This is a genomic window from Streptomyces sp. NPDC031225 (assembly GCF_055570355.1).
The window spans coordinates 87,650-143,526 of record NZ_JBVIHJ010000013.1 but is presented as its reverse complement, the minus strand read 5'-3'; the positions used below and the strand labels follow the sequence as shown (position 1 = coordinate 143,526).

Sequence of the window (55,877 nt, the reverse complement as noted above, 5' to 3'; positions counted from 1 at the left end):
CCGCTCGGCTGGGCGGGCTGGAACGCCCAAGACCGAGTGGGAGCGGTCCTCGATCTCCTTGAAGCCGAGTCCCACGCCCACGCGCATCGTCCTGAATCCGCTCTGCCGCTGCTCCGGGCGTTGGCAGACCTCCTCCCATGGGCCACAGCCCGCGGCGACGGACTGCCCCCCGGCTCCCCGTCGAGCGAGGGCCCCCTGAGGCACGTCTACGAGGAACATCTCCTCCGCCGGAACCTCTCGGCCGAGGATGTGAACTCCTGGCGTCCTCCTGCCCCGAGACGAGGCAGGCCGCGAAAGGGTGGTTAGCAGGGCCGCCCTAGACCCCCTCCACCGCCGTCAGCCACAGCTTCACGTAACGCTCCACGTCCACGCCCAACGCCACGTCCACGAGGGTGACTTCGCGCTCGCCGCCGTGGATCTCGGACTCGCCGGGCCGCGGGCGGCGGTCGACGACGGTCTGGCCGCGGGTCGGGCCGGGTGCCAACGAGACCTCCACCGGGAGGAGTTCGGTGCTCAGGCCACCCGGGTCGACAACCGCGCAGACCGCGCCCGCGTCGCCGAGGCCGCCGGTGGGGGTGGGGTCGCCGGAGGTGGCCGGGTCGCGGTGGGCGAGGAGTTCGCCGGCCATGCGCAGGGAGGGTTCCGAACTGGCGCGCAGCCGCTGGACGTCCGCCGCCGGGACGATGACCCGCTCGAAGACGTCCAGGCCGTACATGGTGATCGGCACGCCCGCGGTGAGCAGGACGGCGGCCGCCTCGGGGTCGTGCCAGACGTTGAACTCCGCGACGGGCGTGGCGTTCCCGGTGGCCACCGCGCCGCCCATGAACACGATCCGCTCGATGTTGCGCACCACTTCGGGGTGGGTGCGAAGCAGCAGCGCGATGTTCGTCAGCGGCGCGGTCGGGATCAGGGTGACCGGCCTCGGCGAGGCGAGGATCTCCCGCCTGAGCAGCGTCACCGCGTCCACGTCCACCGCCACCCGGGTCGGCGCGGGCAGCCCCAGGTCACCCATGCCGTCCTGCCCGTGCACGTGCTGCGCGGTGCGCACGGGCTCGATCAGCGGCCGGGCGGCGCCCCGGGCGACGGGGATGTCACCGGCACCGGCCTGCTCCAGGACGGTCAGCGTGTTGCGGACCACGCCGTCGACGTCGGTGTTCCCGGCGACACAGGTGACCGCGCGCAGGTCGATGCCGGGATGCCGTACGGCGAACAGCAGGGCCAGGGCGTCGTCGACACCGGTGTCGCAGTCGATGATCACCGGGATGGGCTGACCGGTCACGGCGTGGGTCCTTTCGTCACTGGCGTACGGGTCCGACCTTACGCAGCCGCCCAGAGTTCGGCCCCGCGGTCTGCGTCCCGGGCGGCGATCCGGTCCAGCAGCTCGTCGACCGGCACGGCTCCCGGCCTGCGTCCGTCCCGCAGCCGTACGGCCGCACAGCCGGCGTCGGCCTCCCGCTCGCCGATCACCGCCTGGTACGGCACCAGGCGCGCGGCGCGGATGCGGGCGGCGAGGGTGCCGTCGCCCGGAACGGCGAGTTCGGCCCGGATGCCGCGCGCGCGAGCCTGCCGTACGACGTCGTGGGCCCGTTCCTCCTGGGCGTCGGACACCGGCAGGACCACGAGCTGGACGGGGGCGAGCCACACCGGGAACGCGCCGCCGTTCGCCTCGACGAGATGCGCGACCAGCCGCTCCACGCTGCCGATGACACTGCGGTGGACCATGACCGGGCGGTGTTTTCCGCCGTCGGGGCCGATGTAGTGCAGGTCGAAGCGCTCGGGCTGGTGGAAGTCGATCTGGACGGTGGAGAGGGTGGACTCGCGGCCCGCGGGGTCGGTGACCTGTACGTCGATCTTGGGGCCGTAGAAGGCGGCCTCGCCCTCGGCCGACTCGTACTCGACGCCGTCCAGGACGTCCTTCAGGAGGGCGGTGGCGCGGTGCCAGAGCTGCGGGTCGGCGACGTACTTGCCGCCGTCGCCCGGGAGGGAGAGGCGGTAGCGGCTCGCCCGGATGCCGAGGTCGTCGTAGGCACGGCGGATGAGGTCGAGGGCGGCGCGGGCCTCCTCGACCGCCTGCTCCAGAGTGCAGAAGATGTGGGCGTCGTTGAGCTGGATGGAGCGGACGCGGGTGAGACCGCCGAGGACACCCGACGGCTCGGACCGGTACATCCCTCCCAACTCGGCGATCCGTAGCGGGAGTTCACGGTAACTGTGCGACCTCGACCGGTAGATGAGGGCGTGGTGCGGGCAGAGGCTGGGCCGCAGGACGACCTCCTCGCCGCCCAGCCGCATCGGCGGGAACATGTCCTCGCTGTAGTGGTCCCAGTGCCCGGAGATCTCGTACAGCTCCCGCTTGCCGAGCACCGGCGAGTACACATGCCGGTATCCGGCGGCCCGCTCGGCGTCCCTGACGTACTCCTCCAGGACATGCCGTACGACGGCCCCGTCGGGCAGCCAGTACGGCAGCCCCGCGCCCATCAGCGGGTCGGTGTCGAACAGATCGAGTTCGCGGCCGAGTCGGCGGTGGTCGTACATGCGGGTCTCCCTCGGGGTGGGGGCGAGGGACCGGCGGGAACGACGAAGCCCCGGGGCACTCGCCCCGGGGCTTCGGACTGCGTCAGCGGTCAGCGCGCCGGGACCTGCTCCGGCGTCGTCGTGATCGACGGGACTGCTTGGGCGCGCTGCATGAGGGTGACGGTAGCGGGAGGAGTGCGGGCCACGCGAAGGATTTTCAGCCGGACCGCACACATGGACCCGGGGCCAAGGGATCTCGACCGGACCTCACGCGCGGGTCCCGGGCGCAGGGATTTCGCCGGACCGCACACACGGGTCCCGGACCAAGGGATCTCAACCGAACCCCCACGCTCGGGTCCCGGGCGCAGGGATTTCGCCGGACCGCACACAGGTCACCGGGGAACGGCGTCCCGGACGTCCCACCCACCGCGTAACGCCGTACGGCCCGCCGCACCGCGTAACCCGTACGGCCCGGACCACTGGTGACCCCGCCGGACCCGGTGATCACTTGGAGACATGACCCCGTCCCGCGCCCCCCGCGTCGCCGCCTGCGTCCTCGGCCTCGCCGGTCTCCTCACCGCCACCGGCTGTTCCGCGCTCTCCACCCCGCCGACCGCCGCCAAGCCGCCGATCACCCCGCCCACCAGCGCGGCCCCGTCCAAGAGCCCGAAAGCCTCCCCGGCCGCCCCCACCACCCTCACCGAGGCCATGGCCCAGGCCGCCCTCATCACGGAGTCGGATCTCGGGGAGCCCTGGACCCCCACCCAGGGCACGGCCACCTGGCACGACGGGGTGCTGAAGGCGAAGACGGAGCTGCCGGACTGCCAGCGGCTGCTCGACGCGCTGTACGCCGACGACGTGTTCGGGGCCGATGCCCAGCCCCGCGCGGTCGTGGGACTGGACGACCAGTGGAACGAGGCACAGCTGCGCTATCAGGTGCTCGCACGTCCCCCGGCCGAGATCGACAAGACGCTGACCTGGCTGAAGGGCCTTCCGCAGAAGTGCGGCCGGTTCGCGGCCACGACGGTCACCGGGGCCGTGCTGGGCGTCCAGGTGCTGGAGGTGCCGTTGCCCGAGGCGGGGACCGCCCGGCAGGGGCTGGGGCTGCTGCTGACCGGCCAGTCCCCGGACGGTGAACCGGTGACGCTCACCCTGGAGGTCGCCGCCGTCCGGGTGGGGGAGGACGCGATCAGCGTGACCAACGGCGGCTTCGGCGACGTACAGACGGATGCCACGCAGGCCGCCGTGGAGCTGGGGGCCCGGCGGCTGACGGAGGTCAGGAAGCAGGGCCGGGTCCAGGTGTGACCGGTCAGGACCGGCGCAGCTGCTCCTCCAGCACGTCCCGGGGGTCGAGGCTGCGCTCGGCCAGGGCGCGGGCGACGGCCGTCAGGGACCGGCGCTCCTTCTCCGCGTGCCGGCGCAGCAGCTCCAGCGCCTCGGGGAACGAGACACCCGCGTACTCCGAGAGCAGCCCCTTGGCGAGTTCGACGCTCGCCTTCGCGGAGACCGCGGCCTGCAGGGAGGTGAGCAGGTCGTGCGGGCGCCGGGCCTCGGCGGGCCAGTGGGTCAGGGTCAGCGCGGCGATGTCGCTCATGCCCTGGGCGAGGGCGAGGTCCTCGGACGGCAGGGCCGCGCTGTCGCGCTTGAGGAGGGACACCGCGCCGATCGGCCGGCCGTCCAGCCGCAGGGGCAGCACATGCACGGAGGCATAGCCCGCTTCCAGCGCGTACGCCGTGTACCGGGGCCAGCGGGACCCCTCGCGCAGATCGTCCGCGGCGACGACCTCGCCGGTGTGGAAGCAGTCGACGGACGGCCCCTCCTCCTGCTGCACCTGGAACAGGTGCAGCAGAGCCAGGTCGTCGTCGGAGGCGGTCATGTTGCGCAGGACGCCCCGCGCGTCGGCCATCACCACGCCCACGGCGTCGACCGGAAGCAGGTCCGTGCAGTGCCCGCCGAGCCGGGTGAACAGGTCGAGCGGGTCGAAGCCCCGCCCATGGGCACCGCCCGGCTACCCCTCGCCCTCGTGGCCAAACGCCTCGTAGCCCTGGCCGGACAGCGGGAAGTTGCGCGGGGCGAGCGGCCGTACGGAGGGCGGCTGCCCGGAGACCCCCTGGACGAGGTCGGTGGCGAGGTCGCGCAGTTTGACGTTGGCGTTCTGGGAGGCCTTGGTCAGGATCTCGAAGGCCCGCTCCGAGGTGCAGCCCTCCCGGGCCATGACGACGCCGAGCGCCTGGTCGATGACGGTCCGCGAGGCGATCGCGCTCTGGAGGTCCAGGCTGAACTGGAGCTGGCCCGCGAACTTCAGGGCCACGCCCAGCGCGCCCGAGGCGTGCCCCGCGAAGACGGCGGCCTGCTCCCGCACCGACAGGTCGAAGCCGTACGGCTCACTGGAGTACATGTTCAGCACACCGGCGACCTGTTGCCGGGGCGCGGCCAGGGGCAGCGCGAGCATGCTGCGCAGGCCGTACTCCCGGGCGATCTCGGGGAAGGACCCGAAGCGGTCCTCCTGGTCGACGTCGTCGACGTGGTGCGAGGTGCCGGTCCGCAGGGTCCGCAGACAGGGCCCGTCGCCCTCGTCGTACTGCCTCTGGTCGAACTGGTCCACCAGCTGGTGGCTGGCGGCCGCGGTGTACGGGTGGGTGCTGTCCTCGGACCTGAGAGTGATCGAGCAGAACACCGGCGTGGCCAGCGACGTCGAGGCGAGCCGCACGAGTTCCCGCAGGAAGTCGTCCAGCCGGTCGGCCTCCAGCAGCAGTTGCTGCAGTCGTGCCAGGGTCTGCTCTCCGCGGGCCGGCCCGTCGGGCGGGGCGGCGGAGGATGTGTCCGTCACAGGGGCGTCCTTCCTCGGTGGTCCGGACCACCGGGTACCCCCATGCGCTCTTCACAGACTGCGTACGAGTTCTTTACGGTTGACGGTGACGGTCAGGAAACGGCCGCACAGCGTCCCACTGTGCCGCAGCCGCCCTTGTCCCCGTCGACCCCCTTCGATCCCGCCCGATGGCCTGTGTGCCCTCGGTGGCGCAGCTGCTTTGTCCCTGTTCCGCGACGCCGACCGGGACGTCTGCCGATGTCCCGGCGGGACGGGGACCTTCCAGGAGGACGCGCCAAAGGAGCGGCGCGTCCTCGCCGGGGCGGTCGCCGGCCACCGACACGGCGGCCGCCCCGGCATCCGCATCAGCGCTTCTCGTAGGGATCCGCCGGCTGCTTCACCTGCCGCACCGTCTTCGCGTCCACGACGGGCGGCCAGGCGGCCTCGGTGCCGAGCTTCCCCCTGGGGTGCCAGGTGCCGGTGACGGTGACCCAGGTGTCGGCGGGCGGGGCCCCGTCCGCGGCGCCCCGCACCTCGGCCTTGACGGTGGTGGCGTCGGCGGCGCAGCAGGTGACGACCAGCCGGGTGACGTACCAGGTGCCGTCGTCGCCGTGGGTCACGAAGCCGGTCATCCGGACCGTACGGCCCGTCAGCGAGCGCCCGCTGTCGTAGACCGCCCGCGAGCCGAACTCCCCGACGGTGAGTGTGACGGGGTTGCCTGCGGGCAGGGCCGGGAAGGTCCCGACGCCCTGGGCGGCCCGCTGCGCCGCCTCCCTCCCGGCGCTGTAGGAGCCGAGCGCGGGCGGCGGGAAGAGGAGCAGCGCGAGGGCGGGCAGGGTGAGCAGCCAGGCGATGCGGGGGCCGGCGGCGCTGTGCCCGTGGCCGTGTTCGTGGCCGTGTTCGTGGCCGTGGTCTTCCTCGTGCTCCTCGTCATGTGCGGCTCGCCGCACCGCCGCCATCGTGGTCCCCAGCAGCACGAGCAGCACCCCGGACAGCACCAGGTACGGCCGCAACGCCCCCTGTACGTACCGCAGATACAGGTCGCTGAGGAGCGAGATCCGCAGCACCGCCGCGCCGACGAGGACGAGGAGCAGACAGGGGCCGTAGCGCCTCACAGCAGCCACCACCCCACGAGCGAGCCGGCGGCCACCGCGGTCACCCAGGTCGCGGCCGAGAACCGGACGGCGAAGCCCCGCCCGAAGGTGCCCGCCTGGAGGGCGATCAGCTTGAGGTCGACCATCGGCCCCACCACCATGAACGCCAGCCTGGCGGTCGGCGAGAAGCCGCTCAGGGACGCGGCCACGAACGCGTCGGCCTCGCTGCACACGCACAGCACGACCGCGAGGACGGCCAGGAGCAGGACCGACAGCCAGGCCGAGCCGGTGAAGAGGTCCAGGACGGATCGCGGGACGACCAGGTTGAAGGTGGCCGCGGCCGCCGCGCCGAGCACGAGGAAGCCGCCCGCGTGCAGGAAGTCGTGCTGGAGTCCGGCGCCGAAGGCGCGCAGGCCGCGGGCGGACGTCCCGGCCGGCCGTTTCGGCGGCCGCAGCCACTCCTCGCGGCCGAACCGGGCCCACAGCCAGCCCATCACCACGGCCGTGGCGAGGGAGGCGAGCAGCCGTCCCAGCACCATCCCGGGCCGGCCGGGGAAGGCGATGGAGGTGGCCACCAGCACCACGGGATTGATGGCGGGCGCGGACAGCAGGAAGGCGAGCGCGGCGGGCGGGGCGACCCCGCGCCGCATCAGGCTCCCGGCCACCGGCACGGACGCGCACTCGCACCCCGGCAGGACGACTCCCGCCGCACCCGCGAGCGGCACCGCGAGGGCCTGGTTGCGCGGCAGGAGCCGGGTGAGGACCCGCTCCGGCACGAACGCGCCGATCGCCGCGGAGACGACCGTGCCGAGCAGGAGGAAGGGCACGCCCTGCACCGCGATCGCCGTGAAGACGGTCCACCAGGCGGCGACCGGCGGGGTGTAGAGGTCGAGGGCGAGCATGGGCCCGAGGACCGAGGCGACAGTGACGACGGCGAGCAGTGCGGCCCCGCCGAGGACGACGTGGACGAGGACCCGCAGACCGAAGGCGACGAGCCGCAGTCCGTCGGCCGGCGTCCTCTGGTTCTCCACACGTCCTGTCCCGCCCTCGGTGTCCCGCGCAGGCTAACCGGACATACCTGTGCGCAGGCCCGGAACCGTCACAGAGGTGGCTGTGCGGGTGCGGGTCCCAGGGTGGTGGTGCCGGGGGCCGTACGGTGCCCGAGGCCGGTCCGGTACGCGTCGAGTGCCGCCTCGACCCGTCCCGTACGGCGGAGCAGATCGCCGAGCAGCCGGCACAGGTCGGCCAGGTCACCGGCGGCGCCCGCTCGCTCCAGGAGGCTCAGGGCGCGGACGTAGTGCTCCTCGGCGGCCTCGGTGTCGCGGGCGTCCTCGGCGATGATCCCGAGGAGGCGGTGGGCGGCGGCGGAGTGCAGGGCGCCGCGTTCGGGGCTGAAGTCGCTGAGCACGTCGTGCAGGAGGGCGGCGGCCTCGTCGGACCTGTCGCGCCGGTGCAGGACGTCGGCCAGCTCGACGGCGACCTGGCTGGAGTAGAGGGCGGCCCGCTTGGCGGAGAGCATGTCGAGGGCCTGCCGCAACTCGGTCTCGGCGCGCTCCAGTTCGCCGTTCTGTGCGTAGACGTAGCCGCGCATCCAGTGGCAGTTGGCGAGTTCGGTGCGCAGTTGGAGCTGCCGGTAGAGCTCGGCGGCCTTGGCGAGGGAGGCGTCGGCCTCGGCGACCCGGCCCTCGGCGAGCAGGGTGCGGGCGACGGACCGGTGCATCCGGGCGACGAGGGCGGGGTCGCCTGAGCGCGGGGCGAGCGCGAGGGCGAGTTCGGCGGCCTGGGCGGCGCGGGCGTGGGCGCCCATGTCCATGTAGGGGCCGATGACGCTCGCGTAGAGGAGGAGCAGGGCGTCGGGGTCGTGCAGTCCACCGCGGTTGAGCTCGTCGATGGTGGATTCCAAGAGGTAGACGGAGTAACGGAGTTCACCGGTGAGGTAGTGGGCCACGGCGCGCCCGCGCAGGGCGGGGACCCGGGCGGGCAGCGGTACGTCGTCGCCGAGGGCCTGTTCGGACCGCTCGAAGTACTGGCGTGCGGCGCCGAGTTCGCCCGTCTCCACGGCGCACTCCCCGAGCCCCAGCAGGGCGGCGGCCCGTACGTCGGCGAGGTCGAGCGCGTCGGCCTCGGCGAGGAGGCGGGCGTACTGTGCGGCGGACTCCTCGGCCTCTCCGGTGGCCAGGGTGCGCTGGGCCTCGGTGAGCCGCAGCCGCAGATCGGTGACGAGCCGGGCCGGCCGGCCGGTCGCCAGCTCCTCGAACCCGACGCCGAGCCGGTCGGCGAGATGCCGGAGCGCGTCGTCGGAGGGCCGCACCCGGCCGGCCTCCAGGGTGGAGATGTAGGCGGGTGTGTAGGCGGGCTCGGCCACCTGTTTCTGGGTCAGCCCGCGTTCGACTCTGAGCTGCTGCACCCGTCGCCCGATGACGCCCGGGTCGTCCCGCTCCGACATGGCCAACTCCCCCAGCGCCTCTTGCCGTTCGGCTCGCGCAACCCCTAGGTTAAGCGACGTATTAACCGTGCTTAATACGCTGCCACCGCCATGGATTCTCACCGTCACCGCTGCGAGGTCGCCGTGCTCGAACGCACCAGCACCACCGCGCGTTACACCAGGGGTTTCGCCGCCGCGGTCGTGACCGTGGCCACGCTGATCCTCGCGGCGAACGCGGGTCCCGCAAAGGCATCGGAGCCACACCCCGCCGGACAGCTCGCACAGACACGACAGGCAGTCGTGAACACCGCGTACTGAGCTCCCGGCCAAGCCCCGGGACCGGGCCCGCACGACCGGTGCGCCGTGACAGAACCCAATCCCCGGCAGCGGAACGCAGGGCCCGCGAAAGCATCGGAACCGCGAACTGAGCCCCCGGCCAAGCCCCCGGGACGGGCCCGCTCCCGCTGTGACGGAGACCATCCCCGGTGGCTCTCCTCCAGCGCACGAACCGCCTCTACCGTGGAGGAATGTCCCCCCTGGCCAGGATCAGCAGCTCGTTCGCCCCGCGGTTCGCGGAGTTCGCGTTCGAGCCCGCCTTCGTGGCCGCCGTGGACCAGCACGTGGCCGAGCTGCGGGAGCGGCTCGCCGCCAACCACCCCGGGCTGATCCCCCGGCCGCCGCACCGCGAGGACCTCGCCGACTACGCCGTCGGCTTCCTCGACGCGCTCGGTGAGATCGACTGGCGGGAGCCCGTGGGGCACGACTACGCGGTGTGCCGCCTCACCGCCATCAGCTGGCTGGTGACGCGGCACGACCTGCTCGGCTGACGGGCGCTCCTCAGAGCTGGAACTCCGCGGGCGACAGGCCCAGGGCCGCGCAGGCCTCGCGCAGGACCGACTGCTCCGCCTGCGAGAAGTGACCGTCGGCGCCGGCGATGACGATGCCCGTCTGGATCACCGCTCGCGCCTCGGTGGGCTTCTTGGCGGCCTTGGCGATGTCCTGGAGCGCCTCGGCCTTGCCCTGCGGGAAGTTGCGGGTGAGCTGGTCCACATGCTTGTGGAAGCGCGTGCGCAGCTGCTCCGGCGGGAAGTTCTGCAGCACCTCGTTGCCGAGGATCAGCGACTCCATCTGCTGGATCTCGGCCCCGTCCACCTGGCCGTCCGCGGCGGCGACCAGGGCGCGCATCGCCATGCTGGCGTCCCGGTACGCGCCGCTCTTCAACTCGGTCTTGAGGGAACCGAGCTGCGTCTTGAGCACCCCGACGAGCTGGGCGCGCGAACCGCCGCGCGAACCGCTGCCGTGCGAACCGGCGGCGGGCGTCGCTCCGTACGGGGAACCGTGCGAGGCACCGGCGCCCTGGCCACCGGTCGTGCCGCGGCCGCCCTGGACCTGCTGCTGCAGGTTCTTGGCCTGGTCCTTGAGCCGGTCGAACAGTGCCATCGACGTCACCTCGGTACTCGTTGAGTGATCTCACTCCGGCAACGGCCGGACCCGGGTAAAGGTTCCCCCAAGTCCGGCCGGAGTGCCGTGCTCCCCGATCACATGCCGTCGGGGTCCCGCATGCCGGTGCCGTCGCCCGGCATCCCGCCGGGTCCCCGCATGTCCGTGCGCTCCTGGACCGGCTGGTTCCGCAGGGCGTCCTCGCGGCCCGCCTGGTAGGCGGCCATGCTGCCCCGGGCCCGCATCGACTCGGTCTCCACCGTGGTCAGGGCCCGCTCCCAGCGCTGCCGCATCGGCTGGATCATGCCGCCGCCGACACCGACGACGAGGATGCCCGCGACCGTGGCGAGCGCCGCGTACAGCAGCGGCCGGGTGACGTCCCGCGCGATGCCCGCCTGGCCGAGGGCGGCGATGACGCCCAGCGCGATGATGCAGGCCCACAGGACGGTGGCGACCGTACGGCCGTAGGACACGGACGACAGGGCGCCCGAGACGATGCCCCGGACCGCGTTGGCGATGGCCATCGCGACCACGATCAGCACCACCGCCACGATCGCCCGCGGCAGCCAGGCGACGATGCCGTTGATCATCGTGGAGACGGGGTTCGGGCCGAAGACGCCGAGCGCGAGCTGGAGGGTGACCAGCATCAACGCGTAGTAGACGATCCTGCAGACGATGCCCGTCATGTCGTACGCGGAGTCCCGCAGCAGCCGGGCGGTGCCCGCGCGTTCGGAGAGGCGTTCGGAGCCGACCTTGCGCAGGACCCGGTCCAGGACGCGGGCGATCAGCTTCGAGACGAACCAGCCGATGGCCAGGACGATCAGGAACGCGACGAGTTTCGGCACGAACTGGGCGACCTTCGACCATGCGTCGTTGAGACCCTGCGTGAAGTCGATGGAAAGGGTGCTGGCCATGCCGGCCTTCCTTCGGTGGGTGCCGTCCCCCTCCCTCGTGGATAGCAGCGGCACCCGCGCGGGGCCGCGTCGAACTGGGCCGAACGGGTCAACCGCACACGCGCCGGTACGGCACGTCCGGCACGTACGTCCGCCACTGCGCCGGGGTCGGCCCGGCGCCGCCCGCCCGCGCGCACACCGTCGCCGGCACCCGCCCCGGATCGACGGCGTACCGCTGGAGCGGGACGTGCGCGCTGCCCGCGTACAGGGTCGAACCGTCCGCGCCGAAGGCGAGCGTCCCGATCTCCTCGCCCGGTGTGGTCAGCGGCCCGCCCAGCGGCTGCTGGGTGGCGACGTCCCACAGCTGCAGACCACCCGCCGTGCCCGCGACGGCCGGCGTGCCGCCGTCCGGACAGCCCGGCGCCGCGCAGGGCGTCCGCGAGGCCGCGGTGCTCGGCGCAGCGGACGTAGAAGTCGGCGCGTACGACGATCAGGACGCGCAGTCCGCTGTCCGGGTCGCGGGCGGCGAGCAGCAGGTCGATGAAGCGGGCACGTTCCCGGGGGTCGCCGCAGAGGGTGAAGACCTCCTCGAACTGGTCCACGACCACCCAGCTCTCCGGCTCCGCCCCGGCCGGGGCGAGGAGGTGGCCGTGGGTCGTGGCGGGTGTCGGGCCCGGTGTGAGGATCCGCAGCGCCGCCGGCCGATCGCGCTGTGCGATCTCGCGTCGCAGCCGGGGGATCAGGCCGGCCCGGGCCCTCCGCGGTCCCCGCGTTCTGACGCACGGGCTCCCCCGACCGCGCCCGCCGACGCGCACTCCCCCCTTCGCGTCGGCGGCCGCTTCCATCCCCCGTGCCCCGTGACACCGGTCAGGCATGGTGGAGACACCCGGACGAGTGACACGCTGACGTCCATGACCTCTGCCGCCGCCCGCATCGCCCTGGAGCTCACCGCGGACCTCCCGGTCCCCGCCCTGGAGGACTTCTACCGGGACCTGCACCGCCACCCCGAGCTGTCCTTCGAGGAGCACCGCACCGCTGCCCGGCTCGCCGAGCGGTTGAAGGCGGCAAGCTTCGACACCGCCGAGGGCATCGGCGGCACCGGCGTCGCGGGCCTCCTGCGCAACGGCGACGGACCCACCGTCCTGCTGCGCGCCGACATGGACGCCCTGCCGGTCGAGGAGCGGACCGGGCTGCCGTACGCCTCCCGGACGCCCGGGGTCATGCACGCCTGCGGGCACGACCTGCACGTGACCTGGCTGGCGGGCGCGGCGAAGGCGCTCGCGGACGGCCGGGACGCCTGGTCCGGGACGCTGCTCCTGGTCGGCCAGCCCGCCGAGGAGGCCGGCGGCGGAGCCGCCGCGATGGTCACGGACGGGCTCTACGACCGTTTCCCCCGCCCGGACGTGCTGCTCGGCCAGCATGTGACACCGGGCCCGGCGGGCCTGTACCCGCACGTGCCGGGGGTGATCATGTCGGCGACGACGGACGTCGAGATCGTGGTGCACGGCCGGGGGGGCCACGGCTCACGCCCCGAGACCACCGTCGACCCGGTCGTCACCGCCGCCTACATCGTCACGCGCCTCCAGACGGTCGTCAGCCGGGAGATCAGGCCCCGCGACCCGGCCGTCCTGACCGTGGGCCGCATCGAAGCGGGCACGGCGGCGAACATCATCCCCGACACCGCCCGCATCTCCCTGAACCTGCGCACCCAGTCGGAGGCGGTCCGGGACCGGATGCTCGCCGCGATCCGCCGGATCGCCGAGGGGGAGTGCCAGGCGGCGGGCTGCCCGCGCGAGCCCGACGTGACGACGGTCAGCACGACCCCGCTCACCGTCAACGACCCGGAGACCGACCACCGGGTCGCCGCCGTGCACCGCGAGGTCTTCGGCACCGGCACCGTCTTCGACTCCGGCCCGGCAATGGCCAGCGAGGACTTCCCCCTGCTCGCGCTCGGCGAACTCCCGTACTCCTTCTGGTTCGTGACCTCCACCCCGGCCGCCGTCTGGGAGGCCGCGCCGGGCACGGATCTGATGGAGAAGTTCGACGCCGTCCCCAGCAACCACAGCCCGCAGTTCGCCCCCGACCTGTCGACGGTCGCCCCGGGGGTGCGCACGCTGGTCTCGGGGGCGCTGGCGATGCTCGGCTAGCGTCCTGACCCGCCGACGACCCACGCGCCTGGTCGGCAGCAGGGTTCCGACCGCCGAGACTTTCAGGCGCAGGACACTAGAACGGCGTCGCCTGCAACTCCCGCAGCTGCCTGCGCACGTTCTCCAGTGCGCCGGGGCGGCGGCCGGGGACGCGGGCGCGCAACTGCGCGAGCAGGGCGCCGAGTTCCTGGGCCCGGGTCTTGTCGCGCACCTGACCCCACTGGTGGTGGGCCCGGTCCACGGCCTTCTCCACAGCCGCCGAGTCCGGCGCCTGCCCGGCGTCCAACCGCGTCTCCGCCACCGTCAGCCAGACCCGGCAACTGCGCGCCGGATCCCGCGCGAACATCGCGAGATCCGCCCGCACTTCGGACCAGTGCAGGGCCTGCTCGGACGCGACCCCATGAGCCCGCGCCGCAGCCTGCTCATGCGCCAGCGCAAGCCCATCGGCATCCTGATGCCGCCCGTCCTGAACAGCGGCGGTGAGCTGGGTATGGGGATCCTGCGGCGGCACACGCGGAGGTTGTGGCGGTACGCGCGGAGGCTGCGGCGCTACGCCCACCGGTTCATGCGCCCGTACCCGCGCAGGTTGCGCCGATTCTCGCGGCGGTACGCGCCCTGGTTCTTGCGGCGGTTGCGCCGGTTCTTGTCGAAGGGGCGGGGCCGCACCCACCAGCCCGTCTGGGGGTCCCCCCTCTGGGGGAGTTTGAGGACGAGGCCGTTCAGGCTGATAAGGGGGTCTGGGGGCGAAGCCCCCAGGGGCAGCGGCCACCGAAGCAGGCGGCACCATCAGCACGACATCGCCGTACGCCTCGGGCCCCAACCGCCCGAACGCCTGCTGATGCAACTGCTCAACCGGCGGACGCCACCCGCTGCGCAGAATCGTCGCGAGCGTCCGCATGTACGCCGGCACGGCCACCGTACGTCGGGACGGCGGCGGCGCGATCCGCCCGAGCACCGCGTTGTTGCGCCCCGAGTCGAGCGTGTGCGTCCGCAGCCACCCCCAGGCGTCCGCGTCGGCGTGCAAATCGACGAACAGCGTCGTCGAACCCGGCGCCCGCAGCCGGAACTCCTCGCGGATCCACTGCCAGGGCAGGGCGGTGTAGCGGACGGTGGCCGGCGTGGTGCGGGCCAGCGCGAGGTGCGGCAGGTGCTGGCGCCGGTCCAGGACGAGCTGGCCGGCAACGAAAACGGTGAGCGGCCCCGGGGTGGCCGCGACGGCACGCAGCCGGGTGAGGACGGCCTGCGGTTCCAGTGGGTCGGCGAGCTCGACGACGTTGGCCGTGTCGGTGCCGGAGAGCACGGTGGGCGGCACGGCCGCGAGCACGGGAAGCACGGACGCCGCGTCCACCAGACAGCTCTTGCCCACCGGCGAGGCGGCGAGCAGCAGCACGGTCCCGGGCATCGGTCCCTCCCCATCCCCCGTCGATCACTTACGGCAGCACGGTAACCGCTCCCGCTGCGAAGGGGAGTTCCCAGGACGGCAAACGTCCCTTTCCTGCCCGCTCGTCGGACGTGCGCCGTCATTCGACTTGCCAGTGCCCGCACCCAGGTGTGCTCTGGTAGTCGGGGGCGGAGAGAGAGGAGTCCTCTCATGGCTCATGCGGCACCCGTCGGCGCGATGACCGGGCCGGCCCGCACACCCGACGTGTTCAGCCCGAAGGTCCATCTGGCGGCCCGCTACGGCATCCCCGTCGTGCTGGGTCTCGTCTACGGCTACTGGGCCGCGGCGAACCGCCGGGACGGCGGGCCGATCACCGGCTGGAACATCCTGTTCGGCTTCGTGACCGCGCTGGCGTTCATCGTGCTGTGCCTCGCGGTGGCCACGTTCGCTCCGCTGCTGAAGCGGGAGCTGCACTCGGGGGTCAAGTCGGCGTTCGCCGGCGCGGCCGTCGGGTTCCTGTACAGCCAGAGCGGAGAGAGCGTGCTGCGGTCGACAGCGCTGGGGCTCGCGGTCACGGCGGGCGTCTTCCTCGTGTTCTTCTACCGCTACTACACACACGAGGACGGCGAGGGCAACCGGATCCGCTAGAGCTCTCCCGGGACACACGCGGACCCCGGCCGACTTCCCGCCGGGGTCCGCGCGTTCCCTCATCCCGCATCCCTCCGCTCACCGGACGCCCGGTATCCAGTCCCAGACGTCCGACGAGGATCCGGCCGCGCTCCAGCTCCAGGAGCCCGAGACGCTCCAGGAGACCGAGCCTGAGGCCGCCCAGGAGTCGGAACCGGAGTTCCAGCTCGGGTCGTTCCAGTCGGCGTTGCTCCAGCGGTCGTTCTTCCACTGCGGGCACGGGTCGGCACAGGTGGGCACGGAACGCCCGCCGGTGTCGACGAACTCGGCGCTGACCCAGCCCTGGGTGCCGGTGAACCAGTACCAGTACGGGTTGCCGTTGACGCTCTGCCCGCGGACCATGCACTCGATGCGGTCCTGACTGCCCGGTGAGAGCCGGTCGACGACGGCGGAGTGCGTGGTGGGCTCGGCCCGCACGTTGAGCGCGGTGCGGGAGACGATGGTGCCCCAGATCGGACCGCCGCCACCGTGACCGTCGGCGTAGGTGGGCGGGGCTGCCGCAGCGAACGTGCCCAGGGCGGTGACGGCGAGCGTCGCGCCGGTGAACACGGCCACGGCCAGGGTCCGCAGGGCCGTAGTGGTGCGCATGGTCGGCCTCCTTCTTCCCCTTGATCCATGAGACACCCGTTCGGGTGAACCCTCCACCGGAGAACGGGGCAGCCGGTTCCGGCAAGGGCCCCGGCGGGCCGCCACCCGTTCGGCGGACGGCGTGCGCCCGGATGTACGCACGCCGCTCGCGCCCCGGCCCCGGGCGGCCTTGCCTGGAGGGGTGTCCACCCGACTGAGGACGGCCCTGTCGGCCGTACTGATCGCCCTGGCCTGTCTCCTCGTGCCCTTCGGCGCGCTGGCGGCCTGGGTGGTGTACGGCCTCGCCGACACGGGCCGGTACGTCACCGCGATGGCGCCCCTCGCCGCCGACCCGGCCGTACGGGACGCCGTGGAGGGCGAGGTCGGCGAGCCGCTGCGGCCCTTCATGCACGACTTCGCCCGCACCCCGGCCTTCCGCACCGCGTGGGACGCCGGCAACCGGGCCGTCCACGATGCCGTGCTGGACGCGCTGCACGACGACAGCCGCCACGAGGTGCGGCTCGACCTCGCCGAGGTGGAACAGCAACTGCCTTATGCACAGCCCCCGTTGGACCTCCCCCACACCACGGTCGCCGTACTCCCGGCCGCCGAACTCGACCGCCTCCGGAAGGGCTACGACGTGCTCGAAGTCGCCGGTTTCTGGCTGCCCGTCACGGCCGCCGTCCTCGCCGTCGCCGGTATCGCGGTCGCCGCCTGCCGACGCCGCGCCCTCACCGCGACCGCCCTCGGCACCGCGCTCGGCGGCGCGCTGCTCGGACTCGCCGTCGCCGTGGGCCGCCATCTCACCCTGACCGACCTGCCCGATCCGGTGCACCGCCCGGCGGCGGGCGCGATCTACGACGCGCTGACGGTCACGCTGCGCCAGGCGTCCTGGCTGCTGGTGGCCGTGGGCCTGACCGTCGCCCTCGCGGCGTGGCTCAGCCGGTACGTCCGGGTGCGGGGGCGGGTGCCCGAGGCCGAGCCGCTCAGGGCGGACCCGCAGGTCGTCGACCTGAACATGACCTTGACGTCATCGAACGACCTCCCGGCCGCCACCCGGCCCACGGCGGGCCCGCCCAGCCTGGGCTGACGCCGGCCACCGGGCCGCGCTGCCCGCCCGGGCCGCCGACTCTGCCGTCACCGGGAGCCGGTGGCTGTCCGACCCGGCCGCCGTCACCGGCCCCGCGCAGGCCCGCACCGACGGACGGGCCGCCACGAACAGCGCGGGCGCCCGGCAGGCATTGCGTCGGACATCGCCGCGCACATCGGCGACAACACCACCGACCTCACGGGTGGCTACGCCGACACCACGTACAAGCCGCCCGACTACGACGGCCCGCTGGAGCGACCCGCGCCCCGCGAGGCGACCTCGGCGAGGGTGCGCAGCGCCCGCTCCAGGTCCGCCGTGGGAGCCGACGCCAGCCCGAGCCGCACCGCGTCCGGGGTGCGGCCCGGGCCGACGGCGAAGGACGGTCCCGGCGAGACCGCGATGCCGAGCGCGGCGGCGGCGGCCGTGAAGGTCTCCGCCCGCCAGGGGGCCGGGAGTTCCCACCAGGCGTAGTAGGCGCGCGGATCGGACCGTACGGCGAACCCGTCCAGGCATGTCGCCAGCACCCGCTGTCTGCGTGCCGCGTCGGCCCGCTTCGCCCCGACCAGCCGCGCCACGGTCCCGTCCGCCATCCACCCCGTCGCCGCCTCCAGCGCGAACCGGCCCGCGCCCCAGCCACCGGAGCGGACCGCGTCCGCCACCGTCTGCACGCGCGACGGCGGTACGACGAGGAAGCCGACGGTGAGACCGGGCGCGACCCGCTTGGAGAGGCCGTCGACGACGTGGGTGAGCGCGGGGGCGTGGGCCGCGAGCGGGTCGTCGGCCTCGGCGAGGAAGGACCAGATGCGGTCCTCCACGACGGGCAGGCCCAAGTCGTTGACGGTGTGGGCGAGTTGACGTCTGCGTTCGGGGCTCGTCGTCACCGAGGTCGGATTGTGCAGGGTCGGCTGCACATAGAGGGCCGACAGGGGAGCCGTGCGGTGTGCGGCCACGACCGCGTCCGGGCGCAGTCCGTCCTCGTCCGTGGCCAGCGGCACCAGCGTGACGCCGAGCCGGGCCGCGATCTCCCTGACCAGGGGATACGTCAGCTCCTCGACCCCGACCCGGCCGCCGGGCCGTACCAGGGAGGCGAGGGCGGCGGCGACGGCCTGGCGGGCGTTGCCCGTGAAGAGGACCGTGTCCACGCCGGGGCGCCAGCCGGGGGTGGTGAGCAGGGCTGCCGTGGCCTCGCGGGCGGCCGGCGTGCCGGTGGCGGCGGCCGGGCGGAGGGCCTCGGACAGCACGTCGGGGCGCAGCAGGGGCGCGAGCGCGGCGGTGAGGAGCTCGGACTGGCCTTCCACGGAGGGGTAGTTGAGCTCAAGGTTGACGGCCGCCCCCGCGTCCTCGATGAGCCCCCTGCCGGGCCGTACGGGCGGGGCCGTGCGGACGAAGGTGCCGCGTCCGACCTCGCCGACGACCAGTCCCCGCCGTACGAGTTCGCCGTAGGCCCGTTCCGCCGTCGACGCGGCGATCCCGTGCCGGCGGGCGAACTTCCGCTGTGGGGGCAGGCGTTCGCCGGGGCGGAGCCGTCCGGCGGTGATGTCGGCGGCTATGCGGTCGGCGATGCGCCGGTAGTCGTGCAACGGAACCCCCTGTGATTGCACCGAGGACAAAGATCTTATTGCCCCGAGCCGGGAGGCCGACCTAGGGTCGCCCGCATGACGCCACTTCCTCTGGTCCTGGTCCACGGCCACCCCTTCGACCACACGATGTGGCACCCGCAGATCGAGGCCTTCTCCGCCTCCCGCCAGGTGATCGCCCCCGACCTGCGCGGCTACGGCACCGGACCGCTCACGACCCCCGTCACGGAGTTCGGGCGGTTCGCCCGGGACATCGAGGCGCTGCTGGACGAACTCGGCGTCGGACAGTGCGTGCTGGCGGGGCTGTCCATGGGCGGCCAGATCGCCATGGACTGCTACGGGCGCTTCCCCGACCGCATCCGGGGCCTGGTCCTCGCCGACACGTTCGCGGCGCCGGAGACCCCCGAGGGCGTGCGGTTCCGGCACGCGATGGCGGACCGGCTGCTGCGCGAGGGCATGCGCGGGTACGCCGACGAGGTGCTGGAGAAGATGGTCGCACCGTACGCCTCCCCCGAGGTCAAGGCGCACGTCCACCGCATGATGACGGCCACCCGCCCCGAGGCCGCCGCCGCGGCACTGCGCGCCCGCGCCGCCCGCCCCGACTACCGCGACCTGCTGACCCGCGTCACCGTCCCGGCGCTGGTGGCCGTCGGCGCCGACGACACCTACACGCCGGTCGCCGACGCGGAGGCGATGCACGCGGTGCTGCCGGAGTCGGAGCTGCACGTGTTCGAGGGGGCGGCGCACCTGCCGAACCTCGAACAGGCGGCTGAGTTCAACGCGGTCCTCGGGGAGTTCCTGGCGAAGGCCGACGCCCGCTCGTAGGCTCGGCACGGTGACCCGACGGCGCCTCGGCATCTGGACCGCAGCCCTGCTCTTCGCCGCCGTGAGCGCGGTCGTCGGATGCCGGCTCGCCGACACGGACGGCATCACCCCCGTCCCCCAGCTCCTCGCCTTCCTCCCGTGGCTGCTGGCGCCCGCCGGACTCGGCCTCGCCCTCGCCCTGCTCACCCGGTGGTGGCCCGGGACGCTCTGGGCGGCCCTGGTCCTCGGACTGCTGGCGTGGTGCATCGTGCCGTACGGGACGGGCGGCGAACCGGACGGCCGGGCGCTCGCCTCCTTCCGCGTCCTCACCTCGAACGTCGAGTTCGGCCGGGCCACCGACGCCCTCGTCACCGCCGTGCGCCGCGAGGAGCCGGACGTCGTGTTCGTGGAGGAGTGCGAGTACGGCTGCTCGGCCACCCTGCGCAGGTACCTCTCCGAGCGCTATCCGTACCGGCGGTCGGTGGAGGGGAGCGGCTCGACCGGGTCGGTCGTCCTCAGCCGCTTCCCCCTGAGGCCCGCCGCCGGAATCCCCGGGAGCACCATGGGCATGCCCGGAGCCGTCGCCGACGTCCACGGACACCCCGTACGGCTGCAACTCGCCCACCCGATGCCCCCACTGCCCGGCCAACTGAACCTATGGCGCCGGGAGTTGGGGCTGCTGCGGGACTTCGCGGCTGCCGTGGACAAGACGCCCACCGTCCTGGCCGGAGACTTCAACGCCTCCCAGGACCACGCGGCCTTCCGCGCGATCCTCGACACCGGCCTCCGCGACGCGGCCCGCCTCGCCGGCTCCGACCGCACCCCGACCTGGCCCGCCCGCACGGCCCCGGCGATCGGCGCGCAGATCGACCACGTACTGGTGTCGGCGGACTTCTCGGCGAGCGACGCCCGCTTCCTGGACCTGGCGGACACCGACCACCGCGCCCTCCTCGTCGACATCACACTGCACGGGACCGGATGACCCGGGCGCCGATAATGAGCCCATGTCCCGCATCGGCCTCACTCCGCCCGACTGGCTGGTCCGGAACCTCCAGCCCCAGCACACACCCGTCAACCGCCCCGCCGTGGCCCGCGCCGCCCTCGCGATGACCCTCCCGCTGGCGATCGGCCTCTTGGTCGACCAGCCCGCGTACGGCGCCCTCGCCTCCATGGGCGCCCTGTCCGGCGTCATCGGCGACACCGCCGACGCCTACCGCATGCGGATCCTCAACATCGCGATCCCCCAGCTGTTCGGCGCGCTCGGCGTGACCCTCGGTTCACTGGTGTTCGGCCACGGATGGCTCGCGGTCATCGCCGTCACCTGCGTGGCCCTCGTCTCCGGGATGATCTCGACGATCGGCGCGGTCGCCTCGGTCTCGGGCCTGCTCCTGCTGCTGAACTCCGTGGTGGGCGCGGGCCTGCCGATGCCGGGCGACTGGTGGCTGGCCCCGCTGCTGATGACCGGCGGCGGCCTGCTCGTCCTGCTGCTGGCCCTCCTCGCCTGGCCGCTCAGGTCCGGAGTGCCGGAACGGGCGGCGGTCGCGGGCACCTACCGGACCGTGGCCGACCTGATGGAGGCCTGCGGACGCTCGCGCTACGACGAGGCGCGGCACGCCGTCACCCAGTCCCTGAACCAGTCGTACGACCTCGTCCTGGCCCGGCGCGCCCGCCACCACGGCCGCAGCTCCGAACTGACCCGGCTGCTCGCCCAGTTGAACGCGATCACCCCGGTCGTGGAGGCGGCCCCCGCGGCCCACCTGTCCGGCACACCGCTGGCCCCGGAGATCCCGGAGGCGGTCCGGCATCTCGCGCACGCGGTGGAGACCGGTTACACGGGTCCGACGGGCCTGAACCTCCCGGTTCCCGTGACGGAGACCGCGCGAGCCGTCGACCACGCCCTGCGGCACGCCGCCGAGGTCGTCGCCGTACCCGACGTGGACCCCCGCGGCATCGACGACCGCCTGGGCCGCCCGGCCGCGCTCGGCGTACGAGCCGCCCGCGCCGCCCGCAACGTGGCCCTGTCGGCGGGGTCCTGGCGCTACGGCCTGCGCCTGGCCCTGTGCATCGGCCTGGCCCAGGCACTGGTCTCGATCGTCCCCGTCCCCCGCTCCTACTGGGTGGCGCTGACCATCACCTTCGTCCTCAAGCCGGACTTCGGCTCGGTGTTCTCCCGGGCACTGCTGCGGGCGCTCGGCACGGTGGCCGGGCTGGTGGTCGCGGCGGCGGTCCTCTCGGAGGTACCGCGCGGCTGGTGGGACGTCCCGGCGATGCTGCTCCTGGCCCCCCTCATCCCTTCCCTGACCCCGCGCGGGTACGGCTACCAGACGGCGGCCATCACCCCGGTGATCCTCCTGCTGTCGGACGTCCTGAACCACCAGGGCACGGCCCTGCTCATGCCCCGGCTCCTCGACTCCCTGATGGGCTGCGGCATCGCCCTGGTCGCCGGCTACCTGCTGTGGCCCGAGAGCTGGCACACCCGCGTGGGCGACCGCCTGGCGAACGCGGTGGCGGACACGGCGGCGTACGTGGAGTCCGCGTTCGGGCCCTCCGTCGAACCGGCGGCCCGCGCCCGCGCACGCCGCCGCCTCTACCGCGACCTGTCCACCGTCCGCACCGAGTTCCAGCGAGCCCTGACCGAACCGCCGCCCACAGGACGGCGGGCGGCGGCCTGGTGGCCGTTGGTCGTGGCGGTGGAACGCATCGTGGACGCGACGACGGCGGCGAGGGTGCGGGTACGGCACGGGGCACCCGGACCGTCCGCCGCGGAGGTGGAACAGGTGACGCTCCAGCTCCGGGAGCTGGCGGAGGGCCTGCGGAAGGTGGACGTGCTCTACGCGGTCCGCACGGACCTGACGGGCCCTGCGGGCAGCGTCCTGGAGCCACTGAGGCAAGAGGTGGCAGCAGCGAGAGCGATCGCGGCACCCACGTGAGTTCGGGGCGCTCGGGAGTGAAGTCCGGAAGTAGACCTTGACGCCGAGCGCTCTGTCACCTGCCCCTGACCAAGATCGCGATTCGGGGCCGCTAACCTTACGTGTCCGTCCTGGCCAGGGATTGACGGGCTTCAACTCATGCGAAGGGTTGCGCACATGGGCATTCTCACTCTCCTGCGGAACGCGTTCGGCGGCCGATCACGCAAGGGCGCTGCCACCGAGGCAGAGGGTGCGGAGACGACTCCTTCGCAGGAGACGGAACCGAAGCTCCCGTCCCCGGCGGCCGAGCCGACTCCGCCGACAGCCACGGTTACGGCCCCGGAACCGGCTCCTGCAAAGGCCACGGTCCCGGAGCCCCGCTCCGCCACGCCGTCCACTTCCACCGATGACGAACACGATCTGGTCGCGGCCGCCTTCGACAACGTGGCGGTCCCGAAGCAGACGTCTTCGACAGAAACTCCGACCACAACGAAGCCGACGGCAGAGCCCGAGGCTCCCGCCGAGAAGCCGACGCCAGAGCCCGAGGCCACCGCAGCGGAGCCGGTGGCGGAGCCCGAGGCCCTCGCAGCGGAGCCGGTGTCGGAGGACACGGCCGTGGAGGAGCCGGCGGCTGAAGAACCGGCGCCGGCCGCTGAGGCCACGGTCGAGCCGGAGCCGGAGCCGACCGTCGAGCCCGAGCCGACGCCCGCCCCCGACGCGGTGACCGAGGCTGCTCCCGAGCCCGAGCCCGAGCCGGCTGCCGAGGCCACCGTCGAGCCCGTACCGGCATCGACTTCCGACGCGGTGACCGAGGCTGCTCCCGACCCGGTCGCCACCGAAGAGGCCGAGCCGGTCGCCGAGGCCGGCCCCGAGCCGGAGGCCGAGCCGGAACCGGTCGCCGAGACCGCTCCCGAGGCGGAGGCCGAGACCGTCGTGGAACCGGAGCCCGCGCCGGAGCCCGAGCCGGAGGCACAGCCGGAACCGGAGCCGGTCGCCGATGTCGCCCCCGAGCCGGAGGTGGAGGTGGAACCGGAACCGGCCACCGCATCCACCAAACCCTCCACCCCCGCGGCAGCGGACGACGTACTCGCGGCTGCCGACGAGACCGTCACGGTTGGTGCGGGTGGGAACGACGACGACTCGGCCGAAAGCCGGTCGGTCACCGTACCCCCCACCCTCCGCAGCGCCTACGAGGCCGCCGCCACCACCCTCGCCACCCACAAGCTCACCGGGACCACCGCGACCACCTACCTGGTCCTGGACCGTTCCGCGAGCATGCGCCCGTACTACAAGGACGGCTCCGCCCAGGCCCTCGGTGAGCAGACCCTCGCCCTCGCCGCCCACCTGGACCCGGCCGCGAAGGTCCACGTCGTCTTCTTCTCCACCGAACTCGACGGCACCGGCGAACTCACGCTCACCGGCCACGAGAACAAGATCGACGACCTCCACGCCGGCCTCGGCCGCATGGGCCGTACCAGCTACCACGTGGCCGTCGAAGAGGTCCTCGCGCACCACACCAAGGAGTCCCCGGACACCCCCGCCCTGGTCGTCTTCCAGACCGACGGCGCCCCGGACGCGAAGACCCCCGCCACCCAGGCCCTCACGGAGGCGGCGAAGACCCACCCGACCGTCTTCTTCTCCTTCGTGGCCTTCGGTGACCCGGAGAACAAGGCCTTCGACTACCTCCGCAAGCTCAAGCTCGCGAACACGTCCCACTTCCTCGCGGGCGAGACCCCGAAGGAACTCACGGACGCGGAGATCTACGAGGGCATCCTGGCGAACTGGCGCCCCTGACAGACACGGCAGCACACGACGGGGCCCGGAAAAACTCCGGGCCCCGTCCCCGTCCCGCCACTACGCTTCCGCCATGGCGGCGACCGGATCCGAGCAGCAGACCGAGAAGGCGTACTACGTCTCCACCCCCATCTACTACGTCAACGACGCTCCTCACCTGGGCCACGCCTATACGACCGTCGCAGGCGACGTACTCACCCGCTGGCACCGTCAGCGCGGCGAGAGGGTGTGGTTCCTCACCGGCACCGACGAGCACGGTCAGAAGATCATGCGAACCGCCGAGGCGAACGGCGTCAGCCCGCAGGAGTGGGCGGACAGGCTCGTCGACGAAGCCTGGAAGCCCCTCTGGGAGCACCTCGAGATCGCCAACGACGATTTCATCCGCACCACGGAGAAGCGCCACACGGACCGTGTCCGGGAGTTCGTCCAGGACCTCCACGACAAGGGCGAGATCTACAAGGGCGGCTACGAGGGCCCGTACTGCGTCGGCTGCGAGGAGTACAAGCTTCCCGGCGATCTCGTCGAGGCCGAGGACGGTACGCAGCTGTGCGCCATCCACAAGAGGCCGGTCGAGCTCCTCAAGGAAGAGAACTACTTCTTCAGGCTGAGCGAGTACGGCGACCGGCTCCTCGCCCACTACGAGGAGAACCCGGGCTTCATCCAGCCCGAGTCGGCGCGCAACGAGGTCGTGAACTTCGTACGCCAGGGCCTCCAGGACCTTTCCATCTCGCGCTCCACCTTCGACTGGGGCGTCCCGGTCCCCTTCGACGACAAGCACGTCATCTACGTGTGGATCGACGCCCTGCTGAACTACGCGACGGCGGTCGGCTACAACGAGAACCCGGAGAAGTTCGGGAACACCTTCCCCGCCGACGTCCACCTCGTCGGCAAGGACATCCTCCGCTTCCACGCGATCATCTGGCCCGCGATGCTGATGGCGCAGGGCCTCCCACTGCCCGGCAGGATCGCGGCCAACGGCTGGCTGATGGTCGGCGGCGAGAAGATGTCCAAGTCGAACCTGACGGGCATCAAGCCGCAGGACCTGACCTCCCACTTCGGCGTGGACGCGTACCGCTGGTACTTCCTGCGCGCGATCGCGTTCGGCCAGGACGGCTCGTTCTCCTGGGAGGACTTCTCGGCCCGGTACACGAGCGAGCTGGCGAACGACTACGGCAACCTGGCGTCACGCGTGGCCGCGATGGTGGGAAAGTACTTCGGCGGCGCGCTGCCGGAGGCGACGGCGGCGGGCCCTGCCGAGAAGGCGATCCAGGCCGGGCTGTCGCGGGCCGTCACCGAAGCGGACCGCCGGATCGGCGACGACCTCGACTTCCAGGGCGGCATCCTCGCCGTCTTCGACTTCGTGAAGCAGGTCAACGGCTACCTCACGGAACAGGAACCGTGGAAGGTGGCCAAGGACGACTCAACCGAGGGCGGGGCCCGCCTCGCGACCATCCTCTACACGGCCGCGGAGTCGCTCCGCGCGGTGGCGGTCCTCCTCAACCCGGTCATGCCGGGCACCTCCCGCAGGCTCTGGGACTCCCTCGGCGCGGAGGCCTCCCTGGGCACCCTCGCGGACCAGAGGATCCAGGAAGCGGGCGAGTGGGGCCGGCTCCGCCCCGGCGCGACCGTCACGAAGGGCGCGGTGCTCTTCCCGCGCCTGGAGGAGAAGCCGAGCGCTTGACGCCCTCGCCTGCGTGAACGCAGACGATTCCGGTCCGCACCGCTACGCGATGCCACCTCGGGTTCCTGCTTCACAAGCCCTTGCCTGCCCCCTTACGGGAGCCGGTCTTACATGGGCCTCCACAGGCGTCACTTTCCGCCCGTCCGGCGATAGGTCGGACAACTCCGTTATCCGACAAGGCGATCCTAGCCCTGATGCCGCACCCCTCCGGGCCGCTATGGCGAGGATGCCCTACACCTCCACCCTGAAGGGTGGAGCACTGGGCAAGCGTTCGATAGCCGGAACCCCGCAGCGAGCTCAGGCCTCGGGTTCGGCCAGCCAGGCGGTCGACTGGCCCGTGTGCCCGGCGACCGTCTCGAAGTCCCGGTCGTGGTGGAGCAGGGTCAGACCCGACAGCTCGGCCGTGGCGGCGAGGAGCAGGTCGACCGGTCCGGCCGAGCGGTGCTCACCGTTGTCGGTGAGGAGCTGCTGAACCTCGCGGGCGCGCTGATAGATGCCGTCGGGCATGAGGGTCCAGCTGAACAGTTGCCGCAGCTCCTCCTGGATGCCTTCACGATCCTCTTCTCCGCGCGCGGAGAAGAGGATCTCCAGCTCGGTCAGATCGCAGAGCGCGACCAGCCCGTTGTCGAGAACCGGCCCCCACTGCTCGTCGCACGCGTCGCTGCTGAGCAGGCGCACGGCAGCCGAGGTGTCGACCAGGTACGAGACATCACTCACCGGCGGTAGTTCCTCTTGTCCAGGAGGATGTCGAAGTCGCCGCGCGCCCCCCTCTCACGGAGCTTGGCCAGCGCTATGGCCCGGCTGCGCCGCTTGGCGACCTCCAGCAGCGCGGTGTTGACGGTGTCCTTCTTGGTCTTCGTGCCGAGCAGGAGCTGGGCTTCCGCCAGAGCCTCGTCGTCGACCTCGATGAGCAGTTTCGACATGAAGGACCTCCTTATATACGCGAGCCAGGTCGGAGATATATTACAGGTCCTCGTGCTCGTCCCGGTCGACTACGATTTCAGAGTTCGTACGACGGCTCGGCCAAGCAGCCGGAATCACCATCCGTCACCGCACGCAGCGACCTGGGAGCAGCCCCCGATGGCTCGACACCTCATCACCAGCGCCCTTCCGTACATCAACGGGATCAAGCACCTGGGCAACATGGTGGGGTCCATGCTCCCGGCGGACGTCTACTCCCGGTACCTCCGCCAGCGCGGCCACGAGGTCCTCTACATCTGCGCGACGGACGAGCACGGCACCCCCGCCGAACTGGCGGCCAAGGAGCAGGGCATCCCGGTCGCCGAGTTCTGCGCGCAGGCCCACGACGCCCAGAAGGCCGTCTACGACGGCTTCGCGCTGGCCTTCGACTACTTCGGCCGCAGCTCAAGCGAGCAGAACGTCGAGATCACCCAGCACTTCGCGCGCCGCCTGAACGAGAACGGCTTCATCGAGGAGCGCGCGATCCGTCAGGTCTACTCGCCCACCGACGGCCGTTTCCTCCCGGACCGCTATGTCGAGGGCACCTGCCCCCACTGCGGCTACGACAAGGCCCGCGGCGACCAGTGCGAGAACTGCACGCGCGTGCTCGACCCCACGGACCTGATCGAGCCCCGCTCGGCGATCTCGGGCAGCACGGATCTCGAAGTGAGGGAGACCAAGCACCTCTTCCTCCTCCAGTCCAAGCTGCAGCACGAGGTCGAGGAGTGGGTCTCCCGGCACGAGGACGACTGGCCGCAGCTGGCCTCCTCCATCGCCCGCAAGTGGCTGACCGAGGGCCTCCACGACCGCGCGATCACCCGTGACCTGGACTGGGGCGTCCCGGTCCCGTCCGACACGTGGCCCGAGCTGGCGGCGGAGGGCAAGGTCTTCTACGTCTGGTTCGACGCCCCGATCGAGTACATCGGCGCGACGAAGGAGTGGTCGGACCTCGACCCGGAGAACCGGGACTGGAAGTCCTGGTGGTACGAGTCGGACGCGGGCGAGAACCCCGTCCGCTACACGGAGTTCATGGCGAAGGACAACGTCCCGTTCCACACGGTGATGTTCCCGGCGACCGAGCTCGGCGTGCGCGAGCCGTGGAAGAAGGTCGACTACGTCAAGGCCTTCAACTGGCTGACGTACTACGGCGGGAAGTTCTCCACGTCCCAGAAGCGGGGCGTCTTCACCGACCAGGCCCTGGACATCCTCCCGGCCGACTACTGGCGCTACTTCCTCATCGCCAACGCCCCCGAGTCGGACGACTCGTCCTTCACCTGGGAGCACTTCACCGCGACGGTGAACAAGGACTTGGCCGACACCCTCGGCAACTTCGTCAACCGCGTCCTGTCCTTCTCCAAGAAGCGCTTCGGCGACGAGGTCCCGGCGGGCAGCGAGCCCGGCGAGGCGGAGACCAAGCTGGGCGAGGAGATCGCCCGCCTGCTCGCCGAGTACGAGTCCCAGATGGAGGCGCTCCAGTTCCGCAAGGCGGCGGCCGCGCTGCGCGCCCTGTGGTCGGCCGGCAACTCCTACCTGGAGGAGAAGGCCCCCTGGCTGGAGATCAAGACCGACCAGCCCGCAGCCGCGCTGACCCTGCGCACCGCGATGAACCTGATCCACCTGTACGCGGTGGTCTCGGAGCCCTTCATCCCGACGACGGCGAAGATCATGCGCGAGGCGTTCGCACTGGCCGACGACACGGCGGCCTGGGTCACGGCCGACGAGGCCCGCGCCCTCACCGCCGTCCCCGCCGGCACCCCCTTCACGGTCCCCCCGGTCCTCTTCGCCAAGCTCACGGACGAGGACCTGGAGAACTACAAGGAGCGCTTCGGCGGCACGCCCGCCGCATAAGGCGGGCGAGATCCGAGGTTAGGTAGATAGAATCTACATAGATTGAGTCTACCTAACCTCGGGGAGTTGCCGACGATGCCCAGCCCCTTCGTAGGCCGTGAAACCGAGCTGGCTCTCCTCCACAAACGCCTCGCCCGCGTCACCGCTGACGGGGCCGGCGTTGCGGTCGCCATCAGAGGGCGCCGTCAGGTCGGGAAGTCCCGGCTCGTGCAGGAGTTCTGCGACCGCGCGGGCCGACCGTACGTCTTCTTCACCGCGACCAAGGGCGCTTCGCCCTTGGAGGGCATCGCCGACTTCATGACGGAGCTGAGCGAGTCCTCGCTCCCCGCCGACCGGGAAATCGTGCCCCGGACCGCCCCCACCAACTGGCCGGATGCCCTGCGCACCCTGGCCGCCCTGCTGCCGGACTCTCCCAGCGTCGTCGTGCTCGACGAACTGCCCTGGCTCGCCGAGCAGGATCCCGTGTTCGACGGCGCGCTACAGACCGCGTGGGACCGGCTACTGTCCGGCCGACCCGTGCTTCTTCTCCTGCTCGGCAGCGATCTGCACATGATGGAACGGTTCACGGCGTACGACCGCCCCTTCTACGGACGAGCCGACAGCCTCACCCTCGGCCCGTTGAATCCGGCGGAGACGGGCGACGCGCTGGGCCTGGAAGCGGCCGACTCCATCGACGCGCACCTCGTCTCCGGCGGCCTTCCGGGGATTCTGCGCGCCTGGCCGCACGGCACCCCGGCGCTCGACTTCATCAAGTCCGAATGCGCCGACCCGGCCTCGCCCCTGTTCGGTGTGCCGGAGGCCGCGCTGATGGCCGAGTTCCCGGCACCCGACCAGTCCCGGCGGGTCCTGGAGGCGGTGGGCAGCGGCGACCGTACGCACGCCAACATCGCCGCGACCGCGGGAAGCCAGAGCGGCGCGCTGCCATCGGGGGTACTGTCCCCCCTGCTCCGCCGCCTCACCGAGGAGAAGCGGGTCCTCGCCTCGGACGCGCCTCTCTCCACCAAGCCCGGCAAGCCCGCCCTCTACCGTGTGGCCGACAGCAACCTACGCCTCTATCTGGCTGCCACGCGCTCCGCGCAGGAGCTGTCCAGACGCGGTCGTTCCGAAGCCGCGTACCGCGTGGTAGAGCGACGGTGGGCGGCCTGGCGGGGCCGTGCTGTCGAGCCCATGATCCGCCAGGCACTGGAACTCGCCGCCGCGTCCGGGGACTTCCCCTGGCCGGACACCGAAGTCGTCGGCGGCTGGTGGAACCGGCAGTTCGCACCAGAGGTCGACCTCGTCGGCGCCGATCGCGCACCCGTGGCCGGGACCGTGCACTTCGCGGGATCCGTGAAGTGGCTGACCGCACCCTTCGATCAGGCAGACCTGACCGCCCTGACCCAAGGCGCCTCGGAGATCCCCGGTTTCATCTCCGACATCGCCAATGTGGCCGTCGTGTCCCTGACAGGAACGACGTCCGCGGTGAAAGCCAGAGACGTCGGACTGGTGTGGGGACCACGGGACGTGCTCGCCGCCTGGCGGCCGTAGCGCCCGCGACGAGTGACTCCCCGACGTTCCAGTCCTGGTTCAGAAGTGTCGACGAAACCAGCGCCGGGCAAAGGTGAGTTGCCTATGCTGCTGAATCGGACGGGGGGGCGATGGCGGCACCGGGAGAGACCAGGCCAGAAACGGCTTCGGTTCGCAATGAGTTCGCGCTGGAGCGATACCGGTACATCCTCCAGCAGATCCACGCGGTGAACGAGAACGCGCACCGCTTCCTCACGCTCTACCAGACGCTCGCCACCGCACTGGTCAGTGCGGCTCTGCTCCTCTTCGTCGGCTACCAGAAGTGGGACGTGGCACCGGACACCGCGCGCGGCGGAGTGATCGGGCTGCTCGTCCTCGTGACAGTCGTCGCCGCCTTCACCAGCACTGCGGCAGGGCACCGCCGTCGACATCAAGACCCTCGCCGACCGGTTCCCCGAGGGCCCCACCCGTATCGCCGCCGCCCTGCGCGAGCTCGAAGCGCACGGCTACCTGAGCCGTAGCCGCCACCGCACGTCCACCGGCCAGGTCGTCACGCGCACGGTCTCCCGCAACCGGCCCGGACACCGGACCGGCGCCGCCGGCCCGGACACCGGACCGGCGCCGCCGCCGAGAGCACCAGCGGGCGGACCCGTCGCCCTGCCCCGGAAAAGCCGCCTCCCCGCAGGAAGCTCCTCCCCGCCGTACCGCAGCCCGGATACACCTCGCCCGCCCTCCTCCAGACGGCCCTCGATGTCCTCGCCGGCCTCCGCCGCCTCGACCCCCGTCTCCTCCTCTCCGCCACCGACGCCGAACACCTCGCCCCCGGCGTCGCCGCCTGGCTGGAACGCGACCTCACTCCCACGGCCGTACGCCACGCCCTCGCCGAGAACCTGCCGGTGGAACCCCTGATCCGGCCGGCCGCCTTCCTGGCCCACCGCCTGACCGCCCAGCTACCGCCGCTGCCCCCGCTCCGACCCCCTGCCCCACGGGCCCCGGAACCCAGACAGCCCTTCCAGAACTGCGACGGCTGCGACCGCCCCTTCCGCGCCCCGGCCCCCGGCCGTTGCCGCGACTGCCGATCCGATCTTGCTGAAGGCACCTAGCATGAAAGCGACGATCCTTGCCCCTGGGCACAGACGAGGAGCGAGCGCCATGACCATCGCACCGGACGCCGCGCGGCAGGGCGCCTCCCACCTCTACCGGGCCATGCGGGACTTCGTGCATTCCACGGACGACACCCTTCCCGGCAAGTTCGAGATCACCAAGGAAGGGATCGTCCTCGACATGATGTCGCCCTCCAAGCCGCACGAGCTCACCGTGCTGCGCGTCCGCAAACGCCTGGAGAAGGTGATGCCGGAGGCGCTCGTGGCTCACACGGGTGAACCCGATGTCGAAGACGAACCGGAGGGAGTCATGCGTCGCCCCGATGTGATGGTGATCAGCGAGGCCGAGATGGAGGGGGACGGCTCCTTCGATGCCCGCTCGCTCGTCGCCGCCGTGGAAATCGTCTCGCGTTCCAATCCGGACAACGACTGGGTCTCCAAGGTCCGCGACTACCCCCTGATCGGCATCCCGGTCTACGCGATCTTCGACCCCCGCACCGGCACCGGCGCCGTCCTCACCGACATCCACCCCACCCCCGACGGACCCCGCTACGCCACCCGCAAGGACTTCGTCTACGGCGAGGACGTCACCATCGCCGACTGGACCATCTCCACGGACGATCTGCCCCATTACGACAGCGGGCCCGGCGAAAAGCGCTGAGCGCCCTCCGAGGAAGGTGCCGCCCCCGAGCAGTCCGGATACCGACCCGGGCATCGACGTGTCCCCGCCAAGCCGTATGGTTTGCGCCATGGCCGTGCCCGGTGTCATTCCTGTCGCCTACGAGCCGAGGCACCGCACCGAGACGATCGGGCGGTATGCGGAGGGTCAGTTCCTGGCGTCGATCACCTATGCCTTCCCCGAGGGGTTCCACCTCGAAGAAGGCTGGGAAGAGCAGAAACGCCTCTATGCGGTGCTGCACACCTTCGACGCGGAGGGCAATTACCGCGACTCGGACATCTGGTGTGCGGGCACCTGGGCGGACCAGCAGCGTGACCCGCAGGGTGCCGCCGCGCCGCTGACCCGCGCCCAGATCCATCGCGCGACCCTGCTGCGCAGCCTGCCCCGGCGTTCCTACACGGACATCGCGATCCGGCCCTTCAGCGTCACCCACGAGGGCGTGCGCTTCGGCCTGGTGATCCGGGAGGACGAGGGCGAGCAGTGGGCGGAGCTCTACCCGGACCGCCTCGCCTTCGCGGAACCGTGGGACGGGTCCTACGACACCTGAGCGGGGCGGCCGGGTGCCGCCCCGGTACGCGAGGGCCGGGGGCTCGTGGTCACCCGGCCCTCGCGTGTCTCGTATGTCTCGTATGTCTCGTGTGCTACTTGAGCACCCCCGCGCCGGTCGTCGTGGCGAGGGACGTCGGGAGGCTCTTCACCGCGGCCGCTGAGGTCTCCAGGCCCGCCGTCAGCGTCGGCGTCCAGTTGACCGTGGTCTTCAGGTCCTTCGAGGACGCGGCGTTGTACGCGGCGACCAGGTTCGTCACCGTGCCGTTGACCTCGTTGCCGGTGCCCGCGATCGCGCCCGTGCCGTCACCGCTGAGGATCTTGGACACCTTGACCGTGGACGGGACCTTCCAGTAGTTGTCCGCGGCGACGACCTGGGCCTTGGCGCGGGAGTTGATGCTGTACTGCAGCGCGTAGCCGTTCAGGGCCGTCACGTCGTAGTAGTTGTTATAGATGTGGATCTGGCCCACGCGGGACAGGGGCGCCCGCTGGACGATGCCCTTCCACACGTTGTGGTGGATCGAGACCCTCAGCTTGCCGCCCGGCTCGCTGTCGCTGCTGCCGATCAGCATCGTCTTGTCGTGGTTGGTGAACTGGTTGCGGGAGACGGTCACCAGGTCCGAGCTCTTGGTGATGTCCAGCGCCCCGTCGTGGATCTGGTACTCGCGGCCGAAGTACTTCGGGTTCGCCGAGTCCAGGTGCGGCGCGTCCGTGAACGAGTTGTGGTCCGCCCAGACATGGGTGGCGCCGCGCAGGGTCACGGAGTCGTAGTTGGAGTTCCAGTTGCCCGTGTCGCCGTCCGTCGGGTCCCACTGCGGGAAGCAGTCCTCGGTGCGGGAGAAGGCGAGGTTGCGGACGATGACGTTGTTGACGTTCTGGATCTGGAGCATGCCGCCGGTGATCCCGGCCTTCGTGCCCGGAACTCCCACCACGGTGGTGTTCGCGGGCACCTTGAAGACGATGTTCGCGGCCTGCTTCTTCTGCGCGGCGGCACGAGCGGTCTCCTGTGCGCCCGACGGAAGCTTCGAGCGGCCGTAGGTCGCCGGGTCGAACGCCTTCAGGTACGACGTCAGCGAATAGCCCGTCCCCGACGCGTAGTTGGCGCACGTCAGCTTCTTGCCTGCGGCGTCCGTGTTGGCGTCGATGGTGCCCTTGACCTTGATGATCCGCGGGGTGGTGTCGGACGCGGACCCCAGCGCCTTCACGAGCTGCGCCCGCGTGGAGACGGTGAAGGTGTGCGCCGCGTCGGCCTTCGTGCCGCCGGTCGTGCCGGTCCCGGAGGACGCCCAGCCGTCCTTCGCGGCGAGCGTCTGGTGGAACAGGTCCACCGGCTGGGCGTTCGCGTTCATCACGACGACCCCGGCACCGACACCGGCCGCCACCACGGCGGCGGAGACGACCAGGGCGCGGCGGGTGCGGAGGGACCGGCGGTGGGAGGGGGAAGCCACAGGGAAGTCCTTACGGAGTTGTACGAGGTGAGCGGGGTGTGAAGCCCTCGTGAAAGGCCTTACGCCCCCTCAGTTGCCGCTGGCCTCCGTAGGGTTGCCGTGACCTTCGACCGAGTTTCCACGGCCACCGGCCCGGCTCCGGCCGCAACTCCGGCTCCAACTCCGGCTCAGAAGGTGCCGTCGAATCCGCCCGGTCCGCCGAACGGGCCGCCGCCGGGCCCGTGATGGTGGAACCCGTCGGACAGCGCGTCGGCGAGCAGCATGCCGCCCGCTCCCGCCGCCCCGGCCACCAGCGCCGTCTTCCACCAGGGCCGGCTGTACCAGCCGCCCGGGACCCGCCGCCCTCCCACGACCCCGCCGGGGTAGTAGTACGGCGTCGCCCCGCCCGGACGGTCGGAGACGGCGTACGTCCGCTCGTCGACGGTGACCCGGCCGTCCCGGGCGGTGACCGTGGCCGTCCCGAGGTCCGGCAGGGCGGGGCCGGGATCGAGGCCGAGGGCGGTACGGGCGCCGCGGATGTAGTAGAGGCCCTCTATGGCGGTCTGCGTCACCATCGCGTACTGCGCGGGCGTCCCGGCGGCGACGAGTTGCCCCTGCGCGGCCCGGTACCGCTCGTTCGCGTCGGTCAGTGCCTGGTCCGCCGCCTTGTCCCCGCCCGCGTCCAGCGTGGACAGACCTCCGCCGAGCCGCTCGACCCATCGCTCGGCCTCGGCCCGGGCGTCGAAGGCGTCCACGGGCGGGAGCGGAACCACCCCGGCTCCTCCGGCCGCACGCCGCTGCGCGGCCACCGCGACAGCCGCCCCGGCAATCAGCACCAGTGCGAGCAACACCATGAACCCCATCGCTTCCTCCAGCGTGTCAGCGGACCAGCAGGTCAACGCGACCTCCTGCCCGCCATGACACGCCTCGCCGCTATGCGGACGCACCGAGGAACCTGTGCGGCCGCCATGGGATGTCCATGACGGCCGCGAAGGGGTCTGGTCCTCGGCCGCCGAGACGGCGACCGCGAGAACCCGAGGGCTACGTCGCCGAGTTGTCGTTCGTCGCGTCCGGGTCGACGCCCATCGTGAGGGAGCCCACGACCCCCCTGGCGATGTTCCTCTTGTTGTACTTCAGCTTCAGCAAGCCGCCCGTCGTACCGCTCTGGTCGTAGATCATGTCCTCGGTGAGCGTGGTGCGCTCGACGGGATTGGAGGCGTACGGTTCCACCTCCGCCGAGGCCAGGACCGACTCCTCGTCGAAGAAGAACTGGCCGGTGTGGCAGGTGTGTCCGCCCTCGTAACCCGCGTCCGTCCACTTGCCGCCCACATGCACCTTGGTGTGGATGTGGACGCAGCGGCCCCGGTACCAGCCCGGGAAGACGGTCCGGAAGACGACGTGTCCGTGCTTGTCGGTGCGCCAGGTGCCACGCAGATAGCGGGTGTCGTCGGTGGGTTCCTGGTGGCCGCCGCCCGGGGGAGGACCGGTGGGAACGCCGGTCGGCGTGCCGGTGGGCGTCCCGGTGGGCGGCGCTCCCGTGGGTGCGGGGCCGCCTCCGCCGCCGTTGCCCTGGGCCTCGTACCCGGAGTAGACGCCCACCGCGTCGCAGTGCCAGATGTCCACGGCCGCGTTCCGGACCGGCCTGCACGTCTCCGTGTCGATCACCTTGAGGTCCAGGGTGAGCGGAATGCCCTCCCGGTCCTCGGTGATGTCCCGGCGGATCTTGTCCGCGTCGATGTAGTACGGCCCCTCGGTGGTCTCCGAAGTCAGCCTGTAGCAGGCCTCTTTCGCGTCGGCCGTCTCCCCGCCCACGAAGGCGTTCGCGTCGGTGCCGGCGTTCGCGGTCGCGGTGAAGGCGCCGCCCACCCCCACCGCGGTCACCGTCACACCGCCGGCCGCCAGGACCGTCCGGCGCCTCAACTGCCCTGTGTCGTCAGCTTTCTGATGTCCTGTCATGTCCATGGACCGTAGAGGTAGGAATCCTGGCAGGAACATCGGAGGAAGCTGTGAAAAGCGAAGTGGCTCGGAACCGACGTCGGTTCCGAGCCACTGTCAGCCTGGCGCCTACTTCGGCTGCGGCTTGCGCACCGACAGGTGCAGCTCCCTCAGCCGGGCCTCCTCCAGCTCCGTCGGCGCGCCCATCATCAGGTCCTGGGCGTTGCCGTTGAGCGGGAAGGAGATGGTCTCGCGGATGTTGGGCTCGTCGGCCAGCAGCATGACGATGCGGTCGACGCCGGGGGCGATGCCGCCGTGCGGCGGGGCGCCGAAGCGGAACGCGCGCAGCATGCCCGCGAACTTCTCCTCGACGGTCTCGCGGTCGTAACCCGCGATCTCGAAGGCCTTCAGCATGATGTCGGGCTCGTGGTTCCGGATCGCGCCGGAGGACAGCTCGACGCCGTTGCACACGATGTCGTACTGCCAGCCCAGGATGTCCAGCGGGTCCTGGGTCTCCAGGGCCTCCAGACCGCCCTGCGGCATCGAGAACGGGTTGTGCGAGAAGTCGATCGCGCCCGTCTCCTCGTCCTTCTCGTACATCGGGAAGTCGACGACCCAGCAGAACCGGAAGACGCCCTCCTCGAAGTGCCCGGCACGCTTGGCGGCCTCGACCCGCACCGCGCCCATGATCTTCGAGACCTCGTCGAACTCGCCCGCGCCGAAGAACACCGCGTGACCGGCGGCCAGCGACAGGCGCTTGGTCAGCTCGGCGACGTTCTCCTCGGTGAGGAACTTGGCGATCGGGCCGGACAGGGAACCGTCCTCGGCCACCCGCACCCAGGCCAGGCCCTTCGCGCCCTGCGAGACCGCGTAGTCGCCGAGCTGGTCGAAGAACTTCCGCGGCTGCGCGGACACGTCCGGCACCGCAAGGGCCCGCACGTGCTTGCCGGCGAAGGCCTTGAACTCCGAGCCCTCGAAGACATCGGTGATGTCCACGAGCTCCAGCTGCGCGCGCAGGTCCGGCTTGTCGGAGCCGTACTTCAGCATCGACTCGCGGAACGGGATCCGCGGGAACGGGGACGTCACCTGGCGCCCGTTGCCGAACTCCTCGAACAGCTCCGTCATGAGCCGCTCGATCGGCTGGAAGACATCCTCCTGCTCGACGAAGCTCATCTCCACGTCGAGCTGGTAGAACTCGCCCGGCGAACGGTCCGCACGCGCGTCCTCGTCACGGAAGCAGGGCGCGATCTGGAAGTAGCGGTCGAAGCCGGAGATCATCAGCAGCTGCTTGAACTGCTGCGGCGCCTGCGGGAGGGCGTAGAACCTGCCCGGGTTCAGGCGGGAGGGGACCACGAAGTCACGGGCGCCCTCGGGGGAGGTCGCCGACAGGATCGGAGTGGCCATCTCGTTGAAGCCGAGGGCGACCATCTTCGAGCGGATCGAGGCGATCACCGACGACCGCAGCATGATGTTCTTGTGCATGCGCTCGCGGCGCAGGTCGAGGAAGCGGTACTCCAGGCGCCGCTCCTCGTTGACCCCGTCCTCGGTGTTGATCGTGAACGGCAGCGGGGCGGCCGCGCCGAGCAGCTCGACCTCGCCGACCTCGACCTCGATCTCACCGGTGGGCAGGTCCGCGTTGATGTTCTCGGCACCGCGGGAGACGACCTTGCCGTCGACGCGGACCGTGGACTCCTTGGTCAGCTTGTCGAGGGCCTCGTAGGCGGGCGTGCCGGGACGGGCGACCAGCTGCGTGATGCCGTAGTGGTCGCGCAGATCGATGAAGAGGATGCCGCCCAGGTCGCGCCGATTGTGCAGCCAGCCACTCAGCCGGACGTCGGTGCCGACGTCAGAGGAGCGGAGCTCGCCGCAGGTGTGGGACCTGTACCGATGCATCGTCGTTCATCCAGCCTTCGCGGATCGGGGTGTGTTTCACGTGAAACTTCCCCAAGCCTACCGGGGCCCCGAGATCCCCTCCCCACCATTACGACTCGGTCAACAGTGGCACTACGGGATCTCCTGTTCTTAAAGTGGGGCAATGCGCACTGGTGAGCCCCTGCCCGCCGTGGGGGAAGTCCTCACCGCCCTCGCGACCGGCCTGTGGCACTGGGACACCGCCACGGAGCTGGTCACGGTCGACGCGGAGGCGGCTCGGCTGCTCGGGCTGCCCGCCGAGGGGTGCACCCTCACGGAGGCCCAGGCACGCGCCCGTCTCCACCCGGTCGACTGGAACGAGATCATCAGCGTCGTCGGACTCGCTGTCGCCGAGGACACGCTCGCCGAGGTCCGGATCAGGATCATGGACAACCTGGGCCGGGTGATCCGCACCGTACGCAGTCGCTCCAAACCCTCGTACGACGCGGACAAGAAGTCGTTCCAGCTGATCGGCACCCTCCAGGAAGTCACCGAACCCGTGCCCGGCACCCCCGCCGGGCGCACCGCGGTCACCGGCGACTGGCGACGTTCCCGCGAGGCCTTCCTGCTGGACGCCGGCCGCGCCCTCGCCGAGGCCCGCTCGACCGCCGAGGTCCTGCGGGTCGCCGCGGGCCTGTCCATGCCCGGCTTCAGCCCCGACGGCCTGGCCGTCTTCGGCGTCGAGGGCGACCGCCTGACGATCATCGGCCACCACGGGCAGCAGCCCGGCGACGAGAGCCCCTTCTCCCACATGGCCCTGGAGACGGACTATCCCGCCGCCGAGGTCGTACGCACGGGCCGGGCCGTCTACCTCTCCAGCCCCGAGGCCTACCGCGCCCGCTACCCGGTCACCTGGCCGCTCGCCCAGCACTTCGACCGGCAGTCATGGGCGTTCCTGCCCCTGACGGTGTCCGGCCGCACGATGGGCGCGTGGATGGCGGGCTTCGCCTACCCGGTGGCCTTCACACCGGACGAACGCTCGGTACTGACGACGGTGGCACGCATGCTGGCCCAGGCCCTGTCCCGCGCCGGCGTGACCGAGTCGGAGCGCGAGCTGACCGACGGCCTCCAGCGGTCCATGCTCCCCACCCTGGGCCCGGAGATACCGGGCATGACCATCGCCGCCCGCTACGTCCCCACCGGCGGCGGCCTCCAGGTCGGCGGCGACTGGTACGACATGATCCCGCTGCCCGGAGGCACCTCCCGGACGGGGTCGGGCGGTGGTCGGTTCGCCCTGGTCATCGGGGATGTCCAAGGCCATGACGTGCGGGCGGCGGGCCTGATGGGCCAACTCCGCATCGCCCTGCGCGCCTACGCCTCCGAGGGCCACCGCCCCGACGCGGTCCTCTCCCGCGCCTCGCGCTTCCTGAACGGCATGACGTACGGCTCCATCGGTGACGGGGACCCCACCGACCCGAGGTTCGCGACCTGCCTCTACGTCGAGGCCGACCCGGAGACCGGCGTCCTGGAGGTGGCCCGGGCCGGCCATCCCGAGCCGGCGATCCGCATGACCGACGGCACGGTCCTGGCCCGCCGCACGGACGGCGGCCTCCCCCTCGGCATCGACCCGGACGCCGACTACCCCACGACCCGGATCGTCCTGGAGCCCGGCGAAACGCTCATGCTCTGCACCGACGGCCTGATCGAGACCGGCGGCCACGACTTCGAGACGGGCTGGAAGCGCATCCGCACCATCCTGGAGACCCACGACGGCGACCTGGAGGAACTCGCCGACGCCCTGGTCCAGGCAGTCCACGGCCCCTCCTCCCACCACACCCCCGGCCCCCTGGCCGACCGCCGCGAGGACGACATCGCGGTCCTGCTGCTGTCCCGGCAGGGCGAGAGCCGCGACCACGGCGGCACCTTCACCCCACGGCCGGCGGTCCGCCGCACGATGCTCTCGGTGGCCCAGGCGGAACCGCAACGCGTCGGCTTCGCCCGCCAGCACCTGCGCGAACTGCTGCACGACTGGTCCTCGGCCGACCAGGTCGACTCCGCGGTCCTGCTGCTGTCGGAGATGCTGACGAACGTCCTGGTCCACACCGACGCGGACGCACTGCTCCTCGCGGAGGTCCACGGCGAGGCGGGCGCCCGCCGGATGCGCATCGAGGTCACCGACACCAGCGACGACCTCCCGCACAAACGCCGCCCCGGCGAACTGGCCTCCTCCGGCCGGGGCCTGATGCTGATCGAACTCCTCGCGGACCTGTGGGGAGTCGACCCCCGGGGCGAAGGCAAAAGCATCTGGTTCGAACTCCACGAGCCCCCCGGCGAGACGCCGGAGTAGGACGACGCAGTCCGCCCGACTTCGAGCGTGCTGAGACTGTGCTCCAGAAGCACAGTCTCAGCGTTCCCGCAGGCGGAGAGTGGCGACGAGACCGCAGCGCGCTCACAGGACAGGCCCGAAGCCGCAAGACAAGATTGCGGCTTCGGGCCTGCGTCGTGCCGTACCGGACCTACAGCCCGCCCTCAGTCATTCCGTGCACCGCCGGGACCGTCCCCAGGCGCCCCTTCTGGAAGTCCTCGAACGCCTGCTGCAGCTCCTCGCGGGTGTTCATCACGAAGGGGCCGTAGTGCGCCATCGGTTCACGGATCGGACGGCCGCCCAGGAGTACGACCTCCAGGTCCGGCGCGTTGGAGTCCTGCTTCTCGTCAGCGCGGACCGTCAGGGAACCGCCGGCCCCGAAGACCGCCGTCTGGCCCAGGTGGACCGGTCGCCGCTCGGCACCGACGCTGCCACGGCCCGCCATCACGTACGCCAGGCCGTTGAAGTCCTCACGCCACGGAAGCGTGAGCTCGGCGCCGGGTGCCACTGTCGCGTGGATCATGGTGATCGGGGTGTGGGTGATACCGGGGCCCTCATGGCCGTCCAGTTCACCGGCGATGACGCGGAGCAGCGCACCACCGTCGGGGGTCGACAGCAACTGCACGTTGCCGCCCCGGATGTCCTGGTACCGCGGCGCCATCATCTTGTCCTTGGCCGGCAGGTTCACCCACAGCTGGAGCCCGTGGAAGAGACCGCCGGACATGACGAGCGCCTCCGGCGGGGCCTCGATGTGGAGCAGGCCCGAGCCGGCCGTCATCCACTGGGTGTCGCCGTTGGTGATGGTGCCCCCACCACCCTGACTGTCCTGGTGGTCAAAGATCCCGTCGATGATGTACGTGACGGTCTCGAAGCCGCGGTGCGGATGCCAGGGGGTCCCCTTCGGTTCGCCCGGCGCGTAGTCCACCTCGCCCATCTGGTCCATCATGATGAACGGGTCGAGCTGACGGTAGTTGATCCCGGCGAAGGCCCGGCGTACCGGGAAGCCCTCCCCCTCGAAGCCACTCGGCGCGGTCGTCACGCTGAGGACGGGACGGGCCACCGCGTCCGCCGTCGCGGCCACGCGCGGCAGGGTCAGCGGGTTGTCGACAGTCACTGCAGGCATGTCGGTACCTCCTTGTGGTTCGAGTTTAGTTGAGCGTTGAACTTTCTGCCACCCCTAACGGCAGAAGCCCGGAGGACATTCCCTCCGGGCCGTTCCGTACGGGCCGTACCGTGTCAGTTGCTGAAGTACAGGTACTTCCATGCCCCGTACGTCGTCGAGTTCACGGTGTCGCCGGACGAGCCGTTGACGTACACCGACCGCATCCGCGCCCGGATGCCGGACTCACCGGGCGCTCCGAGGGTGACGGCCGATTTCCCGTTCGTACCGAGCGGGAAGTACTGCGAGCCCGAAGAGTGCCACGAGCCGCCGTAGTAGACCTGGAGATCCATGCGCTGCTGACGGCCCTGGTAGTAGGTCATCGTCGTGGTGAGCAGCGGGTCGGTGTTCTTGTGGAACCAGTAGTACGGCGTCGAGCCGATCTTCGCGGTCTTGTAGTGCTTGGAGACGGCCGTGGAGATCTTGACCCGGGCGTACGCGGTGGACGTCACCGTCTTCGGCTTGTAGCGGGCGTCGCCCGAGAAGACCGCGGTGACCGTCGTGTCGCGGGCCATGTCCACCGGGACGCTGATGTTGCCGTCGGCGTTGACGTTGCCGGTCTTGATCAGCTTCTTGGCCTTGTCGCTGCCGAAGGGATCCGCGTAGACCGAGACCGAGCGGTTCTTGTACGTCGTGCCGAGGTGCGCGGTGAACTTCACGTCGGTGCCGTGGTCGTACAGCTTGCCGTTGTTGTTCAGGCTCAGCGGGGTGGCGGCGCGGGAGACCTCGACGCTGTCGGAGGCGCCGGCCTGCAGGTGGTCGGCGTCGCCCGCGTGGGCGACCTTGTAGGTGACCTTGCCGCCGGCCGGTGGGGTGTCCGTGAAGGAGTAGGTGCCGTCGGGCTTCACCGTGGTGGTGGGCAGGGCCTTGCCGTTCGGGTTCTCCAGATCGGTTCGGGTGACGGTCAGCCGTGTGTCGGCGGCGAAGGGGACCGTCGCCGTGATCTTTCCCGTGACGCTGAGCTGCTTGGCGCGGGTGGCCGTGGCCGGGGCGTTCACGGTGAGGGTCGGCACGCTTCGGGCCGGGTCGGTGAGGACCTTGAGCGTGTAGCCGCCCGGCGACGACACGAACGCGAAGATCCGGGAGGCGTCCGGGGCCCAGGCGAGGTCGGCCGCGTCGGCGGTGTAGGTCCGGATCGGCGTGGTGGCGCCGGGCGCGTAGACGGAGACGCGGTAGTCGCCGACCGGTGAGACCTGGGCGACCAGGCCGTTCGGTGCGATGTCCGCGCTCTGCCCGGCGGGGTAGGCGCCGGCCTGTGTGAACGTGCCGTCCGCGAAGGCGTTCCGGTCCGTGCCGTCCACCAGGACCTGCGGGGTGCCCGGCACGAGGTCGATGTCGTCGCCGATGTACTGCAGTGCGTAGGTGTCGTCGTGCGCGGCGACCACCCGCGGGGTGGCTCCGGAGACGTCGAGGACGGTCAGCAGGTCCTTGGTCGTGTCGTAGAAGTCGGTCGCGCCGACGGCCAGCAGACCGGGTGCGGAGGGGTCGGTGTCCAGGTGGGCCGGGCTGGAGACGCCGTGGTTCTTCAGCGGGAGCTGCCCGAGCGTCACCGGGTCGGTACCGCTCGCCGGGTCCACGGCCGGGTCGACCGAGCCGAGGTCGCTCTCCGTCTCGGCGCCGTACTCGCCGTAGGTGAACCAGACCTTGCCGCCGGCGGCCTCGAGGTACAGCGGGCCGATGCCGGCGGCGACGGGGTAGTGGGCCTTGACGTCGAGGGTGGCCGCGTCGATGGCGACGATCTCGTGGCTGCCGCGCGCCGCGGCGTACAGGGTGGTGCCGTCGTCCGACAGTGCCAGGTCGAAGATGCCGTCGATGCCGTTCACCGAGTCGACGCGGTTGCCGTTGTAGTCCGTGGCGACGATCCGGTCGTTCGCGTCGTCGCCGACGTAGACCCGCTTGAGCGTGCCGTCCACGACGATGCCGGCGGGTGAGCCCACGGTGACGGAGGCGGCCGACGCGGGTCCGGCCGACAGGGCGGTCAGCACCGCCGAGCTGAAGAGGAGCGCGAGCGACGTCGCGGCCGCGGTGCTGCGCATGCGCAAAGTGATGAACCCCCACAAGAGATCCCGGGGTCGCCGGGAGATGAGAGCGCCGCGCGGCGCCCGGACGCGGACCGCGGGTGGGCGGTGGCGTGCGGGGCGCGGCTGCCGGAGGGAACTCTATGGCATGCCTGTGACAAGCGAAGGGGGAATTTCCCGCCGTGGTGGCGGCTAGCCGTACATCCTCCGCATCGCGAACTCCACCATCTGTTCCACGGCCTTCGCGTCGAAGACGATGCGGTGTTCGCCCTCCATGTCGAGGACGAAGCCGTAGCCGGTCGGGAGGAGGTCGAGGACCTCGGCGCCGGTGATGACGAAGTACTTGGACTCCTTGCCCGCGTACCGGCGCAGTTCCTTGAGCGTGGTGAACATGGGGATCACCGGCTGCTGGGTGTTGTGCAGGGCGAGGAATCCGGGGTTGTCGCCGCGCGGGCAGTAGACCTTGGAGGTGGCGAAGACCTGCTGGAAGTCCTCGGCGGCCAGCTGGCCGGTGGTGAAGGCACGCACCGCGTCGGCGAGGGAGGGCGGGGACGGCTCGGGGTACAGCGGCGGCTGCTGGCCGTACCCGCCCGCACCGCCGGCCATGGGCTGCTGCGGTGGGACGCCGTACTGCTGCTGGGTACCAGCATTCTGGTCGTAGCCGTACATGGGCGTAAGCGTACCGAGAGCCGGGCGGCGGGTGGACGGCTGTGGGTACCTGGGAAATCGACAGGCACCTGACAGCCGCTGTCCTGGTTTTCGGGCGGCGCGGGCTCGTAGCGTCGGTTCATGCGCCGACATGACGACGACGAGGTCCACGAGCACGAGGTCCATGAGCACGACCGGGGCCTCGCCTACGACCTTCCCGTTCTCGCCCGCCGACGGATGATCCGGCTCATGGCGGGAGCGAGCCTGGTGCCGTTGGCGGGCTGTACCGCCGACGGTTCCTCCTCTCCTGCGGCCGCGAGCCCGCCTTCATCGGCGTCGGCGGGCGACGCGGGCTCCGCCGAGTGCGTCACCGTCCCCGAGGAGACCGCGGGCCCCTACCCCGGCGACGGTTCGAACGGCGTGAACGTCCTGAAGGAGAGCGGGGTGGTGCGCGGTGACATCACCCGGAGTTTCGGCGACTCCGCGGGCGGTACCGCCGAGGGCGTGCCCCTGACGTTCACGCTCACGGTGGTGGACGCCGGCTCCGGGTGCGGGGCGCCGAGGAAGGGCGCCGCCGTCTATGTCTGGCACTGCGACCGCGAGGGCGGTTACTCCCTCTACACCGACGGCGTCGCCGACGAGAACTACCTGCGCGGTGTCCAGGAGACCGACGACGCGGGGCAGGTCACGTTCACCAGTGTCTTCCCGGGCTGTTACACCGGCCGCTGGCCGCACATCCACTTCGAGGTCTACGGCAGCCTCCGGGACGCGACGGGTGCCACCGCGATCACGAACACCTCGCAGCTCGCCCTCCCGAAGGACGTCTGCGACACGGTGTACGCCACCGAGGGGTACGAGCGGAGTGTGGACAACCTGGGCCGGCTCTCCCTGGACACGGACATGGTGTTCCGTGACGGGCACGACCAGCAGCTCGCGACGGTGCGGGGGAGTGTCCGGGAGGGGTACAGGGCCACGTTGACCGTTGCGGTGTGAACCTTCGCGGTGTGAACCGTCACAGATGGCGGGATCGGGTTGCGACTTATTACCGACGGGTAGCATCATCGTAGCTACTTGTTGGTATGTGAACTGGTGCGAGGAACCAAGTGCCTCGCCGATCTCAACGGAGCCGGAGCCATGGGGCACTACAAGTCGAACCTCCGCGACATCGAGTTCAACCTCTTCGAGGTGCTCGGGCGCGACAAGCTGTACGGCACGGGCCCCTTCGCGGAGATGGACGTCGAGACCGCGAAGAGCATCCTGGAGGAGCTGGTCCGCCTCTCGGAGAACGAGCTTGCGGAGTCCTTCACCGACGCCGACCGCAACCCGCCGGTCTTCGACCCGGAGACGAACACCGCGCCGGTCCCGGCGTCCTTCAAGAAGAGCTACAAGGCCTTCATGGACTCCGAGTACTGGCGGCTCGGCCTGCCCGAGGAGATCGGCGGCACCACGGCTCCGCCGTCCCTGATCTGGTCGTACGCGGAGATGGTCCTCGGCGCGAACCCGGCCGTGTGGATGTACTGCTCCGGCCCGGCGTTCGCCGGGATCCTCTTCGACGAGGGCAACGACGTCCAGAAGCACATCGCGAAGATCGCGGTGGAGCGGACCTGGGGCTCGACGATGGTGCTCACCGAGCCCGACGCGGGCTCCGACGTCGGCGCGGGCCGTACCAAGGCGACGCAGCAGGAGGACGGCTCCTGGCACATCGAGGGCGTCAAGCGCTTCATCACGTCGGGTGAGCACGACATGGAGGAGAACATCCTCCACTACGTGCTCGCGCGGCCGGAGGGTGCCGGCCCGGGCACCAAGGGTCTGTCCCTCTTCCTCGTACCGAAGTTCCTCTTCGACTTCGAGACCGGCGAGCTGGGCGAGCGCAACGGCGTCTACGCGACCAACGTCGAGCACAAGATGGGCCTCAAGGCGTCCAACACCTGCGAGATGACCTTCGGCGACCGGCACCCGGCCAAGGGCTGGCTGATCGGTGACAAGCACGACGGCATCCGCCAGATGTTCCGCATCATCGAGATGGCGCGGATGATGGTCGGCACGAAGGCGATCTCCACGCTGTCGACGGGCTACCTCAACGCCCTCGAGTACGCCAAGGAGCGCGTCCAGGGCCCCGACCTGGCGAACTTCATGGACAAGGCCGCGCCCAAGGTCACCATCACCCACCACCCGGACGTACGCCGCGCGCTCATCACGCAGAAGGCGTACGCGGAGGGTATGCGAGCCCTCGTCCTCTACACGGCCTCGATCCAGGACGCGATCGCCGTCAAGGAGGCCGCGGGCGAGGACACGAAGACCGAGCACGCGCTGAACGACCTGCTCCTGCCGATCGTCAAGGGCTACGGCTCCGAGAAGGGCTACGAGCAGCTCGCCCAGTCGCTCCAGACCTTCGGCGGCTCCGGGTTCCTCCAGGAGTACCCGATCGAGCAGTACATCCGCGACGCGAAGATCGACACCCTGTACGAGGGCACGACCGCGATCCAGGGCCAGGACTTCTTCTTCCGGAAGATCGTCCGCAACCAGGGCTCGGCCCTCAACTCCCTCGCCGAGGACATCAAGAAGTTCCTGGCGCTTGGCACCGGCGGCGAGGACCTCGCGGGCGCCCGTGAGCACCTGGCGAAGGCGGCCGTCGAGCTGGAGGCCATCGTCGGCATCATGCTGACCGACCTCGCGGCCACCGAGCAGGACGTCAAGAACATGTACAAGGTGGGCCTCAACACCAGCCGCCTGCTGATGGCCTCCGGTGACGTCGTCGTCGGCTACCTGCTCCTCAAGGGCGCGGCGATCGCCGCCGAGAAGCTGGAGACGGCCTCCGCGAAGGACGTGGCCTTCTACACCGGCAAGATCGCGGCGGCGAAGTTCTTCGCGGCCGACGTCCTGCCCGGCGTGACCCTGGCCCGCAAGATCGCCGAGGGCGTCGACCTGGACGTGATGGAACTGGACGAGGCCGCGTTCTAGGACACATCTGTACAGCTGCACACGTCCTCACGAGAGCCCGCTCCCCATCCCGGGAGCGGGCTCTCGTACGTCGTTAAGGTGAACCCCATGAGCGCACCCCACCGCCTCGACCGCGGCCACACCGACGACCTCATGACCTTCCTGGCGGCGAGCCCCACGCCGTACCACGCGGTGGCGAACGCCGCCGAGCGGCTGGAGAAGGCCGGCTTCCGCCAGGTCTCGGAGACGGACGCCTGGGACGCGGACACGGCGACGGGTTCCGCCGCGGGAAGCGGCGGCAAGTACGTGCTGCGCGGCGGCGCGATCATCGCCTGGTACGTCCCCGAGGGTGCGGCGCCCCACACGCCGTACCGGATCGTCGGCGCGCACACCGACTCGCCCAATCTGCGGGTCAAGCCGCTGCCCGATGCCGGCGGCCACGGCTGGCGCCAGGTCGCCGTGGAGATCTACGGCGGACCGCTGATGAACTCCTGGCTCGACCGCGACCTGGGCCTCGCGGGCCGGCTCACCCTGCGGGACGGTTCGACGCGGCTGGTGAACGTGGACCGGCCGCTGCTGAGGGTGCCCCAGCTCGCCATCCACCTGGACCGCGCGGTGTCCTCCGAGGGGCTCAAGCTCGACAAGCAAAGGCATCTGCAGCCCATTTGGGGTCTCGGGGACGATGTGCGCGACGGTGACCTGATCGCGTTCCTGGAGGAGGAGTCGGGGCTCGGCGCGGGCGAGGTGACCGGCTGGGACCTGATGACGCACCCCGTGGAGGCGCCCGCCTACCTCGGCCGGGACCATGAGCTGGTGGCCGGCCCGCGGATGGACAACCTGCTGTCCGTGCACGCGGGCGTGGCCGCGCTGACCGCGGTGTCCGCCCGCCCCGATCTGCCGTACATCCCCGTGCTCGCCGCCTTCGACCACGAGGAGAACGGTTCGCAGTCGGACACCGGCGCGGACGGGCCGCTGCTCGGCGGGGTCCTGGAGCGCTCGGTGTTCGCGCGCGGCGGGTCGTACGAGGACCGGGCACGGGCCTTCGCGGGCACGGTGTGTCTGTCCTCCGACACCGGGCACGCCGTGCACCCCAACTACGCGGAGCGGCACGACCCGACCCACCACCCGCGCGTCAACGGCGGGCCGATCCTCAAGGTCAACGTCAACAACCGGTACGCCACGGACGGTTCGGGCCGGGCCGTGTGGGCCGCCGCCTGCGAGAGGGCCGGTGTGCCCTTCCAGACCTTCGTCTCCAACAACTCCATGCCCTGCGGCACGACGATCGGTCCGATCACGGCGGCACGGCACGGCATCAAGACCGTCGACATCGGTGTGGCGATCCTTTCGATGCACAGCGTCCGGGAGTTGTGCGGCGCGGACGACCCGCATCTGCTGGCGAACGCTCTGGTGGCGTTCCTGGAGGGGTAGTTCGGGAGAAGTGGGGGTACCCGGGAGTTCGGACCGGAACGACCGGACCGGACAGGGAGGCGACACTCATGGGCCTCGGCGGGTGCATCATTCTCATCGCCGCGGGAGCAATCCTCACGTTCGCCACCGACTGGCACATGCAGGGGGTCAACCTCGACCTGGTCGGTGTGATCCTCATGATCGTGGGATTGATCGGCGTGACGACGTTCAGCAGCATCGCCCGGCGGCGGCGCGTGGTGGTACCGCCGGCGACTCCGACGGTCATCCAGGAGGAGCGCGGGCGCCGGGACGGATACTCCGACGGCTACGGCATGTAAGTCGGATTGACGGCAACCGCGAGCAATCCGTGATGCGGGTTGGGCCCGGGGGGCCGAGGCAGTGCCGGGCGTGAACCACCAGCACACCCAGGGGCTCCCCGGGCTCCGCTCCACGACGACCGTCACGGAGCCTGGTCCGGTGTCACCGGTGCAGCGCGTGGCCCGTGGTCACGTCCACATGGGCCGGGACCTCGTCGTGGCGGTCGCCGACCGTGGACGTGCCGGTGGGTTCGAGGAGCAGGATGTCGGTCGGGACCGGCGCGTAGGGCTTGTGCTCGGTGCCCCGCGGGACGGTGAAGACGGAGAGCCGGGGCAGGACGACCGTGCGCTCGCCGGCCGGCTCCCGCAGCGCGATGTGCAGCTCGCCCTCCAGGACCAGGAAGAACTCGTCGGTGTGGTCGTGGACGTGCCACAGGTGCTCGCCCTCGACATGGGTGACGCGGACGTCGTAGTCGTTGACGGCCGTGACGACACGGGGGCTCCACTGCTGGGTGAAGGAGGCCAGGGCGGCGGGCAGGGAGACGGGTTCGTTGGTCATGGCGTCATCGTGCGGGGTGGCCGGGGCGGCGTACCAGTGCTAGGAAACGCACATGCCGCAAGGATCCTCTCAGCCGCAGCACCGTCCGCACCGGGTCGCCGTGATCGTCGACGAGGGCACCAACCCCTTCGAAGTGGGCGTCGCCACCGAGATGTTCGGGCTGCCGCGGCCCGAACTGGGGCTGCCGGGGCCGCTGTACGAGGTGACCCTGTGCGCGCCGGTTCCCGAAGTGCGTATGAACCACGGCTTCTTCACCCTGACCGGAGTCCCCGGCCTGGACGCCGTGGACGACGCCGACACCCTCGTCGTGCCAGGACGGCCGGACAACGTCGTACCGCGCGGGGCCGCCGTACGGGAGGCGATCCGCCGCACACACGCGCGTGGCGGCCGGGTGATCAGCCTGTGCACCGGAAGCTTCGCGCTCGCCGAGGCAGGACTGCTCGACGGCCGGCGGGCCACCACCCACTGGATGTGGGCCGACGCCTTCCGCGAGCTGCATCCCCGGGTGCGGCTGGAACCCGACGTGCTGTTCGTGGACGAGGGGGACGTCCTGACGGCGGCGGGCAGCGCGGCCGCGCTCGACCTCGGGCTGTACGTCGTCCGGCGGGACCACGGCGCCGAGATCGCCAACGCCGTGTCACGACGGCTCGTCTTCGCCGCCCACCGCGACGGCGGGCAACGGCAGTTCGTGGAGCGGCCCGTGCCCGACGTACGGGACGAGTCACTGGGCCCGCTGCTCGCGTGGGCCCAGGAGCGGCTCGGGGAGCCGCTGACGGTGGCCGATCTCGCGGCCCGCGCGGCCGTCTCCCCCGCGACCCTGCACCGCCGCTTCCAGGCCCAGCTCGGTACGACCCCGCTGGCCTGGCTGACGGGGGAGCGGGTGGCGCTGGCGTGCCGGCTCATCGAGCGCGGGGAGGAGCGGCTGGACGTGGTGGCGGCCAGGAGCGGTCTGGGCACCGCTGCCAACCTCCGCGCGCGTGTACGCCACGAAACCGGCCTCAGCCCATCGGCCTACCGCCGCCGCTTCGGCCCGGCCACCGGGGAGACGATGCCGGCATGAACGTACGAGGACACCGCGTCCTCCCCCGCGAGTCGCCCCGGCCCACCACGAACCCCCACGCACGCGCAGCACAAGACCGGGAAGAGCCCGTCCGCCTACCGCCGCGGCTCGTCCCGGGTGTCCGCTCTCGCCACCCTCGCCTCACACGCAACTCTCCTGGACGACTCCTACCCGGCCCCCGTGATGGCCGGTCCCTCCCGGGGAAGTGATCAGGGCATGAGATTCCTCGTGCGCGACCGGCTGCTCGGCTTCGGTGACGACTACTGGATCGAGGACGACCAGGGCAACAAGGTCTTCCTCGTCGACGGCAAGGCGATGCGCCTGCGGGACACCTTCGAGTTGAAGGACACCCGCGGCCGGGTCCTGATCGACATCCGGCAGAAGATGTTCGCGCTGCGCGACACCATGCTGATCGAGCGGGACGGCGAGCCGCTGGCGACGATCAGGAGGAAGCGGCTGTCGCTGCTGCGCAACCACTACCGGGTGGCCCTCGCCGACGGGAGCACCGAACTCGACGTCAGCGGCAAGATCCTCGACCGCGAGTTCGCCGTGGAGTACGACGGCGAGCTGCTCGCGGTGGTCTCACGGCGGTGGCTGCACGTCCGCGAGACCTACGGCGTCGACATCGTCCGCGAGGACGCCGATCCGGCGCTGCTCATCGCCGTGGCGGTGTGCGTGATCCACCTCGCCGAGAAGGAGCGCGAGGACGACTGACGCGGTGATCGGCGGATCTCAGAGCACCCGGTCCTTCAGGGCCGGGAACTGCTCCCTGGTCACGGCCACCTTCCCGGGGTCGAACTCCACGGTGAGGACCTCCTCGCCCGCACCCGCCTCCGCCAGCACCTCGCCCCACGGATCCACCACGATCGAGTGACCCGCCTGCGGAACTCCCGCGTGCGTCCCGGCCGTTCCACAGGCGAGCACGAACGCCTGGTTCTCGACCGCCCGCGCCTGGGCCAGCAGCGTCCAGTGTGCCCGGCGGCGCTCCGGCCAGCCCGCCGGCAGGACCAGGGTCTCGGCACCGGCGTCGACGAGCCCGCGGAAGAGTTCCGGGAACCGGAGGTCGTAGCAGGTGGCGAGCCCGACGGTCGTGCCGGGCAGGTCGACCGTCACCAGCTCCTCGCCCCGGCCCATCAGCACGGCCTCGCCCTTGTCGAAGCCGAAGCGGTGGATCTTGCGGTAACTGCCGGCCAGTTCACCGGCGGGGGAGAAGAAGAGCGACGTGTTGTAGAGGCCGCCGTCCGGCGCACGCTCGGGGATCGAGCCCGCGTGCAGCCACACGCCCGCGTCGCTCGCCGCCTTCGCCATCGCCTCGTACGTCGGTCCTCGCAGCGGCTCGGCCTCGCGCCCGAACTCCTCGAAGGCGAACGCCCCGGTGGTCCACAGCTCCGGCAGCACGACGAGGTCGGACCCCGTCTGCTCACGCACCAGAGACGCCACACGACCCCGCCGCGATACGACCGATTCGCCCTCATCCACGGCGATCTGGATCAGAGAGGCGCGCACACTACCACCGTCCTGGCATTCGAGCCGTTCACACGGGCCTACGATCGTCACACGAAAGCACTGCCGGGGTGCCTCACAGCAGCGTAACTTAGCGTTTCAAGACACCCGCCGACAGCCACCACCTCCACTGGCAACGACGCCATCACCAGCCCGTGCTACGACCGCCGAGGGGTCCCGTTCCGTGAGTCTGCATCCCACCCTCCAGCCCTACGCCGACGCCTGGACCCACTCCATCGAAGCCATATCCGAGCTGGTGAACCCCCTCGCGGAGGGAGAGTGGAACCGTCGCACGCCGTGCCCGGGCTGGTCTGTCCGGGACATCGTGTCTCACGTCATCGGCCTGGACACCGAGATGCTGGGCGACCCGCGCCCCATCCACTCGCTGCCCCGCGACCTCTACCACGTCACCAACGAGCACCAGCGGTACACGGAGATGCAGGTCGACGTCCGCCGTCACCACACGGCGCCGGAGATGACGTCCGAACTCGAGTACGTGATCATCCGCCGCAACCGTCAACTGCGCAACGAGTCGCGCGACCCGGGCACCAAGGTCCGCGGCCCCCTCAGCACCGAACTCACGCTCGAAGAGTCGATGCGCCGGCACGCCTTCGACGTCTGGGTGCACGAACAGGACCTGCGCACCGCCCTCGGCCGGCCCGGCAACCTGGACTCCCCCGGCGCCCACATCGCCTGTGACGTCCTGCTCGCGGCGCTGCCCGACATAGTGGCCACCAAGGCCGACGCGCCCCGCAGTTCGGCGATCGTCATCGACGTCCACGGCCCCATCGAGTTCCTGCGCACGATAAGGGTCGACATCCAGGGCCGCGGCACCCTGGAGACCGCTCCCGCACTCGGCCCCGCCGCCACCCTCAGCCTGGACTGGGAGACCTACGTCCGCCTGGCCTGCGGCCGCGTGTCCGTGGACTCGGTGGCGGACCGGGTGAAGGCGGAGGGCGCCCCGGAACTGACTTCGGCGATCCTCCGGAACTTCTCGGTGACGCACTAGGCGCGGCGGCACCCCGCGAGCGCGGGCGAGCGAGACCACCCGGCCCCGGCGGCGTGCGCCTACGCGGGTACGTGCACCGTCTCCACCCGGCTGGCCACCAGCCGCTCCCGCTCCCGCCGTGCCGCCCGCTTCCGCAGCCGCAGGATCTGGCTGACGCCGAGCGCCTGGAGCACGAAGACGGACGAGAAGGCGACGCGGTAGTTCCCGTCGGTCGCGTCGAGGAGCACACCGACGGCGAACAGCGTGGTCATCGAGGCGACGAAGCCGCCCATGTTCGTGATGCCGGAGGCGGTGCCCTGCCGTTCCGGCGGGTTCGCCGGCCGCGCGAAGTCGAAGCCGAGCATCGACGCCGGCCCGCACGAGCCGAGCACCGCGCACAGCACGATCAGCAGCCACATCGGCGCGTGGTCACCCGGGTACGCCAGCGTGGCCGCCCACAGCACGGCCGTCGCCCCCACCGTCCCGAGCGCGAGCGGCAGCCGGGCCTCGTGATGCCGGGCGACGACCTGGCCGTAGACGAGCCCGACGACCATGTTGGACAGCACGACCAGCGTGAGCAGTTCGCCCGCCACCGCGCGCGACAGCCCCTGCGCCTCGACGAGGAACGGCAGGCCCCACAGCAGCAGGAACACCATCGCCGGGAACTGCGTCGTGAAGTGCACCCACAGTCCGAGCCGGGTGCCCGGCTCCCGCCAGGACGTGGTGATCTGCCGCCGTACGTAGGCCGCGCCCCGGTGCGGGAACGGCTCCGGCTCGTGGCCCTCGGGATGGTCCTTGAGAAAGAGGAGCAGGAGCACCAGCACCACGACCCCGGCGAGCGAGCTGCCCGCGAACGCGGCCGTCCAGCCGATGCCGTGCAGCAGCCGGGCCAGGACCAACGTGGAGACCAGGTTGCCCGCCATGCCGGCGAGCCCGGCGAGCTGAGCGACCAGCGGACCGCGCCTGGCCGGGAACCAGCGGGTGCCGAGCCGCAGCACGCTGATGAAGGTCATCGCGTCGCCGCAGCCGAGCAGGGCACGCGAGGCGAGGGCGGTGCCGTACGACGGTGAGAACGCGAAGCCGAGCTGTCCCGCCGTGAAGAGCACCACGCCCAGGGTCAGCACCTTCTTGGTGCCGAGCCGGTCGACGAGCAGTCCGACGGGTATCTGCATGCCCGCGTAGACGAGGAGCTGGAGGATCGAGAAGGTCGACAGGGCCGAGGCGTTCACATGGAAGCGGTCGGCCGCGTCGAGGCCGGCGACCCCGAGGGACGTACGGAAGATGACGGCGACGAAGTACACGGAGACGCCGATGCCCCATACGGCCATCGCGCGCCGCCCGCCCGGAGGGTCGCCGGGGAGCCGGTACTGGCTCATCGGACCTCGCCCCGGGCCAGGTGGGAGAACCACTCGACGTGCCCGTGGATGAGGCCCACGACCGCGTCCGCGTCCCCGGAGCGCAGGGCCGTCAGGATCTGCTCGTGCTCGACGAGGGTCTTGGTGATGCGGTCCGGGTGGGCGTGCATCACGGCGACGCCCATCCTGAGCTGGCGGTCTCGGAGCTGGTCGTAGAGGCGGTTCAGGATCTCGTTGCCGCCGCTGCGGACGATCTCCGCGTGGAAGCAGCGGTCGGTGACGGCGGCGCCCGCCAGGTCCCCGGCGGCGGCCTGTTCCTTCTGCTGTGCGAGCAGTTCCTCAAGGCGTGCGATGAGCTGCGGGGACGCCGGCAGGGCCTTGCGCGCGGCGTGCCCCTCGACGAGCTGCCGGGTCTCCACCACGTCCGCGATCTCCTGGGCGGAGACGGGCAGGACCAGAGCTCCCTTTTTCGGGTAAAGCTTGATCAGCCCCTCGACCTCCAGCCGCAGCAGCGCCTCGCGCACCGGGGTCCGGGACACTCCGACGGCCTCGGCGAGCTCGCCCTCGGTGAGCAGGGTCCCGCCCTCGTAGAGGCGGTCCAGAACGCCGTGCTTGACGTGGGCGTATACGCGGTCGGCGGCGGGGGGCTGTTTCACGGCCAGACTCATGCCGACAGCTTAGATACAACACGTACGCAAGATGGGAACCGTCCAGCATGCGGACCCCCGACGGTCGCCCCGGCCGCTGAAACCCACACCCGCCCCAACTGGCGCACAACCTTCCGTGCTATCTACGAGTCAGACATGTGCGGCCTCAGCTTTTTCCCCACCAACTCGGCCGCACCACAGGGTCATTCGACGTATTCGGGGTATTTAAGTTGATTACCGCCACCAAGGGCTTCCGGGCCCGCAGAGCCGCAGCCGTCGCCCTGACGACCGGCGCAGTGCTCGCCACCGGAGCTCTCACCGCGGCACCCGCGCAGGCGCTGACGACGCCCACCATCACCGCCAAGGGCGGATTCCTGATGAACAGCGCGACCGGCGCGACGCTCTTCAGCAAGGCGCCCAACACGAAGCGGCTCACCGCTTCCACCACGAAGATCATGACCGCGAAGGTCGTCCTGTCGCAGTCGAACCTGAATCTCGACACGAAGATCACCATCAAGAAGGCGTACAGCGACTACATCGTCGCCAAGGGCGCCTCCTCCGCCCACCTGATCGTCGGCGACAAGGTCACCGTCCGTCAGCTGCTCTACGGGATGATGCTGCCGTCCGGCTGTGACGCCGCGATGGCCCTCGCCGACAAGTTCGGTACCGGAACGACGGTCTCCGCACGCACGAAGTCGTTCATCGCGAAGATGAACACGACGGCGAAGAACCTCGGCATGACGAACACGAAGTTCGACTCGTTCGACGGGAACAGCAACGGCGCGAACGCCTCGACGCCGAAGGACCTCACGCTGCTCGCCCGCAACGTGATGAAGAACTCGACCTTCAAGACCGTCGTCAAGACCAAGTCGTACACGGCCAAGACGATCACGAAGACCGGCAGCACCCGCACCATGGCTGCCTGGACGAACACCAACACCCTGCTCGGCTGGAACGGCACGCTCGGCATCAAGACCGGCTCGGGCACCCAGTCCAAGTACTGCCTCGTCTTCGCCGCGACGAAGAACGGCGAGTCCGTCATGGGCGCCGTCATGACCGCCCCCGACGCGACCAACCGCACGGCCGACGTGAAGAAGCTCATCACGTACGGCTACGCGAAGATCAGCTGACGCCGGTCGAAACAGGGACTCGAAACCGGGCGAGGGGGGGGGGGGGGGGGGGGGGGGGGGGGGGGGGGGGGCGGGGGGGGGGGGGGGGGGGGGGGGGGGGGGGTGGGGGGGGGTGGA

Annotated in this window: 52 protein-coding genes and 1 pseudogene (1 of these 53 cut by a window edge); 26 read left to right on the top strand and 27 right to left on the bottom strand. The window is 71.1% G+C overall.

What is annotated here, in order from left to right; translation table 11 throughout:
* Nucleotides 1–306 carry the 3' portion of a BREX-2 system adenine-specific DNA-methyltransferase PglX gene (pglX, locus tag ACZ48Z_RS23030; protein ID WP_468737731.1) on the top strand. 3,222 nt of this gene lie to the left of the window's left edge, so 306 of the gene's 3,528 nt are visible here — the last part of the coding sequence; the start codon falls outside the window, past its left edge; its stop codon occupies nt 304–306.
* Between the two features lie 10 nt (nt 307–316).
* Here pglX and ACZ48Z_RS23025 read toward each other — a convergent pair whose 3' ends face one another.
* Together ACZ48Z_RS23025 and thrS are read right to left on the bottom strand one after the other, a co-directional pair.
* Nucleotides 317–1,279 (bottom strand): nucleoside hydrolase, encoded by a 963-nt coding sequence (locus ACZ48Z_RS23025; protein WP_468737730.1) that lies wholly within the window; start codon nt 1,277–1,279, stop codon nt 317–319.
* 38 nt (nt 1,280–1,317) lie between these two features.
* Nucleotides 1,318–2,532, bottom strand: coding sequence for a threonine--tRNA ligase (thrS, locus tag ACZ48Z_RS23020; RefSeq protein WP_468737729.1), 1,215 nt, complete (start codon nt 2,530–2,532; stop codon nt 1,318–1,320).
* A gap of 495 nt (nt 2,533–3,027) precedes the next feature.
* Between thrS and ACZ48Z_RS23015 the strand changes: the two genes are divergently transcribed.
* Nucleotides 3,028–3,816 carry a hypothetical protein gene (locus ACZ48Z_RS23015; protein ID WP_468737728.1) on the top strand — a complete coding sequence of 263 codons (789 nt, stop codon included), beginning with the start codon at nt 3,028–3,030 and terminating at the stop codon, nt 3,814–3,816.
* Nucleotides 3,817–3,820: 4 nt separating this feature from the next.
* On the opposite strand, the gene ACZ48Z_RS23010 is transcribed toward ACZ48Z_RS23015, so the two are convergent.
* The 5 genes from ACZ48Z_RS23010 to ACZ48Z_RS22990 form a co-directional block, all read right to left on the bottom strand.
* Entirely contained in the window at nt 3,821–4,447 is a 627-nt protein-coding gene (locus ACZ48Z_RS23010) for a GAF and ANTAR domain-containing protein (protein WP_468737841.1), read from the bottom strand.
* A 72-nt stretch (nt 4,448–4,519) separates the two neighbouring features.
* Complete coding sequence (locus tag ACZ48Z_RS23005) at nt 4,520–5,341, bottom strand: GAF and ANTAR domain-containing protein (RefSeq protein WP_468737727.1); 822 nt, start codon at nt 5,339–5,341, stop codon at nt 4,520–4,522.
* Nucleotides 5,342–5,685: 344 nt separating this feature from the next.
* Complete coding sequence (locus tag ACZ48Z_RS23000; protein WP_468737840.1) at nt 5,686–6,435, bottom strand: TIGR03943 family putative permease subunit; 750 nt, start codon at nt 6,433–6,435, stop codon at nt 5,686–5,688.
* Nucleotides 6,432–7,445: a permease gene (locus ACZ48Z_RS22995; RefSeq protein WP_468737726.1), complete on the bottom strand. Its 1,014-nt coding sequence runs from the start codon at nt 7,443–7,445 to the stop codon at nt 6,432–6,434. Before ACZ48Z_RS22995 ends, ACZ48Z_RS23000 begins: the two co-directional genes overlap by 4 nt.
* Before the next feature lie 68 nt (nt 7,446–7,513).
* Nucleotides 7,514–8,860, bottom strand: a complete 1,347-nt coding sequence (locus ACZ48Z_RS22990) for a helix-turn-helix domain-containing protein (protein ID WP_468737725.1) — start codon at nt 8,858–8,860, stop codon at nt 7,514–7,516.
* Nucleotides 8,861–8,950: 90 nt separating this feature from the next.
* On the opposite strand from ACZ48Z_RS22990, the gene ACZ48Z_RS22985 reads away from it, so the two are divergent.
* Nucleotides 8,951–9,157 carry a hypothetical protein gene (locus ACZ48Z_RS22985; RefSeq protein ID WP_468737849.1) on the top strand — a complete coding sequence of 69 codons (207 nt, stop codon included), beginning with the start codon at nt 8,951–8,953 and terminating at the stop codon, nt 9,155–9,157.
* A gap of 209 nt (nt 9,158–9,366) precedes the next feature.
* Nucleotides 9,367–9,666 carry a DUF6401 family natural product biosynthesis protein gene (locus tag ACZ48Z_RS22980; RefSeq protein WP_468737724.1) on the top strand — a complete coding sequence of 100 codons (300 nt, stop codon included), beginning with the start codon at nt 9,367–9,369 and terminating at the stop codon, nt 9,664–9,666.
* Between the two features lie 10 nt (nt 9,667–9,676).
* On the opposite strand, the gene ACZ48Z_RS22975 is transcribed toward ACZ48Z_RS22980, so the two are convergent.
* The 3 genes and pseudogenes from ACZ48Z_RS22975 to ACZ48Z_RS22965 all read right to left on the bottom strand — a co-directional run.
* Nucleotides 9,677–10,279 (bottom strand): tellurite resistance TerB family protein, encoded by a 603-nt coding sequence (locus tag ACZ48Z_RS22975; RefSeq protein WP_468737723.1) that lies wholly within the window; start codon nt 10,277–10,279, stop codon nt 9,677–9,679.
* A gap of 98 nt (nt 10,280–10,377) precedes the next feature.
* On the bottom strand, nt 10,378–11,193 hold the full coding sequence (locus ACZ48Z_RS22970) for a mechanosensitive ion channel family protein (RefSeq protein ID WP_468737722.1): 816 nt from the start codon (nt 11,191–11,193) through the stop codon (nt 10,378–10,380).
* A gap of 392 nt (nt 11,194–11,585) precedes the next feature.
* Nucleotides 11,586–11,924, bottom strand: a pseudogene (locus tag ACZ48Z_RS22965) (nSTAND1 domain-containing NTPase); the annotation flags it as partial.
* A 159-nt stretch (nt 11,925–12,083) separates the two neighbouring features.
* On the opposite strand from ACZ48Z_RS22965, the gene ACZ48Z_RS22960 reads away from it, so the two are divergent.
* A complete protein-coding gene (locus ACZ48Z_RS22960; RefSeq protein WP_468737721.1) occupies nt 12,084–13,319 on the top strand; it encodes an amidohydrolase in 1,236 nt (411 codons plus the stop codon).
* A gap of 76 nt (nt 13,320–13,395) precedes the next feature.
* Here the strand turns inward: ACZ48Z_RS22960 and ACZ48Z_RS22955 are convergent, their stop codons facing one another.
* Nucleotides 13,396–14,721, bottom strand: a complete 1,326-nt coding sequence (locus ACZ48Z_RS22955; RefSeq protein WP_468737720.1) for a hypothetical protein — start codon at nt 14,719–14,721, stop codon at nt 13,396–13,398.
* Nucleotides 14,722–14,910: 189 nt separating this feature from the next.
* On the opposite strand from ACZ48Z_RS22955, the gene ACZ48Z_RS22950 reads away from it, so the two are divergent.
* A complete protein-coding gene (locus tag ACZ48Z_RS22950; RefSeq protein WP_468737719.1) occupies nt 14,911–15,348 on the top strand; it encodes a hypothetical protein in 438 nt (145 codons plus the stop codon).
* Between the two features lie 78 nt (nt 15,349–15,426).
* Here the strand turns inward: ACZ48Z_RS22950 and ACZ48Z_RS22945 are convergent, their stop codons facing one another.
* Nucleotides 15,427–15,975 (bottom strand): SH3 domain-containing protein, encoded by a 549-nt coding sequence (locus ACZ48Z_RS22945; RefSeq protein ID WP_468737718.1) that lies wholly within the window; start codon nt 15,973–15,975, stop codon nt 15,427–15,429.
* 181 nt (nt 15,976–16,156) lie between these two features.
* Between ACZ48Z_RS22945 and ACZ48Z_RS22940 the strand changes: the two genes are divergently transcribed.
* Nucleotides 16,157–17,044 (top strand): hypothetical protein, encoded by an 888-nt coding sequence (locus tag ACZ48Z_RS22940; RefSeq protein ID WP_468737717.1) that lies wholly within the window; start codon nt 16,157–16,159, stop codon nt 17,042–17,044.
* 236 nt (nt 17,045–17,280) lie between these two features.
* Here ACZ48Z_RS22940 and ACZ48Z_RS22935 read toward each other — a convergent pair whose 3' ends face one another.
* A complete protein-coding gene (locus tag ACZ48Z_RS22935; RefSeq protein WP_468737716.1) occupies nt 17,281–18,624 on the bottom strand; it encodes an aminotransferase-like domain-containing protein in 1,344 nt (447 codons plus the stop codon).
* Nucleotides 18,625–18,699: 75 nt separating this feature from the next.
* On the opposite strand from ACZ48Z_RS22935, the gene ACZ48Z_RS22930 reads away from it, so the two are divergent.
* The 5 genes from ACZ48Z_RS22930 to metG (ACZ48Z_RS22910) all read left to right on the top strand — a co-directional run bounded on the left by ACZ48Z_RS22930 (nt 18,700) and on the right by metG (ACZ48Z_RS22910) (nt 25,809).
* Nucleotides 18,700–19,446, top strand: coding sequence for an alpha/beta fold hydrolase (locus tag ACZ48Z_RS22930; protein ID WP_468737715.1), 747 nt, complete (start codon nt 18,700–18,702; stop codon nt 19,444–19,446).
* A gap of 10 nt (nt 19,447–19,456) precedes the next feature.
* A complete protein-coding gene (locus ACZ48Z_RS22925) occupies nt 19,457–20,407 on the top strand; it encodes an endonuclease/exonuclease/phosphatase family protein (protein WP_468737714.1) in 951 nt (316 codons plus the stop codon).
* A 22-nt stretch (nt 20,408–20,429) separates the two neighbouring features.
* Nucleotides 20,430–22,355 (top strand): FUSC family protein, encoded by a 1,926-nt coding sequence (locus ACZ48Z_RS22920; RefSeq protein WP_468737713.1) that lies wholly within the window; start codon nt 20,430–20,432, stop codon nt 22,353–22,355.
* Between the two features lie 156 nt (nt 22,356–22,511).
* Nucleotides 22,512–24,128 (top strand): VWA domain-containing protein, encoded by a 1,617-nt coding sequence (locus ACZ48Z_RS22915; protein ID WP_468737712.1) that lies wholly within the window; start codon nt 22,512–22,514, stop codon nt 24,126–24,128.
* Between the two features lie 73 nt (nt 24,129–24,201).
* The gene (gene metG / locus ACZ48Z_RS22910; protein ID WP_468737711.1) at nt 24,202–25,809 is read left to right on the top strand and encodes a methionine--tRNA ligase; all 1,608 of its coding nucleotides are present in this window, start codon (nt 24,202–24,204) and stop codon (nt 25,807–25,809) included.
* Nucleotides 25,810–26,106: 297 nt separating this feature from the next.
* Here the strand turns inward: metG (ACZ48Z_RS22910) and ACZ48Z_RS22905 are convergent, their stop codons facing one another.
* The gene (locus ACZ48Z_RS22905) at nt 26,107–26,526 is read right to left on the bottom strand and encodes a PIN domain-containing protein (protein WP_468737710.1); all 420 of its coding nucleotides are present in this window, start codon (nt 26,524–26,526) and stop codon (nt 26,107–26,109) included.
* Entirely contained in the window at nt 26,523–26,732 is a 210-nt protein-coding gene (locus ACZ48Z_RS22900) for a type II toxin-antitoxin system VapB family antitoxin (RefSeq protein ID WP_086751292.1), read from the bottom strand. Before ACZ48Z_RS22900 ends, ACZ48Z_RS22905 begins: the two co-directional genes overlap by 4 nt.
* A gap of 157 nt (nt 26,733–26,889) precedes the next feature.
* Here ACZ48Z_RS22900 and metG (ACZ48Z_RS22895) point away from each other — a divergent pair, with 157 nt between their 5' ends.
* The 3 genes from metG (ACZ48Z_RS22895) (at nt 26,890) to ACZ48Z_RS22885 (ending at nt 30,644) form a co-directional block, all read left to right on the top strand.
* The gene (gene metG / locus ACZ48Z_RS22895; RefSeq protein WP_468737709.1) at nt 26,890–28,617 is read left to right on the top strand and encodes a methionine--tRNA ligase; all 1,728 of its coding nucleotides are present in this window, start codon (nt 26,890–26,892) and stop codon (nt 28,615–28,617) included.
* 75 nt (nt 28,618–28,692) lie between these two features.
* Nucleotides 28,693–30,144, top strand: a complete 1,452-nt coding sequence (locus tag ACZ48Z_RS22890) for an ATP-binding protein (protein WP_468737708.1) — start codon at nt 28,693–28,695, stop codon at nt 30,142–30,144.
* Nucleotides 30,145–30,254: 110 nt separating this feature from the next.
* Entirely contained in the window at nt 30,255–30,644 is a 390-nt protein-coding gene (locus ACZ48Z_RS22885; RefSeq protein ID WP_468737707.1) for a hypothetical protein, read from the top strand.
* Here ACZ48Z_RS22885 and ACZ48Z_RS22880 read toward each other — a convergent pair.
* Nucleotides 30,630–31,058, bottom strand: coding sequence for a hypothetical protein (locus tag ACZ48Z_RS22880; protein WP_468737706.1), 429 nt, complete (start codon nt 31,056–31,058; stop codon nt 30,630–30,632). The two genes, ACZ48Z_RS22885 and ACZ48Z_RS22880, sit on opposite strands and share 15 nt — an antisense overlap.
* A gap of 217 nt (nt 31,059–31,275) precedes the next feature.
* Between ACZ48Z_RS22880 and ACZ48Z_RS22875 the strand changes: the two genes are divergently transcribed.
* Nucleotides 31,276–31,887 (top strand): Uma2 family endonuclease, encoded by a 612-nt coding sequence (locus ACZ48Z_RS22875; RefSeq protein ID WP_468737705.1) that lies wholly within the window; start codon nt 31,276–31,278, stop codon nt 31,885–31,887.
* 88 nt (nt 31,888–31,975) lie between these two features.
* Nucleotides 31,976–32,452, top strand: a complete 477-nt coding sequence (locus tag ACZ48Z_RS22870) for a hypothetical protein (protein ID WP_468737704.1) — start codon at nt 31,976–31,978, stop codon at nt 32,450–32,452.
* A 94-nt stretch (nt 32,453–32,546) separates the two neighbouring features.
* On the opposite strand, the gene ACZ48Z_RS22865 is transcribed toward ACZ48Z_RS22870, so the two are convergent.
* From ACZ48Z_RS22865 to aspS, 4 genes are all read right to left on the bottom strand, one after another.
* Entirely contained in the window at nt 32,547–33,899 is a 1,353-nt protein-coding gene (locus ACZ48Z_RS22865; RefSeq protein WP_468737703.1) for a pectate lyase family protein, read from the bottom strand.
* Nucleotides 33,900–34,066: 167 nt separating this feature from the next.
* The gene (locus ACZ48Z_RS22860) at nt 34,067–34,732 is read right to left on the bottom strand and encodes a hypothetical protein (protein WP_468737702.1); all 666 of its coding nucleotides are present in this window, start codon (nt 34,730–34,732) and stop codon (nt 34,067–34,069) included.
* A gap of 187 nt (nt 34,733–34,919) precedes the next feature.
* Nucleotides 34,920–35,834 (bottom strand): intradiol ring-cleavage dioxygenase, encoded by a 915-nt coding sequence (locus tag ACZ48Z_RS22855; RefSeq protein WP_468737701.1) that lies wholly within the window; start codon nt 35,832–35,834, stop codon nt 34,920–34,922.
* A 108-nt stretch (nt 35,835–35,942) separates the two neighbouring features.
* Entirely contained in the window at nt 35,943–37,706 is a 1,764-nt protein-coding gene (aspS, locus tag ACZ48Z_RS22850; protein ID WP_468737700.1) for an aspartate--tRNA ligase, read from the bottom strand.
* A 142-nt stretch (nt 37,707–37,848) separates the two neighbouring features.
* On the opposite strand from aspS, the gene ACZ48Z_RS22845 reads away from it, so the two are divergent.
* A complete protein-coding gene (locus ACZ48Z_RS22845; protein ID WP_468737699.1) occupies nt 37,849–40,011 on the top strand; it encodes a SpoIIE family protein phosphatase in 2,163 nt (720 codons plus the stop codon).
* Between the two features lie 169 nt (nt 40,012–40,180).
* Here ACZ48Z_RS22845 and ACZ48Z_RS22840 read toward each other — a convergent pair whose 3' ends face one another.
* From ACZ48Z_RS22840 to ACZ48Z_RS22830, 3 genes are all read right to left on the bottom strand, one after another.
* Nucleotides 40,181–41,152: a pirin family protein gene (locus tag ACZ48Z_RS22840; protein WP_468737698.1), complete on the bottom strand. Its 972-nt coding sequence runs from the start codon at nt 41,150–41,152 to the stop codon at nt 40,181–40,183.
* Between the two features lie 113 nt (nt 41,153–41,265).
* Nucleotides 41,266–43,224 carry a YncE family protein gene (locus ACZ48Z_RS22835; RefSeq protein ID WP_468737697.1) on the bottom strand — a complete coding sequence of 653 codons (1,959 nt, stop codon included), beginning with the start codon at nt 43,222–43,224 and terminating at the stop codon, nt 41,266–41,268.
* A gap of 174 nt (nt 43,225–43,398) precedes the next feature.
* Nucleotides 43,399–43,875, bottom strand: coding sequence for an SseB family protein (locus ACZ48Z_RS22830; RefSeq protein ID WP_468737696.1), 477 nt, complete (start codon nt 43,873–43,875; stop codon nt 43,399–43,401).
* Between the two features lie 120 nt (nt 43,876–43,995).
* Here ACZ48Z_RS22830 and ACZ48Z_RS22825 point away from each other — a divergent pair, with 120 nt between their 5' ends.
* The 4 genes from ACZ48Z_RS22825 to ACZ48Z_RS22810 all read left to right on the top strand — a co-directional run bounded on the left by ACZ48Z_RS22825 (nt 43,996) and on the right by ACZ48Z_RS22810 (nt 48,539).
* Nucleotides 43,996–44,847, top strand: a complete 852-nt coding sequence (locus tag ACZ48Z_RS22825) for a dioxygenase family protein (protein ID WP_468737695.1) — start codon at nt 43,996–43,998, stop codon at nt 44,845–44,847.
* Between the two features lie 141 nt (nt 44,848–44,988).
* A complete protein-coding gene (locus ACZ48Z_RS22820) occupies nt 44,989–46,815 on the top strand; it encodes an acyl-CoA dehydrogenase (protein ID WP_468737694.1) in 1,827 nt (608 codons plus the stop codon).
* Between the two features lie 87 nt (nt 46,816–46,902).
* A complete protein-coding gene (locus ACZ48Z_RS22815; RefSeq protein ID WP_468737693.1) occupies nt 46,903–48,222 on the top strand; it encodes a M18 family aminopeptidase in 1,320 nt (439 codons plus the stop codon).
* A gap of 68 nt (nt 48,223–48,290) precedes the next feature.
* On the top strand, nt 48,291–48,539 hold the full coding sequence (locus ACZ48Z_RS22810; RefSeq protein WP_468737692.1) for a DUF6458 family protein: 249 nt from the start codon (nt 48,291–48,293) through the stop codon (nt 48,537–48,539).
* Nucleotides 48,540–48,681: 142 nt separating this feature from the next.
* On the opposite strand, the gene ACZ48Z_RS22805 is transcribed toward ACZ48Z_RS22810, so the two are convergent.
* Nucleotides 48,682–49,077 (bottom strand): cupin domain-containing protein, encoded by a 396-nt coding sequence (locus tag ACZ48Z_RS22805; RefSeq protein WP_468737691.1) that lies wholly within the window; start codon nt 49,075–49,077, stop codon nt 48,682–48,684.
* Nucleotides 49,078–49,129: 52 nt separating this feature from the next.
* On the opposite strand from ACZ48Z_RS22805, the gene ACZ48Z_RS22800 reads away from it, so the two are divergent.
* Nucleotides 49,130–50,137: a GlxA family transcriptional regulator gene (locus tag ACZ48Z_RS22800; RefSeq protein ID WP_468737690.1), complete on the top strand. Its 1,008-nt coding sequence runs from the start codon at nt 49,130–49,132 to the stop codon at nt 50,135–50,137.
* Nucleotides 50,138–50,353: 216 nt separating this feature from the next.
* Nucleotides 50,354–50,851, top strand: a complete 498-nt coding sequence (locus tag ACZ48Z_RS22795) for an LURP-one-related/scramblase family protein (RefSeq protein WP_389099430.1) — start codon at nt 50,354–50,356, stop codon at nt 50,849–50,851.
* 18 nt (nt 50,852–50,869) lie between these two features.
* Here ACZ48Z_RS22795 and ACZ48Z_RS22790 read toward each other — a convergent pair whose 3' ends face one another.
* Nucleotides 50,870–51,643, bottom strand: a complete 774-nt coding sequence (locus ACZ48Z_RS22790) for a carbon-nitrogen family hydrolase (protein WP_468737689.1) — start codon at nt 51,641–51,643, stop codon at nt 50,870–50,872.
* A gap of 181 nt (nt 51,644–51,824) precedes the next feature.
* Here ACZ48Z_RS22790 and ACZ48Z_RS22785 point away from each other — a divergent pair, with 181 nt between their 5' ends.
* Nucleotides 51,825–52,649 (top strand): maleylpyruvate isomerase family mycothiol-dependent enzyme, encoded by an 825-nt coding sequence (locus tag ACZ48Z_RS22785; protein WP_468737688.1) that lies wholly within the window; start codon nt 51,825–51,827, stop codon nt 52,647–52,649.
* Between the two features lie 59 nt (nt 52,650–52,708).
* Here ACZ48Z_RS22785 and ACZ48Z_RS22780 read toward each other — a convergent pair whose 3' ends face one another.
* Together ACZ48Z_RS22780 and ACZ48Z_RS22775 are read right to left on the bottom strand one after the other, a co-directional pair.
* On the bottom strand, nt 52,709–54,004 hold the full coding sequence (locus tag ACZ48Z_RS22780; RefSeq protein ID WP_468737687.1) for an MFS transporter: 1,296 nt from the start codon (nt 54,002–54,004) through the stop codon (nt 52,709–52,711).
* The gene (locus tag ACZ48Z_RS22775) at nt 54,001–54,651 is read right to left on the bottom strand and encodes a GntR family transcriptional regulator (RefSeq protein ID WP_468737686.1); all 651 of its coding nucleotides are present in this window, start codon (nt 54,649–54,651) and stop codon (nt 54,001–54,003) included. The genes ACZ48Z_RS22780 and ACZ48Z_RS22775 overlap by 4 nt, the downstream gene beginning before the upstream one ends.
* Nucleotides 54,652–54,860: 209 nt before the next feature.
* Here ACZ48Z_RS22775 and ACZ48Z_RS22770 point away from each other — a divergent pair, with 209 nt between their 5' ends.
* Nucleotides 54,861–55,760 carry a D-alanyl-D-alanine carboxypeptidase family protein gene (locus ACZ48Z_RS22770; protein WP_468737685.1) on the top strand — a complete coding sequence of 300 codons (900 nt, stop codon included), beginning with the start codon at nt 54,861–54,863 and terminating at the stop codon, nt 55,758–55,760.
* Nucleotides 55,761–55,877: the final 117 nt, after the last annotated feature.

Excerpts from the sequence above, each read along its gene's own strand:
- ACZ48Z_RS22845 (WP_468737699.1), top strand. The coding sequence starts at position 37,849 with ATGCGCACTGGTGAGCCCCTGCCCGCCGTGGGGGAAGTCCTCACCGCC.
- ACZ48Z_RS22900 (WP_086751292.1), bottom strand. The coding sequence starts at position 26,732 with ATGTCGAAACTGCTCATCGAGGTCGACGACGAGGCTCTGGCGGAAGCC.
- ACZ48Z_RS22775 (WP_468737686.1), bottom strand. The coding sequence starts at position 54,651 with ATGAGTCTGGCCGTGAAACAGCCCCCCGCCGCCGACCGCGTATACGCC.
- ACZ48Z_RS22835 (WP_468737697.1), bottom strand. The coding sequence starts at position 43,224 with ATGCGCAGCACCGCGGCCGCGACGTCGCTCGCGCTCCTCTTCAGCTCG.
- ACZ48Z_RS22915 (WP_468737712.1), top strand. The coding sequence starts at position 22,512 with ATGGGCATTCTCACTCTCCTGCGGAACGCGTTCGGCGGCCGATCACGC.
- ACZ48Z_RS22955 (WP_468737720.1), bottom strand. The coding sequence starts at position 14,721 with ATGCCCGGGACCGTGCTGCTGCTCGCCGCCTCGCCGGTGGGCAAGAGC.
- thrS (WP_468737729.1), bottom strand. The coding sequence starts at position 2,532 with ATGTACGACCACCGCCGACTCGGCCGCGAACTCGATCTGTTCGACACC.
- ACZ48Z_RS22875 (WP_468737705.1), top strand. The coding sequence starts at position 31,276 with ATGACCATCGCACCGGACGCCGCGCGGCAGGGCGCCTCCCACCTCTAC.
- ACZ48Z_RS22795 (WP_389099430.1), top strand. The coding sequence starts at position 50,354 with ATGAGATTCCTCGTGCGCGACCGGCTGCTCGGCTTCGGTGACGACTAC.
- ACZ48Z_RS22975 (WP_468737723.1), bottom strand. The coding sequence starts at position 10,279 with ATGGCACTGTTCGACCGGCTCAAGGACCAGGCCAAGAACCTGCAGCAG.
- aspS (WP_468737700.1), bottom strand. The coding sequence starts at position 37,706 with ATGCATCGGTACAGGTCCCACACCTGCGGCGAGCTCCGCTCCTCTGAC.
- ACZ48Z_RS22805 (WP_468737691.1), bottom strand. The coding sequence starts at position 49,077 with ATGACCAACGAACCCGTCTCCCTGCCCGCCGCCCTGGCCTCCTTCACC.
- ACZ48Z_RS22980 (WP_468737724.1), top strand. The coding sequence starts at position 9,367 with ATGTCCCCCCTGGCCAGGATCAGCAGCTCGTTCGCCCCGCGGTTCGCG.
- ACZ48Z_RS22860 (WP_468737702.1), bottom strand. The coding sequence starts at position 34,732 with ATGGTGTTGCTCGCACTGGTGCTGATTGCCGGGGCGGCTGTCGCGGTG.
- ACZ48Z_RS22960 (WP_468737721.1), top strand. The coding sequence starts at position 12,084 with ATGACCTCTGCCGCCGCCCGCATCGCCCTGGAGCTCACCGCGGACCTC.
- ACZ48Z_RS22820 (WP_468737694.1), top strand. The coding sequence starts at position 44,989 with ATGGGGCACTACAAGTCGAACCTCCGCGACATCGAGTTCAACCTCTTC.
- ACZ48Z_RS22830 (WP_468737696.1), bottom strand. The coding sequence starts at position 43,875 with ATGTACGGCTACGACCAGAATGCTGGTACCCAGCAGCAGTACGGCGTC.
- ACZ48Z_RS22990 (WP_468737725.1), bottom strand. The coding sequence starts at position 8,860 with ATGTCGGAGCGGGACGACCCGGGCGTCATCGGGCGACGGGTGCAGCAG.
- ACZ48Z_RS22950 (WP_468737719.1), top strand. The coding sequence starts at position 14,911 with ATGGCTCATGCGGCACCCGTCGGCGCGATGACCGGGCCGGCCCGCACA.
- ACZ48Z_RS22890 (WP_468737708.1), top strand. The coding sequence starts at position 28,693 with ATGCCCAGCCCCTTCGTAGGCCGTGAAACCGAGCTGGCTCTCCTCCAC.
- ACZ48Z_RS22930 (WP_468737715.1), top strand. The coding sequence starts at position 18,700 with ATGACGCCACTTCCTCTGGTCCTGGTCCACGGCCACCCCTTCGACCAC.
- metG (WP_468737709.1), top strand. The coding sequence starts at position 26,890 with ATGGCTCGACACCTCATCACCAGCGCCCTTCCGTACATCAACGGGATC.
- ACZ48Z_RS22945 (WP_468737718.1), bottom strand. The coding sequence starts at position 15,975 with ATGCGCACCACTACGGCCCTGCGGACCCTGGCCGTGGCCGTGTTCACC.
- ACZ48Z_RS22885 (WP_468737707.1), top strand. The coding sequence starts at position 30,255 with ATGGCGGCACCGGGAGAGACCAGGCCAGAAACGGCTTCGGTTCGCAAT.
- ACZ48Z_RS22855 (WP_468737701.1), bottom strand. The coding sequence starts at position 35,834 with ATGACAGGACATCAGAAAGCTGACGACACAGGGCAGTTGAGGCGCCGG.
- ACZ48Z_RS22920 (WP_468737713.1), top strand. The coding sequence starts at position 20,430 with ATGTCCCGCATCGGCCTCACTCCGCCCGACTGGCTGGTCCGGAACCTC.
- ACZ48Z_RS22815 (WP_468737693.1), top strand. The coding sequence starts at position 46,903 with ATGAGCGCACCCCACCGCCTCGACCGCGGCCACACCGACGACCTCATG.
- ACZ48Z_RS22840 (WP_468737698.1), bottom strand. The coding sequence starts at position 41,152 with ATGCCTGCAGTGACTGTCGACAACCCGCTGACCCTGCCGCGCGTGGCC.
- ACZ48Z_RS22810 (WP_468737692.1), top strand. The coding sequence starts at position 48,291 with ATGGGCCTCGGCGGGTGCATCATTCTCATCGCCGCGGGAGCAATCCTC.
- metG (WP_468737711.1), top strand. The coding sequence starts at position 24,202 with ATGGCGGCGACCGGATCCGAGCAGCAGACCGAGAAGGCGTACTACGTC.
- ACZ48Z_RS22800 (WP_468737690.1), top strand. The coding sequence starts at position 49,130 with ATGCCGCAAGGATCCTCTCAGCCGCAGCACCGTCCGCACCGGGTCGCC.
- ACZ48Z_RS22970 (WP_468737722.1), bottom strand. The coding sequence starts at position 11,193 with ATGGCCAGCACCCTTTCCATCGACTTCACGCAGGGTCTCAACGACGCA.
- ACZ48Z_RS22780 (WP_468737687.1), bottom strand. The coding sequence starts at position 54,004 with ATGAGCCAGTACCGGCTCCCCGGCGACCCTCCGGGCGGGCGGCGCGCG.
- ACZ48Z_RS22825 (WP_468737695.1), top strand. The coding sequence starts at position 43,996 with ATGCGCCGACATGACGACGACGAGGTCCACGAGCACGAGGTCCATGAG.
- ACZ48Z_RS23015 (WP_468737728.1), top strand. The coding sequence starts at position 3,028 with ATGACCCCGTCCCGCGCCCCCCGCGTCGCCGCCTGCGTCCTCGGCCTC.
- ACZ48Z_RS22870 (WP_468737704.1), top strand. The coding sequence starts at position 31,976 with ATGGCCGTGCCCGGTGTCATTCCTGTCGCCTACGAGCCGAGGCACCGC.
- ACZ48Z_RS22985 (WP_468737849.1), top strand. The coding sequence starts at position 8,951 with ATGGATTCTCACCGTCACCGCTGCGAGGTCGCCGTGCTCGAACGCACC.